We start from the raw sequence: 57,671 nt of genomic DNA, 5'->3' as shown, positions 1-57,671 counted from the left end.
TCGATGATAGGCGTCTACTTCGTCGCCATGATCGAAGCCTATGTCGATGCACACCTCTACAACTTCGACATCTCCGACAACCTGTCTATGAAAGTAACACCCACGGTCATAGAGCCGGCCCGATATTCGACCGGCTCTATCGGATTCCAGTGTGCCATCACATTTTAAAAGAAGAAACTCCCATGAACAAGATTTTTGCCATACTGCTGTGCCTCGCATTTTTCCTTCCCGTAACAGCCTCGGCCGGCAAACGGAAAAAAGACAAAAAACAAAATAAAATCGAAATCCCGGCCGATACCCTTGTCGCAGCAACCCGTCATGACACCACTCTCGCAGCGGTCGACACCCTGAAACAAAGCCCCGCCAAACAACCATCGGTAACCACGCCTCACAAACTGACCGCCAAAGACACCATCACCGACAACGACATCGTCCTTCCCGAAGGTCTGAGTAGCGGTGTCGACACCCTCATCAGTGCCGAAGTCGACAACCTGCAACCCCCAGTCAACCGGCACGGCGGCAACATCGACTACCCCGACGAAGTCTACATCGAACGGCTCAGCGCCCTCCCCGCCGTCATCGAACTGCCCTACAACAGCGTGGTCAAAGGCTACATCTCGCTCTACACCGAGAAACGCCGGGAACTGGTCGAGAAACTACTCGCCCTGAACCGTTATTACGAACCCATTTTCGAGCGTGAACTCGACAAGATGGGACTTCCGCTCGAATTGAAATACCTGCCCGTCATCGAGTCGGCACTGCGACCCAACGCCGTCTCGCCGGTCGGAGCCACCGGTCTGTGGCAATTCATGATAGGCACCGCCCGCATGATGGGGCTCGAAGTCAACAGTGTCGTCGACGAACGTCGTGACCCGCTCAAATCGACCCAACAGGCCCTCCGTTACCTGCTGCAACTGCACGACAACTTCGGCGACTGGACCCTCGCCATCGCCGCCTACAACTGCGGCCCGGGCAACGTAAACAAAGCCATTCGCCGTTCGGGCGGGAAACGCGACTATTGGGACATCTACCCCTATCTGCCCCGCGAAACCCGCGGATATGTCCCCGCCTTCATCGCGGCCAACTACATCATGAACTACTACGACAAGCACAACATACAGCCGGGAGAGATAGAACTACCGGCCGAGACCGACACCGTGTGGGTATCGAAACGGTTGCACTTCAAACAGATAGCCGATGTCATCGGCATCGAGGTGAGCGAACTGCGGCAACTCAACCCCCAATACCGCCGCGATGTCGTCCCGGCAACCGACAAGCACCCCTACACCCTCATCTTGCCCCAAGAGACGGCCTATGCCTATGTCGAGAACGAAGATTCCATCAGCAAACACCAGTCCGAACTCTATGCCCGCCGCATCACCGCCGAACTGGCCAAAGCATCGGCGTCGCCCGTGCAAGGGTACCACCGGGTGCGTTCGGGTGAGAACCTCTCGGTCATCGCCCACCGGTACCGCACCAGCGTAGCCAACCTGAAAAAATGGAACAACCTGAAAAGCAACAACATCTACCCCGGCATGCGACTGGCCGTGCGTGCCGCCTACGCCAAGAACCGTTCCACGGCATCAACCACTACGACCAAAACCACCCGCAAAGCCGAGACATGGACTCAAAACGGCGTGCGCTATTACAAAGTAAGAGAAGGTGACAGCCTGTGGGAAATCTCCCGGCAATTCGGCACCACGGTACAGGCCCTGAAAAACAGCAACAACCTGAGTTCAAACAAACTGAAACCGGGTCAAACCCTCCGAATTCCCTAAACCTCCCCGCTCCGAGAAAAAGAGAGGTGAAGAGCAATTATCGCCATCAAATCCCGATTTCGATATATTTTTATTATTTTTGTCGCATTCAATCATAAAAAAAACAATTATTTCACCATGAAACGCATCATTTTATATCTGTTTGGCGTTTGCTTGATTGCCGCATTCATGGCTTTGTCAAACAAACAAAAACCGGTCATCTACATGATTGGAGACTCAACCATGTCGAACAAATCGCTTGTCGGAGGAAACCCCGAGCGGGGCTGGGGACATGTGCTCCCGGGATTCTTCTCGCCCGAAATAAAAATCGACAACCATGCCGTGAACGGCCGCAGTTCACTCAGCTTCATGAGCCGGTGGGGCGCCGTATATGACCAGTTGAAAAAAGGCGATTACGTCTTCATACAATTCGGGCACAACGACCAGAAGAAAAAGCCCGACCGCTACTCCGACCCCGATACCGCCTACAAGAACAACCTGCGTTTCTACATCAACCAAACCCGAGAAAAAGGCGCCATACCGGTACTCTTCACCTCGATAATCCGCCGCAAGTTTGGTGACGACGGGAAACTCGTCGACACCCACGGGCGTTACATCACGGCCTGCAAAGAGGTCGCCGCCGAAATGAAAGTCGTGTGCATCGACCTCAACAACAGCACCGAAACCCTCGTCAACAACCTCGGCGACGACGCCTCCAAGGAGCTTTTCATGTGGGTGGCTCCCGGCACCTGCCCCGCCATTCCTGACGGACGGAAAGACGACACCCACCTCAAAGTGAAAGGCGCCCGCATCGTAGCCGGCATGGCCGTCGACTCCATCGAGAAGAAAATACCCAAACTCGCCCCCTATATCCGCCGTTACGACTACGTCGTGGCCCAAGACGGCAGCGGCGACTTCTTCACACTGCAACGCGCCATCGACGCCGCCCCCACATTCAGCAAACGGCCGATAACCATCTATGTGCGCAACGGCGTGTATAAAGAGAAAATCACCGTGCCCGGCAACCGCACCAACATTCACATCATCGGCGAAGATGTCGACAAAGTGGTCTTCACCTATGACGATTACGCCTCCAAGAAAAACGAATTCGGCGACAACATCGGCACCTCAGGCTCGGCCTCGTTCTATGTCTACGGCGACGGATTCAAGGCCGAGAACGTCACCTTCGAGAACAGCGCCGGCCCCGTGGGACAAGCCGTCGCCCTCTTTGTGGCCAGCGACAAATCGGTCTTCAAGAACTGCAAGATGAAAGGATTCCAGGACACCCTCTACACCTACGGTGAAGGCACCCGTCAATACTACGAGAACTGCTACATCGAAGGCACCACAGACTTCATCTTTGGCAAAGGCACGGCCTGGTTCGAAGAGTGCACGATACACAGCAAACAAAACTCCTACATCACAGCCGCCGCCACACCCGAACACATCGCCTACGGCTATGTGTTCCATGACTGCCGTCTCACTGCCGACGAAGGCGTAGACCGCGTCTACCTGGGCCGTCCGTGGCGACCCTACGCCGCCGTGCTCTTCACCCATTGCGACATGGGCAGCCACATTCGTCCCGAAGGGTGGCACAACTGGGGCAAAGCCTCCAACGAAGAGACCGCCCGCTACTGCGAATACAAAAACAAAGGAGCAGGAGCCGACACCGAAGGCCGCGTAACCTGGTCGCACCAACTGAGTCGCAAAGAAGCCTCCCGTTACGCCATCGAAGACGTATTGGGCGGGAATGACGGCTGGAATCCCCAAAAGGAAGCCAAATAATCAGTATCGCTCATTCCCCATGGCATGAAACGACATACCTTACTCTCTCCATACGCGCCCATTATCATCGCTGCCATGGCGATGATAATGGGTTTTGCGTCATCGGCCCGAGCCGAGAACAGGGCCATCGACACCGACCTGCCGATGGCCGTGCGCATGAGCCGCTCTGAGATGCTGCGCCACCCCGACTACAAGACCATCGACGGCAACACCAGCCTCAAATGGAACTACACCCACGGACTGCTGTGCCAAGCCATCTTCGCCGCCTATGACTACTACCACGGCGACACGCTCGATTGCAGCGACCTCTACACCTATGCCAAGGGATACTACGAGGCAACCATCAACAGCCAGGGCACCATCTACAACTACAAAGAGCGCAACTACTCGCTCGACCATGTAAACCCCGGCAAGAACCTGTTCCGCCTCTACGAAGAGACCGGCGACGCCCGTTATCTCACCGCCATGAAGACCCTGCGCAAGCAGTTGAAAAACCAACCCCGCACTTCGGACGACGGTTTCTGGCATAAACAGAACTACCCCTACCAAATGTGGCTCGACGGCCTCTACATGGGGACACCCTACTATGCCCGATATGCCCGGGACTTCGAAGACGACCCGGCAGCTTCCTATGCCGACGTCATCAAACAGTTCAACCTCGTGGCACAACACACCCTCGACGACCATAGCGGCCTCTACCGCCACGGCTGGGACGAGAAACGGGCGCAAATATGGGCCGACAAGACCACCGGGCAGTCGCAGCATGTGTGGGGACGCGCCCTCGGCTGGTACACCATGGCACTGGTCGACGTGCTCGAAATACTCCCCGACGACACCCCCGACCGGGAATCTCTGCTTACAATCCTGCAAGGCATCTTCGACAGACTGCCGGCTTATCAGGACCCTGAAACGGGAGCCTGGTACCAAGTCGTCGATTACCCCGACAGTACCGACAACTATCAGGAAATCTCCTGCACCGCCATGTTTGCCTACTCCATTGCCAAGGGCGTGCGGTTGGGATACCTCGACGACACGCTTCTGCCCGTTGCCGAGAGAGCCTATCAGGGCATCTGCGAGCACTACCTCTCCTTCGACGCCGAGGGGAAAACCCTGCTGCACCAAATCTGCTCCGTCGCAGGACTGAGCAGCGACCGCGACGGCTCCTATGACTACTATGTGAACCAGACCAAGACAATCGACAACGACCCCAAAGGAGTCGGGCCCTTTATCCTCCTCTGCATCGAGATGGACCGCATCGAAAACGAGGAGCAGCCCTCCGCCGTGAACAACACTCCCGCACAGACGCTCTCGGCCCGGCTGTTACCGGGCAGAGGCGAAGCCGAGGTGCATTACCTCCTTCCCCGACAGAGCGACGTAGAGATGACACTCATCGACCCGGCCGGGAGGAGACACGACAATATCGTCTTGAAAAACCAGCCGGCCGGCGCACATAGCCAAAAGCTGGCAACACACGCTTTACCCGCAGGTCTCTACCTCTTGCAAATAAAAGCCGACCACGAAATCATCACCATAAAATACACAAAACCCTAAGAGCTTATGAAAAAGACCTTTAAAATCGTACTTTTCACAGCCTTGGCCATCGGCTGCTGCGGCAGCATCGACGCCAAGAAAAAACAGAAATTCGAAGTAGACCCCGACCTGCCCATGTCGATACGCATGACGCAATCGGAGATAATCCGCAACCCCGAAGGGTGGATGCTCGATTTCAGCAAAGGGCTGAAATGGAACTACTGCCACGGCCTCGAATGCCAATCGTTCCTCGACGTCCATGACCACTACATCGACAACAAGAAATACGCCAAAATCGTAGCGCCTTTCTACACCTATGTCAAAGAATTTGCCGACACCATCATCAACGAGAAAGGCATCATCTACGGGTACAAGAAAAGCAACTACAACCTCGACCACGTCAATCCCGGCAAGATACTCTTCCGACTCTATGAACGCGAGCAAGACCCCCGCTACAAAATCGCCATGGACACCCTGCGCTCGCAACTGGCATCACAACCCCGCACCTCCGAAGGCGGATTCTGGCACAAACGCGTCTATCCGTTCCAGATGTGGCTCGACGGCATCTACATGGGAGAACCCTACTATGCACAATACACCGCCACGTTCGATGCCGATAACGAAGCTGCCTATGCCGACATCGTCAACCAGTTCCTCCTTGTCGCCAAACGCACCTACGACAAGGAGACCGGCCTCTACCGTCACGCCTGGGACGAAATCAAGGCACTGCCCTGGTCGGACAAGAGCGGCCGCTCGGCTCATGTATGGGGACGCGCCCTCGGCTGGTACATGATGGCCATCGTCGATGCCCTCGACTATCTGCCCCAAGACCAACCGGGTCGCGACAAAATAATCACCATCTTGCAAGGCATCGTGAAAAATCTGGCCAAATACCAAGACCCGCAAACCGGAGCCTGGTGCCAGGTCATCGACCAAACCGGCCGTGAAGGCAACTACCTCGAAATGTCGTGCACACCCATGTATGCCTATGCCATTGCCAAAGGCGTGCGCAAAGGCTACCTCGACCCTTCGACCCTCGAAATGGCCAAGAAAGCCTATCAAGGTATTCTCGACAACTTCATCAAAGTCGATGAAAAAGGTCTCGTCTCGCTCACCCGCGTATGCGGTGTAGCCGGCTTGGGCGGCAAACCCTACCGCGACGGTTCGTTCGAATACTACATCAACGAAGTGATTCGCGACAACGACCCCAAAGGTGTCGCCCCGTTTATCATGCTCTGCATCGAAATGAACGACTAAAACCGGATAATGAATAAAAACTGACGATAAAAAAACCCATTATCAGATAGAAGCTGTTTCAAATTTTCATGAAATAGCTTCTATTTTTTTATTGTTTTAAAAATAAATTCATACCTTTGCGGCATATTCTATAACTAGAATAAATTTTTTACTGATTATGAAAAGAGAAGAAATTGGCATGAATGCCGGTTTGGTGTGGAATGCACTGAACGAAAAAGGTCCCATGACCGTAAAAGATTTGAAAAAAGCGACCAAACTGAAAGATAAACAAATTTTTGCAGCTTTGGGTTGGCTGTCTCGCGAAGACAAAATTTCTACCTCCGAAGTCGAGAACGACTTGGAAGTATCGCTCATCAGATAAGAATTTATCTGGCATACAACAAAAAATCGGTGATGCGAGGAAATGCGCGTCACCGATTTTTTTTCCATAAAAACCAAAAAGTCCCCCTGTTTTGCATCAAAGAGACACCTCTCAAAGAAAAAAAAAGCGTATCTTAGACCCCAAATTATAAAAATTCGCATCATGAAAAACCGAATGAAATTTTTCCTCTTCTTTTTCCTTGCCTGCACCTTCATCTCGGCAGCCCAAGGCCCCAAGCAACGCCTCATCGTGGCCCAAGACGGCAGCGGCGACTACACCTCCATACAAGAAGCCATATACGCCATACGCGACTACACCCCCATACCCATCACCGTCTTTATCAAGAACGGCACCTATAACGAGAAAGTCATCATTCCCACCTGGAAATGCGACATCACCCTCACCGGAGAAAGCGCCGACAGCACCATCATCACCTTTGGCGACTACGCCGGCAAAGAAATTGTCTACTTCGGAGACAGCATCACCAAAATGGGAACCTTCCGCACCCACACGATGCTGGTGGCCGGCCATCGCATCACCCTCGAAAATCTCACCATCGAAAACAACGCCGGGCGTGTGGGACAGGCCGTAGCCCTGCACACCGAAGGCGACCAAATCATCGTACGCAACTGCCGCCTCAAAGGCAACCAGGACACGCTCTTCACCGGTGACGAGAAGAGCCACGTCTACTTTGAGAACTGCTACATCGACGGCACGACCGACTTCATCTTCGGCCCGGCCATCTGCTGGTTTGAGAACTGCCAGATACACAGCAAGCAGAACTCTTACATCACAGCCGCCTCCACGGCCGCCGAGAGTCCCTTCGGCTATGTCTTCCACAACTGCACCCTCACCGCCGAGAACGACGTAAACAAAGTCTACCTCGGACGTCCGTGGCGAGCCTACGCCGCCGTTGTCTTCATGGAGTGCGACCTCGGCAAGCATATCCGTTACGAAGGCTGGGAAAACTGGCGTAACCCCGAGAACGAAAAGACCGCCCGCTATGCCGAATACCACAACAGCGGCGAAGGTGCCGGCATCGAGAAAAGAGTAGACTGGTGCCGCCAACTCTCCAAGAAAGAAGCCCGCAAATACACCCGCGAGAACGTCCTCGGCGGCGACTGGTGGCAAAACCGATAAAACAAATCTCTCATATAAACACATCTAAACAAACTCCCATGAAAAAAAACAGCCTCATTGCAGCCCTCCTGCTCCTGGCCGGCGAGCTCGCGGCCCAAAACATCTCGGAAGTATGGGTTCCCGACCTCGGTAACGGAAAATACAAAAACCCGATTATCAACGCAGACTACTCCGACCCCGACGTTTGCCGGGTCGGCGACGACTACTACATGACCTCATCGAGCTTCAACTGCATACCGGCCCTGCAAATCCTGCACTCCAAAGACCTCGTCAACTGGACCCTCATCGGTTATGCCGCCGAACGGCTCACCCCCGAAGAAGACTTCTCCAAGCCCCAGCACGGCAACGGCGTGTGGGCTCCCAGCATACGCTACCACAACGGAGAATTCTATGTATGCTATGGCGACCCTGACCGGGGCATCTACATGATTAAGACCAAAGACCCGGCCGGACGCTGGGACGACCCCATACTCATTCACCCCGCAGTAGGGCTCATCGACCCCTGCCCCTTCTGGGACGAAGACGGCCGCGCCTACATTGCCCATGGCTATGCCGGTAGCCGCGCCGGTGTGAAGAGTATCATCGGCATGATAGAGATGACTCCCGACGGCACCGCCACCATCGGGTCCGACCGCGTCATCTATGACGGACACATCGGCAACGAGACCATCGAAGGGGCCAAAATGTATAAACGCGACGGCTACTACTACATCTTCTCGCCCGCCGGCGGCGTAGCCACGGGTTGGCAGGTGGTGCTCCGTTCCAAAAACGTGTGGGGACCTTATGAAACCCGCACCGTCATGGCACAAGGCAACACCGACGTCAACGGCCCGCACCAAGGTGGTTGGGTCGACACCCCCGACGGCAAGGAACACTGGTTCCTGCACTTCCAAGACAAAGGCGCTTACGGTCGCGTCGTGCATCTGCAACCCATGGTATGGCTCGAAAACGGCTGGCCCGTCATCGGTGTCGACAAAGACGGCGACGGCTGCGGCGAACCGGTCAGCACCTATAAAAAACCCAACGTAGGCAAGACCTACCCGAAAGCCACCCCCGCCGAAAGCGACGAGTTCGACAGTGTGGACCTCGGCCTGCAATGGCAATGGCACGGCAACCCCAATGCCTTGTGGTACTTCTGCGATGCCGCCGCCTCACAACTACGCCTCTTCTCGCACTACACCCCCGACATGAAGAGCCTCTATGACGTTCCCAACCTGCTGTTGCAAAAACTCCCCACCGAAAACTTCACGGCCACCACGAAAGTAAAATTCGTGCCCCGCAAGAACAAAGGGAAAACGGTTGAAGGCGAACGCGCCGGACTCGTGGTCATGGGCCTCGACTACGCCGTGCTGGCTCTCGACAGCCGGGCCGACGGCCTCTACCTCGTGCAAGCCGACTGCAAGAAAGCCGACAAAGGGGGCATCGAAAAAGAGAATGCCGCCATCAAACTCGACAGCGATGAGCTCTACCTGCGCGTGAAGTTCGAACAGGCCGGAGCCAAAAAACCGACCCAAAAAGGAGACTACAAGTGCGTATGCACTTTCTATTACAGCCTCGACGGCAAGAAATATGAGCCTGTCGGCAAAGCCTTCACCGCCCAGGTAGGCAAATGGATTGGCGCCAAGGTCGGCCTCTTCTGCACCCGTCCGTGGAAGAGCAACGACAGCGGCTGGCTCGAAACAGACTGGTTCCGCATCACCCGCAAGTAATCTCACATACACGGAAAATCGGAGACAGGCGTTTCCGATTTTCTCTTCTTCCTACCTCCAAAACCCTTACACTATGACTAAACTCGGAACTGCCCTTTCAGAAATCGGAACCAAAGTCGTCCTATGCGGTTCGGGCGAACTCGGCAAAGAGGTCGCCATCGAACTACAACGCTATGGTGTGGAAGTCGTTGCCCTCGACAAATACCCCAACGCCCCCGCCATGCAAGTGGCTCACCGCTCCTATGTGCTGTCGATGCTCGACGGAGCCAAGCTGCGCGAAATCATCGAAAAAGAGAAACCCGACCACATCATACCCGAGGTCGAGGCCATCGCCACCCCCACCCTCGTAGAACTCGAAAAAGAGGGCTACAACGTCACCCCCACGGCCAAAGCGACCTTCCTCACCATGAACCGCGAAGGCATACGCCGCCTCGCCGCCGAAGAACTGGGGCTGAAAACCTCGCCCTACCGCTTCGCCTCGACCCGGGAAGAATTTGAGGCCGCCGTGGCCGAAATAGGCATGCCCTGCGTCGTAAAACCCATCATGAGCTCGTCGGGCCACGGCCAAAGCGTCATACGCACCCAAGCCGACATCGACCACGCCTGGCACTACGCCCAAGAAGGCGGACGCGCCGGAGCCGGACGCGTCATCGTCGAAGGCTTTGTCAATTTCGACTACGAGATAACCCTCCTCACCGTGCGCCACATCGGTGGCACCACCTTCCTCAAACCCATCGGACACCACCAGGTCGACGGCGACTACCGCGAATCGTGGCAACCGCAAGCCATGAGCGAGAAAGCCCTGAAAGCCGCCGAAGAGATTGCCGGTAAAATCACGGCCGCACTGGGTGGCTGGGGCATCTTCGGTGTGGAGATGTTTATCTGCGGCGACGAAGTGATATTCAGCGAAGTATCGCCCCGTCCGCACGATACGGGCATGGTAACGATGATTTCGCAAGACCTGTCGGAGTTTGCCCTCCACGCCCGCGCCGTGCTGGGACTCCCCGTCCCGGGAATCCGCTTCCACGCCCCGTCGGCCTCCAAGGCCATCGTCGTCGAAGGCGATACCGACAAGGTCGAGTTCGACAACCTCGAAGAGGTATTGAGCGAACCCGACGTGCAAATACGCATATTCGGCAAGGCCGAAGTCAAGGGGCACCGCCGCCTGGGTGTGATTCTGGCGTCTGCCGACACGGTCGAAGAGGCATTGGCCAAAGCCGAACGCGCCTATGCCAAACTCAAAATACGCACGCTTCCCCGCTAATTCACCCCTCCGATAAAACGAAGCGGCCAGCCCTGCAAAAGGCTGGCCGCTTTTTTCTTTTGGCACTCCCTCCCGTCAGAGGGATGACCCTCAAAACAAAACTACGACTTGTGGGTCTCGACAATCTGCGTCGGAGGCAATGATTCGTTGCGACGATCCACGGCCTCGACCACAGCCCGGGCCAACTCGGCAAAAGCCTGCCCGGTAACCGTATTCTCGTCGAGAGCCACGGGCCGGCCGTCGTCTCCCCCCTCGCAGATGCTCTGCACGATGGGAATCTGGCCAAGCAGGGGAATATTCATCTCCTCGGCCAAATGCTTTGCCCCTTCCTTTCCGAAGAGGTAATAGCGGTTCTCGGGCAGTTCGGCCGGTGTAAACCACGACATATTCTCGACCAACCCCAGCACCGGCACGTTCACCTTCTCGTTGGTAAACATGTCGATACCCTTGCGGGCATCGGCCAGCGCCACTTGTTGGGGAGTGGAGACCACAATCGCCCCGGTGATGGCCAAGGTCTGTATGAGGGTGAGATGAATGTCGCTCGTTCCCGGGGGCAGGTCGAGCACAAAATAGTCGAGGTCGCCCCACGCGGCATCGGCGATGAGTTGTTTCAGCGCGTTGCTGGCCATTCCGCCCCGCCACACGACGGCACTCTCGGGATTTACAAAGAAGCCTATCGAGAGGAGCTTTACGCCGTATTTCTCCACAGGGAGGATAAGATCGCGTCCGTCGATATTCTCGGCATAGGGACGGGCGTCTTCGACATCGAACATCTTGGGCATCGACGGGCCGAAAATATCGGCATCGAGCAAGCCCACCTTGTAACCTTGGCGAGCCAAGGCGACAGCCAGATTGGCCGAGACGGTCGATTTTCCCACACCGCCTTTTCCCGAAGAGACCGCGATGATGTTCTTGACCTGCGGCAGGAGCTTCCCGGGCGCAGGCGCCTGCGCCTGACGGCTCTTGACCCGTATGTTACCTTTGATGTCGACCTCCTCGCCCACATAAGTGAGAATGGCGGTCTCGGCCGCTTTCACCACCGACTTCTGGAAAGGGTCGTTGGCTCGCTCGAAAATGAGCGAGAAAGAGACCTTGTTGCCCTCGATGCGAATGTCGTCTTCGACCATGCCGGCCGCAACGAGGTCTTTCCCGTTACCGGGATAACGCACCGTAGCCAGTGCGTCGAGAATCAGTTTTGGATATATTGCCATATTAGATAAGAATGAAAGTTCTCTGTTGCCTTATTTTCCCGAAGCGGCGGCGCTGCGCTTGCTGCGGTTGAAACTGCGATAGGAGTCATACTCTATCTCCACATCGGGCTCGACATAGGCGTCACGGGGCTCGCACACGAATTGTATGTATTTGATGGTCATGCCGCGGTCGAGCCATTGCTGTTCATAAAACGTGCGTATGGAGAGAATGTCGTCGTCGATGCCCGAGTGGTAGAGGTCATCGGTCTGCACCCGCACGGGATAGCGGTTGGCCTTCACCATCTCGCAAGTGTAGGTATAAAGGAACGGACTGTCGCATTTGAGATGTATCAGCCCGTCGGGACGCAACACCCGGCGATACAACTCCATGAAACGGGTCGAGGTGAGGCGTTTGCGCACCTTCTTCATCTGAGGGTCGGGGAAGGTAATCCATATCTCCGACACCTCTCCGGGTGCGAAGAAATGGTCGATGAGTTCTATCGACGTGCGCAAAAAGGCCACATTGGAGAGTCCTTCCTGCAAGGAGGCTTTTGCGCCGGTCCACATGCGGGCGCCCTTGATGTCGACGCCGATAAAGTTCTTGTGCGGATACTTGCGTGCCAGTCCCACGGCATACTCGCCTTTGCCGCAGCCCAGTTCGAGGACAATGGGGTGGTCGTTCTTGAAAAAATCCGCATTCCAACGGCCTTGCATCGCAAAACCTTTCTCCCGCAAAACGGCAAAGGGGTATTGAAAGACATGCGGATAGCCGCTCATGTCGTCGAATTTCTGTAATTTGTTTTTTCCCATAGGTTGTGATTGTCTTACATGCGACTGTCGAAACGTATGATGTGTTCCACCACGAAGAGGTCGCGTATGTCGCTCTTGCGCACCTCTATATCGTCATATTCCTTGTTGGCGCTGCGCAGAATCACCATCGAGGGGTCCTGGTGCTTGCGCACATACTTCACCATGCGGTAGTCGTCGAGGAGCACGACATATATCTGTCCCCAGAAAATGAGGTCGAGGTTGCGCACCTCCCTGATGGCCACCATGTCGCCGCAACAAATGACCGGCTGCATACTGTCTCCGCTCACCCGCACGATGCTGCTGTCGGGGCTGATAAAGGGAACGTCTATCGCCCCGATAAGGCGGTCGTTGGAGAACATCATGCTGCGCCCCATGTTGCCGGCGGTCACATCGACATCATAGACTTTCGCTCCCTGACGCACGTCGCTGTGTATGGCCGAGGCCGGCAACGACACGGCCTTGCTGTGCTGAGGCGGCATCATGTAGAAGACGTTGCCCCGACCGGTGAGCAGCCACTCCTTCGATACCCCCAGGCCCACGACAATCTTGTTGATGAGCGACTCGTTGATGGGCAACTTGCCATTGACATGCTTCGAGAAATTGGAACGATCGGTTTTGATGCGGTCGGCAAACTCATTCTGAGTGATTTGCAGCATTTTTATCAGCTCCCTGACCCGACCTATGAGTTCATCGTTCGTCATAATGTGGGAATTTTTTTATTGGACTTCCGATTTGATAAATATCACACGATTGTGTGGTTATATTACCATATTTTTGTTGCAGCAAAGGTAAGGAAAGAGTTTCAAATATCCTATTATTTTAGGTATATTTTTTATTTCTAAGCCTTTTTGAGTAATTTCATTTTCATGGTTTTATACCAATCATATTTCAACAAAATGGTATCCGTCGGGGAAGGACGACCTTTATTTTAGGATTGTTTTATCGGAGGAATGGGAACCTTCGGATTTTGGACTTCGTCGTCCTTCCCCCCACCGGACAGGAAGAAAGGAGCAAGATATGACCGCATTAGACACCCGCCATCTGGCACTATTGTGTGCCGGGCAGTTCATTGCCCACTTCGACTACGACGACCTGGTCGACAACCGCTACCGCAGCGAGTACGAAACCTCGGTCGACAGCATTCCGCTGCGGCTGCATTGCCGGGCGCAATTCGACAAGAAAGGCGAAGGGATTACCGATTTCGACTTCGACGTCGAAAGTTGCGACCGCCGCACCCCGATACGCATCATCGGCTCGATGCGCGATGCCCGCGTCAAGGCCCGGCAGTGGATCAACGCCTACCTCGAAAATTACCGCACCTACTCTCCTCGCAAAGTCGAGGCATAAAAAAGAGAGTTGCCCGACGGGGTGTCGGGCAACTCTTGCGCTATCATTTACAAGGAGTGTAAATCTTATTTGTTTACGGTAGCCATGTGAGCGATGAGGTCGAGTACTTTGTTGGAGTAACCGATTTCATTGTCATACCAAGAAACTACTTTTACGAAGGTATCGGTAAGAGCGATACCGGCTTTGGCGTCGAAGATAGAAGTGCGGGTGTCGCCGAGGAAGTCCGACGAAACGACAGCATCTTCGGTATAGCCCAGCACACCTTTGAGTTCGCCTTCCGAAGCCTCTTTCATAGCGGCGCAGATTTCGGCATAGGTAGCGGGTTTGGCCAAGTTTACGGTGAGGTCAACAACCGAAACATCGAGGGTCGGAACACGCATCGACATACCGGTGAGTTTACCGTTGAGTTCGGGGATAACTTTACCTACGGCTTTGGCAGCACCGGTCGACGAGGGAATGATGTTGCCCGAAGCGGCACGGCCACCACGCCAGTCTTTCATCGAAGGACCGTCAACGGTTTTCTGGGTAGCGGTGGTAGAGTGAACGGTGGTCATCAAACCATCGGTGATACCCCATTTGTCGTTCAATACTTTGGCGATGGGAGCCAAGCAGTTGGTGGTGCAGGAAGCGTTCGAAACGAATTTCTGACCGGCATAGGTCTTTTCGTTTACACCGCATACGAACATGGGGGTGTCGTCTTTCGAAGGAGCCGACATAACGACATATTTGGCACCGGCATCGATGTGACCCTGAGCTTTTTCTTTGGTCAGGAAGAGACCGGTCGACTCTACAACATATTCAGCACCTACGGCGTCCCATTTCAGGTCGGCGGGATTCTTTTCAGCCGTCACGCGGATTTTCTGACCGTTAACAATCAGTTGGCTGTTTTCTACGTCGGCCTCGATGGTACCGTCGAATTGTCCGTGCATCGTATCATATTTGAGCATATATGCCAAATAGTCTACGGGACACAAGTCATTGATGGCAACGATTTGAATGTCGTTTCTCTTTTGAGCAGCACGGAAAACAAAACGTCCGATGCGGCCGAAACCATTAATACCTACTTTAATCATTGTTCTAAATTTTAAAAGGTTATATAATAACGTTTCTTCTTCACAATGTGTTCAGAAAAATGATGTCTCATTTTTTCCGACGCAAAGGTAGCTATTTTATCTTTACCCGCGCATCTTTTTTGATAAAAAAACATCTTTTCCCGCCCCTATCCTCTTGAAAATTTTCATTTTATGGGCTATTTTGACAGGTAAACCTTACAAAATGGATTTTTCCTCCCGGACGCATCTCCGGGTACCGGCCGTCCCGGCTCCCGCTCCACAAGCGGCCGACATTTCCCGATTGCCGTTTTTTATCGAATTTTAATTAGGGAAAATTTTCCATAAAAGAAAATCTCCATACCTTTGTCCTACAAACTGAGTCTTGCTTACAGTAAAAAAGATTGTATAACCCTTTAATTTTCAAATTATGGCAAAAATCACAGTCGTAGGCGCCGGTAATGTGGGTGCCACCTGTGCCAATGTTTTGGCATTCAATGAAGTGGCCGATGAAGTTGTTCTGCTCGACATCAAAGAAGGCGTAGCCGAAGGCAAAGCCCTCGACATGATGCAGACGGCAACCCTTCTCGGATTCGACACCAAAATCAGCGGCGTAACCAACGATTATACCAAGACGGCCGGTTCGGACGTTGTTGTCATCACCTCGGGTATTCCCCGCAAACCGGGCATGACGCGCGAAGAGCTCATCGGCGTAAACGCCGGTATCGTCAAAGCCGTGACCGACAGCATTCTCGCTCACTCGCCCAATGCCATCATCGTGTGCGTCAGCAACCCCATGGACACGATGACCTATCTGATACAGAAAACCTCGGGGCTGCCCAAAAACCGTGTCATCGGCATGGGAGGCGCCCTCGACAGCTCCCGCTTCAAATGCTACCTGAGCAAAGCCCTCAACGCCAACGCCAACGAAATCGAAGGCATCGTCATCGGCGGCCATGGCGACACCACCATGATACCCTTGGTGCGCTTCGCCTCCTACAAAGGCATGCCCGTCGCCCAACTGCTCGAAAAAGAGACGCTCGACAAAGTCGTAGCCGACACCATGGTGGGCGGCGCCACCCTCACCAAACTGCTCGGCACCTCGGCCTGGTATGCCCCCGGCGCTGCCGCCGCCTATGTGGCCGAAGCCGTGATACGCGACCAGAAGAAAGTGGTTCCGTGCAGCGTCTACCTCGAAGGCGAATACGGAGAGAACGACATCTGCATCGGCGTGCCCGTCGTACTGGGCCGCACCGGTTGGGAAAAAGTCGTCGACTTCCAACTCAACGACGAAGAGAAAGCCCTCTTCAAAGCCAGCGCGGAGGCCGTGCGCAAAACCAACAGCGCCCTCAACCTCTAATACAGACCCCGCCCTCTATAACGGCTGCCCCGCTGGGGGCAGCCGTTTTTTATTGTTCCACCCAAAATTTTATCGAAAAATAGGCGGCACATGAGAAGAAATGCAAAATAATTTCCTATTTTTGAGAACGAATCATTTAAACACAGAATACCATGATTGAGAAAATCAATTTCAACGGCGTCCCGGCCGTGCAATTCACCGCCGGAGGATACGAAGCCATCATGGTGCCCTCGGTCGGTGCCAATGTCGTAAAACTCAAACACCTTGCCACCGGCATCGAAATACTGCGCACCCCCGAAGCCGATGAGATGGACAACTTCAAGGAACGCCCCCAAATCTACGGCTTGCCCCTGCTCTTCCCGCCCAACCGCATCGCCGACGGCACCTATACCTTCGAAGGCCGCAAATACCAATACCCCATCACCATTCCGGCCCAGAACAACTACCACCACGGCATCATCAAAGGAGAGCCGTTCGATGTGTCGCGCACCGTCGACGGCGACGGGTTTGCCGAGGTCGAAGCCGTCTATTACAGCAACGCCTTCAACAACGCCATCTTCCGTGACTTTCCCCACGAATTCTGCTGTCGCATGATATTCCGCCTCGACGCCGACGGTCTGCACCAGACCACCGTCTTCGAGAACCTCAGCGACAAAGACATGCCCGTGGGCATGGGATTCCACACCCCCATACGCGTACCCTTCACCGCCGACGGCAAAGCCAGTGACTACCGCCTGCGCCTCTCCGTGGGCAAACGCATGGAGATGAACGAGCGCACGCTCCCCACCGAAAAACTGCTCGACTTCACCCCCGCCGAAGCCCCCCTGCGCACCGAAGGTATCGCCCCCTGCGGCGAAGCCATGGAGTGGGCCTTGGTAAACGAGACGCTCACCGTTGACGGCCACCCCTACAACGGCGCCATCATGACCGACACCGCCAGCGGCTGGTCGGCCTGCTACGAAGTCGATGAGAACTTCAAATACTGGACATTCTGGAACAACGGAGGCAACGTGCCCTACGCCTGCCCCGAACCGCAAAGCTGGGCCACAAACGCTCCCAACCTCTCCGACCCCGAAGCCTACGGATTCCGTTACATCGCTCCCGGCGGCGAGTTCCGTGCGTCGACCCACCTCTTCGTCAGCAACAAGATGTAATCCTGTCGATTCATAAACAAGAAAAACGGTCTTTGCCACAATGGCAAAGACCGTTTTTTCTTTCTATTCGTTCTTTATGACGCTCACGGGCATGCGCTCCCACAAGCCGGCAGGAATAAGGCGCCAGAAGAAGACCAAAATCGCAAAACGCCAGTCGATAATCACGCGACGGCGACGGCGCTCGATGGCACGGAACACCTTACGGGCCACAGGCAGCAAGGGCATGAGCATCGGGTAGTGATGCTCCTTGTTGAGCAGGTCGGTAGCCACGAAACCGGGACGTATGTCGGTAAAGGTAATTTTCAACTTCCGCATACGCGCCAACTGGGACAAGGCATCGAGATAGGTGTTCTGCAACCGCTTCGAGGCCGAATAGGCCGTGGCCGAGCCAAGCCCTTTCGTGCCTGCAATGGAAGAGACAACGGCAATCTGCCCACCGCCCCGCTGGGCGAAATAGTTGTATGCGGCCGTCACCATGCGGGTAAAGCCCATGACATTGGTTTCCATCGTGCGTAACTCCACGGCCGGGTCGAGTGTGGGATTCTGCGCGCCGATACCCGAGACATGGCAATAAATATCCATGCCGCCCATATTCTCGACCAACTGCAACATATCCGCAGCCGACGACTCCCGAGTGACATCGATACAACCTGCCACCACCTGCGAGGGCGCCGACTGGCGAAGTTTTTCGAGCGGCTCGGCTCGCCGGCCGGCAATACCTACCCGCCACCCTTTGGCAATACACAACTTGGCAAGCTCCAAGCCTATACCCGAAGTTGCCCCCATGATGAGAATGCGTTTCACGGTATCCATGACAAACAGTTTTTAAGGTTCCTCGTTTTGCAAATTTATTCTTTTTTCTTTAATAGGCAACTATTGGGGCATTTATTCTCAACTCCGGAGCATAAAAGAGAGAGGCTCGACACAAAGTCGAGCCTCTCTCTTCCTTGTGGCAGGGAAACCCATCAGTCGATGATGTCGAATCCTGTATAGGAAACCAGCACTTTGGGTATGCGAATGCCCTCGGGAGTCTGGTTGTTTTCGAGCAAAGCGGCCACGATACGCGGCAGAGCCAGCGCGCTGCCGTTGAGGGTATGTGCCAAACGTATTTTTTTGTCGGCACCACGGAAACGGCATTTGAGGCGATTGGCCTGATAGCTCTCGAAGTTGGAGACGGAGCTCACTTCGAGCCAACGTTTCTGGGCGGCCGAGAATACCTCGAAGTCGAAGGTGATGGCCGATGTGAAACTCATGTCACCGCCGCAAAGACGGAGGATATGCCACGGCAATTCGAGCCGTTCCACCAGCGTCTGCACATAATCGATCATCTCTTTGAGGGACTCATAGGAGTGGTCGGGGTGCTGTATTTGCACGATTTCGACCTTGTCGAACTGGTGCAGGCGGTTGAGCCCCCGCACATCTTTGCCATAAGAGCCGGCCTCCCGACGGAAGCATGCCGAATAAGCGGTGTTGCGAATAGGAAGTTGCGACTCGTCGAGTATCACGTCGCGATAGAGGTTGGTGACGGGGACTTCGGCGGTAGGTATGAGATAGAGGTCGTCTTCGTTGCAATGGTACATCTGGCCCTCCTTGTCGGGGAGTTGTCCGGTGCCATAACCCGAAGCGGCATTGACCACATAGGGGGGTTGCACTTCGAGATAACCGGCTTCGCGGGCGCTGTCGAGGAAGAAGCTGATGAGGGCTCGTTGCAGGCGGGCACCTTTACCTTTATAAACGGGGAATCCGGCTCCGGTGATTTTCACGCCCAGTTCAAAGTCGATGAGGTCGTATTTGCGGGCCAATTCCCAGTGGGGCAGAGCATCGGCAGGCAGATTGGGCATGACTCCGCCCGAACGCTCCACGATGTTGTCTTCGGCCGTGCGTCCCTCGGGCACCATATCACAGGGCGTATTGGGGACAGAGAGGAGTATGTCGGTAATATTCGCTTCGGCCGATGTCATGGTCTCTTCGAGTTTCTTGTTCGACTCCTTCATTTCGGCCACTTTGGCTTTCACGGCTTCGGCTTCGGCGGCGTTTCCCTCTTTCATGAGTTTACCGACTTGCGCCGAAAGGGTTTTCAATTCGGAGAGGCTCTTGTCCAACTCCATTTGTGAGGAGCGACGCACTTTATCCAGTTCCAAAACTTTGGCAATGGCCTCACGGGCGTCGAAATGTTTTTTTGCCAGCTTCCGAATGATTTCTTCGGGATTCTCTTTGATTGCGGCAAGTGTAAGCATAATCTATCTTTTTAGTAAAAACAACATTTTTCTTTTGTGCATCAGGCCAACAAAGCCTTTACCTTCTCCGAGATGGCTTTTCCGTCGGCTTTCCCGGCCAGTTTCTTCGAGGCGACACCCATCACCTTTCCCATCTCCTTGGCCGATGTGGCACCCACCTCGGCGATGATTTCTTTGAGAGCGGCTTCGAGCTCGGCATCGGTCATGGGCTGAGGCAGGTATGACTCGATAACGGCGGCTTCGGCCAACTCGGGCCCGGCCAGGTCGGGACGGTTTTGCTCGGCATAGATTTGGGCACTTTCACGGCGTTGCTTGGCCATCTTGGCGAGGATTTTCAGAGCCACGTCGTCGTGCAACTCGCCATCGGCGCCTTTGGCGGTCTTGGCTTCGATAAATTCTTTCTTGATGCCGCGCAGGGCTTCGAGGCGTTGTTTGTCACGAGCCAGCATGGCGGTCTTGATATCATTACTGATTTGGTCAAATAAACTCATATCTTTTCGTTTTTTTGTTCTTATTCGATTTTGTCAAAGAGTATCACCCCATTGCCATTGTAATTGTCCTCGCGGGCAGGGGTCTCTTCCCGCGACACTTGCAGCAACTGCTTGGCAAAATTGCCCGGTCGGTCATAGGTGGGGGTGCGGTCGAGTTTTTCGAGCACGGCATTGTCGTCCATTTGGGACAGGGAGAGAATGACATACTCTTTTTCTCCGGGATAGGCGCCCTCGATGTCCATCACGCCGTCGCCAAAATCCGAAGCCAATATCGTTACCTTCACCTTGGCTTCGAGCGAATCGTCGATGGTGATGCCCGAGATGGTCTTCACGCCGTCGAAGCGGGCCATAAACTCGTTGAGTTCCTTGAACTCCTCCATGACGACCTGGTCGTCGGACGATGAACTGAGGTAGAGGTTGATGAGTATGCGTTTGGCCCGATAGAGGTTGTCGGCCGCCAACAGGGGCGAGTGCAGGGCATCTTCGATGGCCTTGGTGATACGGTGTTCGCCCTCGCCGAACCCGCTGCTCATCACCGCCACGCCTCCGTCTTCGAGGGTACGGCGCACGTCGGCAAAGTCGAGATTGATATACCCTTTTACGGTAATCAGCTCGGCAATACTCTTGGCGGCTATGGTAAGGGTCTCGTCGGCTTTCTTGAAACCGTTGAGCCAGGTAAGGTCGGGATATACCTTGCGCAGGTTTTCGTTGTTGATGACCAGCAGGGCATCGACATTTTTACGCAGGTTCTCGACCCCGGCAAGCGCCTGCCTTATCTTAAACTCCGCTTCCCAGGCAAAGGGGATAGAGACAATGCCTACGGTGAGAATGCCCAAACTACGGGCCACGCCGGCAATGACGGGCGAAGCCCCCGTCCCGGTACCGCCGCCCATACCGGCGGTGATAAACACCATGTCGGTATCGTCGCTGAGCAACTCCTTGATTTGCTCCACGCTCTGCTCGGCCAATTCCTGGGCTACCTTGGGGTCGCCTCCGGCACCACGGCCGGGACCGAGAAGGAGGGTGCGGGGTATCTTGGTGCCGCGCATGGCCTGCTTATCGGTATTGCAAAGGACAAAAGAGACATCTTTGATGCCTGTTCTGAACATGTTCTCGACGGCGTTTCCACCGCCACCGCCGACCCCTATCACCTTGATGATGGCCGGCAATTCCGAACGTTCAGCCACTTCGAACTGCGGTTTATCATTATATTCGTCCATGGGTACAGATAGTTATCGGTTAATTTTCCTTGTCCATTTCTTCGCTGACCTTGTCCCAAAATTTCTTCCACAAGGGTGCTTTTGTCTCAGTAGATTCATCGGGACGATTTTGCGGCTCCTTCACCGGTTCCTCTTCGGGGAAAAGCGGTTTGGACTCGACGACAGGGGCCGCAGGCTCGGCCTTCTTCTCGACCACGGGCGGCTCGGCGCACACTTCGCGGCCCATCTGCAACAAACCGATGACCTGCACCGAAGCGATGCCGTTGATGCCTTGCGGCAAAGATATATTGAACAACGTGCCATTATAGACGCCAAGCGACGTTTCCTTGGCCAGGAGTTGTTTTTGGCCTTTCATCAGGGAAGCGCCTCCGATGAGCGTTATGCCGGCCGACAAAGGACATTTTTTCGACAGATTGGCGATTTGAGCCTTGACGTTGGCGACAATCTCACCCATGCGGGAAGTAATCACCTCCTCGATTTCCTCGGCCGAGAAGTCGAAATAGTAATCTTTCATATCCCAATCGACCGGTTGCGAAGCGTCGCTTTGCGGCTGGTATGCTTTCTTGATGGTCTCGGCTTCGGACTCCTTCACATGCAGGGAGGTGATGTCGCGGGTAATATTGTTCCCGCCGAAAGGTATCGTCAACATCGCGACCAAAGAGCCCTCCTTATAAAGGGCCAGCGTGGTCGTCTCGGCGCCAAAATCGACGAGGGCGCAACCTTGGCGGCGTTCTTCGTCGGAGAGCACGGCCGAAGCCGACGCATGAATCGTGCAGATGTAACCGGCTATCGGCATCTGGGCTTGTTCAAAAGCCTTTTCGATATTGCGCTTGTGAATTTCGTTCCCCACTATCAAACGGTAAGAGGCGCGTATCTCCGAGCCGTATTCACCGCAGGGTTTTTCGGTCGAACGGCCATCGACCTTGAAATCGCCGGGTATGACATCGAAGACAACCAGTCCGTTTTCGAGGACACGGTTCCGGGCCTCCATTTCGAGCTCGCCCAACAAGGCGGCGTCGATGGGAGTCTCCATCGAAATCGTCCGCACCACAGGATAATCGAGCGAACGTATCGACTGCCCGCTCACTCCGACATAGGCTTTGGATATTTTGCTCGGGGAGAGACGGGTTTCGAGACGATGGAACAGCAGGGAAAGCTTGAAAGCAACGTCAGAGACGTTGATGATGCGTCCCCGCTTGATGGCATCTTTGCTCTCGGCCGTTTCCACGGCATCGACCACGAAACGGCCCGACTCATCTCGGTGGCCGGCCGCCGCCGAAATGTGCGAGGAGCCCAAATCGACCGCCACGATATATTTCTTCGTATCTTCCATATCTGAGTTTTTTATTATTTGCGTCGTGTGCACACCACCTGATTCTTATATTTAAGGTTGATGATGCTGTACTTGTTCCACCCGCACTTCGAGAAGGCTTGTTCGTAGAGGCATCTGAGATTGTCGAGTTTCTCTTCGTAAGCCGTGAGCTTACCCATCAATATGCGATGGTCGCCCACCCGGGGGGTGAGTTCCACGTTTTGGTGAGCGTCGACATATATCTGCTCGACCTGCGCCCGCCAGAAATCATTTTTTTGCAGGAAACGGGCAAAGGGATAAAGTGTCTCCCGGGCATAGGCCGACGAGATGTGTCCGGTGGCAACCGGGACGGCAACCGCCTCGGAAAGATTGGCAGGCATCAACTTGCCGTGCTCATCGAGAAAATAGGCGGCGCTGTCGCCCAACACGCGCAAGATGGGAACCCGCTGCGAAATATCGACCCGCAACAGTCCCGAAGGCGTCTTGTAACAACGCACCTCCTCGATGAGCCGGTTCTGGTAAAGCTGCTCTTCGAGGTCTTCGGTATTGATGTCTTGGAGCAAGGTATTCTCATCGGCCTTGATGTACTTGGAGAGATGAGCCGCCACCTCGGCCGCCGTCACATATTGAGCCCGCGCACTGTCGACCACCGTCACGCTGAACCCCTTGTAAAGGCGATGACGGGCGGCAGCATTCCCCCATGCCAGCGATACCAGCAGGTAGAGGGAAAACAAGGCGGCCAATATGTAGGTAAAAAAGCGTTTCATCGAGCGAGTATCTCTTCTTTTATGGCCGGCAGCAAACGGTCGATGTCGCCGGCTCCGAGTGTAATAAGGACTTCAAAGTTACGTTCTTTTATCGTTTCGAGCAACTTTTCTTTGGAACAAAGCGCTTTCTTTTTGCAATTTACCTTGTCGAAGATGATGCGGGAAGTGACACCCGGTATCGGTTGTTCGCGGGCCGGATAGATGTCGAGCAGTATCAACTCATCGGCCAAGGAGAGCGCCGCCGCGAATTGATCGCAAAAATCGCGGGTTCTTGTATAGAGATGGGGCTGGAAAATGACCGAAATCTTTTTGTCGGCATACAGGGCCCGCAGCGAGGAAAGGCTGGCTTTTATCTCATCGGGGTGATGGGCATAGTCGTCGACCAAGATCGTCTTGCCCTCGCGTATCCAAAAGTCGAAACGTCGCCGGGCTCCGGCAAAACTCTTCATGGCCCGGCGCATCTCGTCGGGTGTGACGCCATTGAGCCAGGCCAAGGCCATGGCTGCCACGCCGTTCTCGATATTGACCCGCACGGGCACCCCCAGGTCGATGTCGGCAACCACCCCGCCGGGATAGACCCAGTCGAAGAGTATCTGCCCGTTGCCCATGCGGATATTCCGGGCGTAGAAGTCGCCGCCGTCATCGAGCGAATAGGTATACAGGCGCACGCCCTCGGCAAGTGCAGGCTGCAAAGGCAAGCCTTTTTTCAAAATCAAGACCCCGTCGGGGCGTATGAGGGAGGTGAAATGGCGGAAACTTTCGAGATATGCCTCATAGGTGCCGTAGATGTCGAGGTGGTCGGCATCGGTGGCCGTAATGACCGCCATATAGGGTTGCAGGTGATGGAACGAGCGGTCATACTCGTCGGCCTCCACGACGACCAAATCGCTCTTGTCGGAGAGAATCAGATTGCTGTCGTAGTTTTTCAGAATACCACCGAGGAATGCGCTGCACCCCACCGACGACTGGGCCAACATGTGGGCCGCCATGCTCGACGTGGTGGTCTTACCATGCGTACCGGCGACACAAAGCCCGCGACTCGCCCGGGTAATCAGGCCCAAGAGTTCGGCTCGCTTCACCACCGTAAAACCGTTTTCACGGAAATAGGTAAGACCGGCATGACTATCGGGGACGGCCGGGGTATATACGACCAGCGTCGTCGCCGCGTCTCTGAACGGGGCGGGAATCAACTCGACCGATTCGTCATAAAAGAGTCGCGCGCCCTCCTTTTCGAGTGCCGAGGTGAGCGTCGAGGGTGTTTTGTCATATCCGGCCACGACATAGCCCTTTGCCAGACAATAGCGCACGAGTGCGCTCATGCCGATGCCTCCGGCACCGACAAAATAGACCGATGTGTAGGCTGTCAAGGCTTTCATTTCGATTTCCTTTCTGCTACGATTCCGAGGATAATGTCGGCAATGCGCGCGGCCGAGTCGCGTTGCGCCAGTTGGAGAATGCGCTCCTGCATCTTGGCGAGCAGTGCCTCATTCTGCACATTTTCGATGGCGGTATCGATGAGGCGGTTCTCGGCTTCACGGTCGGGAATGAGCAAGGCGGCACCTTTCTCCGAGAGCGCCATGGCATTCTTGGTCTGATGATCCTCGGCCACATTGGGCGAAGGCACCAGAATGGCCGCTTTACCCAAGAGGCAAAGTTCGGAAATAGACCCGGCTCCGGCGCGCGATATGACCAGGTCGGCGGCTTTATAGGCCATATCCATGCGGGCGATAAAGGGCATCTGCACGACATGCGGATAGTTTTTCCCGGCCAACGCCGCTTTTACCGTCGCTTCATAATAAGCGCCGCTCTGCCATATCAGTTGCACCTCATCGCCGGGAATGCGGTCGAGAGCTGCGATGACACTGAGGTTGAGGGTGCGGGCGCCCAGGCTCCCCCCCACGACAAGAATGGTCTTCTTCTCCGGGTCGAGGCCGAAAAAGCCTATCGCCTCTTCACGCGTGCAGGTCGCCTCCTGCAACGACTGTCGCACGGGGTTCCCGGTGAGGACAATCCGTTCTTTCGGGAAAAAGCGTTCCATGTTTTCATAAGCGACGCATATCTTCACGGCTTTCGAGGCCAGGAGTTTGTTGGTCACGCCGGCATAAGAGTTCTGTTCCTGTATGAGGGTCGGCACACCTTGGCGGGCGGCAGCCCACAGCGTAGGGCCGCTGGCATATCCACCCACGCCCACGGCGATGTCGGGGTGGAATGTCTTGACAATGGAACGGGCCTTGCGAAGGCTCTTGAACAGCCGGAAGAGGACCCGGAAGTTTTTCCACAGATGGCTCCGCGAGAAGCCGCTGATGGGGAGCCCCACTATCTTATAGCCGGCAGCCGGCACCTTCTCCATCTCCATACGGTCCTCGGCACCGACAAAGAGGATTTCGGCATCGGGGCATTTTTCCTTTACGGCATTGGCTATCGAGACGGCCGGAAAGATGTGACCGCCCGTGCCGCCGCCGCTTACCAGCATTCTTATTTTTCCTGACATGGCATATTCTTTATTTATCTGACATCTGAGCCGGGTTGGGAGCCGAAATATCGCCCGTCTCCTCGACCTGAGGCTCAACAACTTCTTCGTTCTTTCCCGCCTGACGGGCATAGCGGCTCACACTGAGCATAATGCCGAAGTAGGCACTCGTGATGAGGAATGAGGTACCGCCGCGGCTCACCAACGGGAGCGGCTGTCCCGTCACCGGAAGCAACCCCACCGAGACACCCATGTTTATGAGCGCCTGGAAGGCTATCATCATGGCCAGCCCCGTAATGAGGAAGGCCGGATAGGCTTTCTCGCACCGTCGGGCTATCACCCCCGCTCGCAAGAGCATCGACATATAGAGCAACATGACGACGATACCGCCAACCATGCCCATCTCCTCGATGATAATGGCATAGATAAAGTCGGAGAAAGCCTGAGGCAGAAAGTCGCGTTCGCGGCTGTTTCCCGGGAAAACACCGAAGAAACCGCCGTTGGCCACGGCCATATAGGCATGTTGCGGCTGATAATTGAACTGGTCGATTTTCTCTTCATAGGCGGGCTTTCCCCAATTCTCGGCAAAACGTATCGTACGCGCCCCGATGGTGGAGAGTCGCGAATCGCCCAAGACCGGGAACGGCTCCTTATGTTCGCTTTCATACTCGAACACCTTTACCGAAACGGGGATTATCACCGCCAAAGCAGCAAGCACAATGGCTACCAATACAACCAGCTTCTTGGTTTCGACGCCGGCCACCATCATCATGCAAAAGCCCACGAGAGCCAGCAGGACCGAGGTGGAAAAGTTGTCGACGAAGATGAGGAACCAAAAGACGCCTATCACGATAAGGCTCCACTTGAAGGCATCGGGCGTGACCTTTCCGGTCTCCTTGGAACGGAACTTAGCCAGGATAAAGGCCAGTGTGATAATGGTAGTCAGCTTGGCCAGTTCCGACGGCTGTATCGACACGCCAAAAATATTGAGCCAACGGCTGGCATCGTTCACATTCGAACCGAAAATATCGACCCAAAGCATGAGCACGAGCGAGATGGGCATCAACAGCAGCATCAGCAACTTGCACCACTTATAATGCAAATTGTGCATGATGACCACCAATGCCGTACCGGCCAGCACAAACGAAATCTGCCGCATGGCCGGGCCCAGGAAATCACCCCCCCGACGGGTGAGGAAACTCGATGAGCTATACACCTCGACAATGGAGATGAGGCACAACAGGAAGTAGACTCCCCACAGGAAACGGTCGCCCTTGAATATGGTATTGTTATCGTTCATTCCACACGCTCCTTTCGCTGCTGTCGGTTATAAATTGCGCACGCACTCCTTGAACTGGCGGCCCCGGTCTTCGTAACTCTTAAAGAGGTCGAAGCTGGCGCAACAGGGTGAGAGCAACACCGTATCGCCGGGTTCTGCCGCGGCAAAAGCCTTGTCTACGGCCTCTTTCATCGACAGGGCATCGCCGGCCATCGTCACCTTTCCATCGAAGAAATCGTGCAACTTGCGGTTGTCGACGCCCAGGCACACGATGGCCTTGACCTTCTCGGCCACAAGCGACTCGATTTCGGAATAGTCATTCCCCTTGTCCTTGCCGCCGAGAATGAGCACGACGGGGGTCGTCATGCTTTCGAGGGCATACCAGCACGAATTGACGTTGGTGGCTTTGGAATCGTTGATAAACGACACGCCGCGCACATCGGCCACCTTTTCGAGACGGTGTTCGACGCCCTTGAAGTCGGACAGCGCTTCGCGCACCTTCTCTTTTCTGATTTCGAGAATGCGGGCCGAGATGCCGGCCGCCATCGAGTTATAGAGGTTGTGCCGGCCGGGCAGGGAGAGTTCGGCCTCGTCCATATCGAAAAACTCACCGGGGGTTTCGATGCAGAGACGCTCGTTCTCGACATAAGCCTTTGTCCCCTCTTCATGAGTATCGGCAAAGGGGTACAGACGTGCCTTCAAGGGGTGTTTCGACAGCTCCCGGGTGATGACGGGGTCGTCGTTCCAAAAGACGAAAGCATCATCTTCGGTCTGGTTCTGCGTGATTCTGAATTTGGCATTGACATAATTCTGCATGTCATAGCCATAACGGTCGAGATGGTCGGGCGTGATATTGAGCAGCACGGCAATGTCGGCCTTGAAACGGTACATGTTGTCGAGCTGGAAACTGCTCAACTCGATGACATAGTAATCGTGATGCTCGGTGGCCACCTGCAAGGCAAGGCTCTTGCCCACGTTACCGGCCAATCCCACGTCGAGACCGGCCTTTTTCAAAATATGATAGGTGAGCAACGTCGTGGTCGTCTTGCCGTTGCTGCCGGTGATGCAAATCATGCGGGCATCGGTATAGCGGCCGGCAAACTCGATTTCGGAGATAATCGGGGTGCCCTGCTTGACCAACGCCTCGACCATGGGAGCCGTCTCGGGTATGCCGGGGCTCTTCACCACTTCATCGGCCGAGAGGATTTTCTCGGCGGTGTGTCCACCTTCTTCCCACTCGATACCATATTCGTCGAGCAGGTTTTTATAAACTTCCTTGATTCCTGACATATCCGAGACAAATACGTCGAAACCCTTGACTTTTGCCAAAACGGCGGCACCGGCTCCACTTTCGCCGGCACCCAATACGACCATGCGTTTGTTCATATTCATTTTTCCTTATCGCATTTTCAAAGTTACCAGCGTCAATGCAGCCAAGATGATGCCTATAATCCAGAAGCGTATCACAATCTTCGACTCGGGTATCGGTGCAAAGGGCTTTTTCCACAAGGCGTCGATGCTCTCGCCGGCTTTCTGGAAATGGTGATGCAACGGCGCCATCTTGAAAAGTCGCCGTCCTTCGCCATACCGACGTTTGGTGTATTTAAAATAAGATACCTGCATGATGACCGAAAGGCTCTCGACCAAGAAAATGCCGCACAACAACGGAGTGAGCAGCTCCTTGTGTATGAGCACGGCAAAGACACCGATAATGCCTCCTATGGTGAGGCTGCCGGTGTCGCCCATGAATACCTGTGCCGGGTAGGCGTTATACCAGAGGAAGCCGATGGTAGCCCCGATGAAGGCCATCGAAAAGACAACCAGCTCCTCACTCCCGGGTATATACATGATATTGAGGTAGGAGGCATAGGCTATGTGGCCCGAGAGATAGGCCATGATGGCCAGTGCCGCCCCGATGATGGCCGACGAGCCGGTAGCCAGACCGTCGAGACCGTCGGTGAGATTGGCGCCGTTCGAGACGGCCGTCACCACGAGAATGGTGACCAGTATGAAGATAATCCAGCCGGCCGTCTGGGCATGGTCGCCGAGGAAAGGCACCAGGTCGGCATAGTCGAAGTTGTTGTTCTTGACAAAAGGTATTGTCGTCTGTGTCGACTTGATATTCTCGGGGAGGTACTGCACCTCGGCCGTGTCGTCTTTCTGCACCGTGATGTTCTCGCGTATCACCGCATCGGGACTCAGATAGAGCGACACGCCCACGATGAGGCCCAGCCCCACCTGACCGAAAATCTTGAACCGCCCGTGCAGCCCCTCCTTGTTGTGATATTTGAGTTTCATATAGTCATCGAGGAAGCCGATGGCACCCATCCACACGGTCGTGACAAGCATCAAAATCATGTAGAGGTTGTCGAGACGTCCCACCAGCAGGCAGGGCACCAGTATCGAGATGATAATGATGATACCGCCCATCGTGGGGGTACCCTTTTTGCTCATTTGGCCTTCGAGACCGAGGTTGCGCACGATTTCACCTATCTGCATGCGCTGCAAACGCGAGATGATGCGCCGACCGATGATGGTCGAAATGAAAAGCGACAAGATGAGCGCCATGCCCGAACGGAACGAAATATACCGGAACACACCCGTTCCGGGTATGTCCCACTCATCGAGCAACTGAAACAATGGATATAGCATGATTCTTCTCCGGTTTTACTCATTAAACAGGCGTTCCACCTCTTCGCGGTCGTTGAAGTGGTGTTTCACGCCCTCTATCTCCTGGTAGTCTTCATGGCCTTTGCCGGCGACAAGCACCACATCGCCGGGCTGAGCCAGCTGGGTGGCCGCGCGTATGGCTTCGCGGCGGTCGGCAATGACCAGTGTCCGACGGCGCTGCGCCGCATCGAGGCCGGCCAGCATGTCGTCGAGAATATCCTGGGGCTTCTCATAACGGGGGTTGTCCGACGTGAGGATTACCTTATCGCTCCACTTGGCCGCCTCTTGGGCCATGAGCGGACGTTTTCCCTTGTCGCGGTTGCCTCCGGCGCCCACCACGGTGATGACATGCCCCCGGCGACCCACCACCTCGCGTATCGACGTGAGGACATTGGTAAGCGCGTCGGGCGTATGGGCATAGTCGATGATAGCCGTGTATTTCTGCGGGGCGTGCAACGTCTGGAAGCGTCCCGAAACCGGGACCAGCCGGCTGAGGGCTATCAGCACCTTCTCGGGATTCTCTCCCAAAAGGCAGGCCGCGCCATAGACGGCCAGCAGATTGTAGGCGTTGAATTTGCCCACAAACTGCACCTCCACCTCCCGGCCGTTCACTTCGAGCGTCGTTCCGTCGAGGCGGCTCTCGATGATGCGGCCCTTGTAGTCGGCCAGTGTATTCAGGGCATAAGTGTGCTTGGCGGCACGGGTGTTTTGCAACATGACGGCGCCGTTTTTCTCGTCGGCATTGGTAAGGGCAAAGGCATCTTGCGGCAGGTCGTCGAAGAAACGTTTTTTGGCTTTGAGATAAGCCTGCACGGTCTTATGATAGTCGAGGTGGTCACGGGTGAGATTGGTAAAAATACCTCCGGCAAATTCGAGGCCGGCGATGCGCCGCTGGTCGACCGAGTGCGAACTCACCTCCATGAAGGCATACCGGCAACCGGCATCGACCATCTCGCGCAGCAAGCGATGCAGGGTGAGAGGGTCGGGGGTGGTGTGGTCGGTCGGGATAGCCCGGTCGTCGACATAGTTGCACACGGTCGAGAGCAACCCCACCTTCTCGCCAAAGAGGCGAAACATCTCATAGAGCAGCGTGGCAATGGTGGTCTTGCCATTGGTCCCGGTCACACCCACCAAGGTGAGTTGTCGCGACGGCTCGCCATACCAGGCCGAGGCCAACAGACCCAATGCTTCCCGGCTCTCGGGGGTCACGACATAGGTGACAGCCGGCGAAAGCTCGGCCGGCAACTCCTCACACACGATGGCCGCAGCCCCTTGGGCCTCGGCTTTGGAGATAAAGGTGTGCCCGTCGACCGAGACACCGCGCACGGCCACAAAAAGCGAGCCGGCAGCCACCCGGCGCGAGTCGGCTTCGACAGACGATATTTCGACCGCGTCGTTTCCCACGATGCGGGACACATGCAATTCGCGAAGAAGATTTTTCAGTTGCATACTCTCTCTTTTACTTCAATATGATGGTTATTTTGTTTCCCCGATAGACCCGGCGACCCACAGGCAACGACTGGCGCACCACCTTGCCCTGTCCCTCGACATTGACCCGCAGGCCGACCCGTTCGAGCAGATAGATGGCATCGCGGGCTCCCATACCCACGACATCGGGCACCGTGACGCGATTGGGTTCGATGCGATTCATGACAATGGTATAGTCGTGCGAACGTACGGTCACCCAGTCGTCTTCATTCTCGCCCGACGGTTCGGGAGCCACAAAGGGCAAAGAGAGGCGACGGCACACATAGGTCGCGTCTTCGAGGTTTCCTTTCTTGATGGTGGGCATCTTGGCAAAGACCGTGTCGGGAGCAAGGGTTTCCTCACCGGGGAGGAAACCGCGGGCATACATCTCCTCGGCCACCGTGCGGAGCACGGCTCCGGGCATGGTACCGCCCGAAGGATAACCGATGCGGGGCGCCGACACGACCACGATGCCCGAATATTTGGGATTCTCGGCCGGGAAATATCCGCAGAACGATACGCGGTGGCGCACGATGTTGCCTTTATACCCGGCTTTCCCCTGGTGGATTTGCGCCGTACCGGTCTTCCCGGCAATCTGCACATAGTCCGAACTTACCGCCTTGCGGCCATGCGCCGTGCCTTTCTGCACGACATCGGCCAGCATCTGCTGAATCTCTTTCAGCGTTTGCGGTTTGCACATCTGCCGGGTGACCACCTCGGTCTCGAACTCTTCTTCCACATCGCCGTTTTCGCTGACGCCGGCAATGATATAGGGCTTTATCATCTTACCGCCATTGGCGATGCCATTATAGAACATGAGGGTATAGATGGGAGGAATCGTCACTTCATACCCGAAACTCATCCAGGGCAGGGAGAGTTTCGACCAGGCGGGATTGGGCTTGCCGTCGGCCGTCACGGGATATTTGATGACCGGAGCCAAGGCGCCGGGGATACCCAGGTCGACTTTCTTGTTGAGTCCTATGGCATAAAGGCCGTCGACAAATTTCCGCGGGTCGTTCTCAAACCCTTTCAAGACGATTTTCGAGATACCGATGTTTGACGAGTACCAGATGGTCTGAGCCGCCGTGAGATTTTCATATCCGCCCTTGCGATAGTTGTGGTCATACATCGGCTGACGGGCATAGACAAACTTGCCCTTTTCACCGTAAAAAATATCATCGGGACGCACCACGCCGGCGTCCAAAGCCACCATCATCGAAGCGGTCTTGAAGGTCGAGCCCGGTTCGATGAGGTCGCTCACCGCATGGTTTACCCCCTCCTTGTAGGAACCGTCGGCCTGACGGTCGAGGTTGGCGATGGCGCGTATGGCCCCCGTCTCCACCTCCATGATAATGGCCACCCCGTAATCGGCCTGCGTCTCTTGCAGTTTGTCGAGCAGGGCCGACTCGGCCATGTCTTGTATGTCGACGTCAATGGTCGTGAGAATATCTTTCCCGGCTACCGGCTTGCTGAGAATCTCCTCGACCCACTGCCACTGCACGCGCTGACGCACCCGCTTGCCGTTGGTACCCCGCAGCAAAGAGTCGCAGGCCAACTCCACGCCCGAGGCTCCGCCCCGGCTCTCCCCGTCTTCACGGGCGGCATACACACTGCCCACCGTGCTGGTGGCCAACTGGCCGAAAGGCCGTTCGCGGCTCAGCAGCTCTTCAAACACGAGGCCGCTCTTGTTGGAGTTTTTCTGATTGAAGAAAGGGTATTCGAGAATCTCTTTCATCTGCACATAGGAGATGCGGCTGTAAGAGAGACGGTAGTGACGGCGGTAACGGCTCGAAAAGCCGGCGCGCAAATGGGCTTTGTACTCCTCGGCCGTGCGGTCACCGGGCATCTTGGCCAACGCCCGGCACAAGGGGTCGAGATAGCGGTTGAAGGTATCGCGGTTGAAGCCGTCGGCCGCAAAATCCATATACATCGTATAACGGGGCATCGTCGTGGCCAGCAAGCGGCCATCGGCTGCCAAGATATTGCCTCGCGTCGCATAGACGGGCACCGTGTCGTAGAGCGGCTTTTCGGCCTTGGCCTGCCACCGGGCCCGTTCGAAGATGATCGTACGCGACATCTTGAAGAGAATGGCCACACACGCCAAAGCAATGGCCATGACAATCAACAAATATCTGAAATGCAACCCCTTACTCGTCATAAGACTCCCGTTTTAATGTGTACGAAGGGGTTTTGGCCGAACGAATATCGACCCCTCTCTCCTCGAAAAGTTTCTCGATGTGCGAAGGGCGGCTCACGCCGGTCAACTCCGACGATAAGGTCGTTGCCTCGTAGCGCAGCTCGGTCTCCCGCGTGCGCAACCGCTCTATCTCGGCCATTTTGCGATGGCAGCTATACCGGTTGCCGATGTAGCAGAACAAGAGTATCAACAGAATAAGACACGCCTTCCACTTGCGATAGAAGAAATCGAACGACACGATTTCTCCCTCGAAAAGTTCTTTCATGAAATGCACAAGACGAACCTGCGTCTTGGAAAGGGAAGCCTCATCGGAGGTCGGGATATTCTCTTTTGTTTCTTGATTCTCGTCCATATCTCTCATTCAGGTTTTTCGGCAATGCGCAATTTGGCACTGCGGGCTCTCGGGTTACGGGCCACCTCCTCCTCATCGGGCACAATCACCTTGTTGTTGACCGGCCGCAGGGGAGCTTCGATGCGGCCGAAGAAATCTTTCTCGGCACGGCCCTCGAAATTCCCGGTCTTGAAAAAGTTTTTCACCAGGCGGTCTTCGAGCGAATGGTAGGTAAGCACCGCGATGCGTCCGCCGGGACGCACCAGTTCGCTGGCCGAGAGGAGCATGCGACGCAACGCCTCCATCTCGTGGTTGACCTCGATGCGCAACGCCTGAAAGAGTTGCGCCAGTTCTTTCTTCTCCTGACGTCTATCGATATAGGGCATGACGACATCGACCAACCGGGCGGTCGTGTCGATTTTCTGCACGCGTCGGGCCGAGACAATCGCCTCGGCTATGCGACGGGCCGTGCGCAGCTCCCCATAGAGGTAGAACAGGTCGGCCAACTGCTCTTGTGTGTATTCTTCGACAATATCGGCCGCCGTCGTGCGGGCACGGCGGTTCATGCGCATGTCGAGCGCCCCGTCGAGACGGAACGAGAATCCGCGTTCCGAAGCGTCGAAGTGATGAAACGAGACACCCAGGTCGGCCAGCAAACCGTCGATTTGCTCCACGCCGTGGTAACGCATGAAATTTTTGAGGAAACAGAAATTGCTTCGCACAAAGGTGAACCGGGGGTCATCGATGCGATTGGCGCACGCATCTTCGTCCTGATCGAAAGCATAGAGATGCCCGCCCTCGCCCAGACGGTCGAGTATCGCCCGCGAATGTCCGCCTCCGCCAAAGGTCACGTCGACATAAGTGCCATCGGGTCGCAAGGCCAATCCGTCGATGCAGGCGTCAAGCAGTGCAGGTATATGATAGACAGAAGATTGCATCAATTTGTTCGAGTAGATGTTTTAGTGGGTAAAAGTAGTAAGAAAAACACGGACGCACACCATATTTTCTATTTTTTTTTCAACAATTTTCTCAACAGTCATGCACACCCGTCAAGAAGCGACAAAATCCACAAAACGAGGGCAAAACCGTTTGAAAAATACATTTTTCTTTATTTAAAAAGTCTTATTCTATAAAGAATCACTATCTTTGTCCGTTTTTCCAGGTAAACGATGGACGAAAAAAAGATTTTATACGTTGACGTAGAAGAGGTTGTGAGAAAGAAATCGCCGCGAATCGCGCGAAAGATTCCGCGTTTTGTCTTCAACTACATCAAGCGCACCATTCAGGAAGACCGCATCAACCGCTTCTTGAAGACCTACCCCCATGTGCGCGGCGTCGACTTCGCCGAGACCCTGCTCGAATATCTCGACATCACCGTGCGTCTCGACGGAGAAAAGAACATACCCGAGAAAGGCCGTTTCATCTTTGCCTCGAACCACCCGCTGGGCGGTCTCGACGGCGTAGCCCTCATCGCCGTGCTGGGGCGGAAATACAATCGCGACATCAAGTTTGTCGTCAACGACCTGCTCATGGCCATCGAGCCCCTGACAGACAATTTCCTGCCCATCAACAAATACGGCAAGCAAGACAAGGACAAGGCCGACGCACTGGGCAAAGCCTATGAAGGCAACGGGCAGATGGCCGTCTTCCCGGCCGGCCTCGTTTCGCGCCGACAAGGAAACGAAATCAAAGACCTCACCTGGAACAAGGCATTCATCGCCAAAAGCGTACAATACCAACGCGACATCATTCCCATCTGGTTCGAAGGATACAATTCATCTTTCTTCTACCGCTTTGCCCGTTGGCGCAAACGACTGGGGCTGAAATTCAACATCGAGCTGATCTACCTGCCCGACGAGATGTTCCGCAGCGAGAAGAAAACCTTCACCATACACTTTGGCAAACCCATTCCGTGGCAGACCTTCGACAACTCCAAAACCCGCATGGAGTGGGCCCAATATGTCAAAGAACAAGTTTATAGCATCAGAGACAGTCTAAACAAACCCAAACGGATATGAAAGAAATCATTGCCCCCATTGAACGAGAAAAAATAGAGGCCGAACTCACGCCCGAACGTTTTCTGCGCACAACCAACAAGGGGGGAAACGAAATCTATGTCGTCGACTACAAGAATGCCCCCTACACCATGCAGGAGATAGGCCGGTTGCGCGAAATCGCATTCCGGACGGCCGGCGGAGGTACCGGGAAGGAGACCGACATCGACATGTACGACACGATGGAGCCCCCCTGTCAGCAACTCATCGTGTGGGACCCCGACGCCAAAGAGATTCTCGGCGGATACCGCTTTATCCTGGGTGAAAACATGCGGTACGACCAGGAAGGACGTCCCATTATCGCCATCGCCCACATGTTCGACTTCTCGCCGAAATTCATTCAGGAATATATGCCCCACACCATCGAGTTGGGCCGTTCGTTTGTCTCGGTCGAATACCAGTCGACCCGCGCCGGAGCCAAAGGGCTCTTCGCCCTCGACAATCTGTGGGACGGGCTGGGAGCCCTTATCGTCATCTACCCGCAAATCAAATATTTCTTCGGCAAAGTGACCATGTATCCCACCTTCTCGGTCAAGGGCCGCAACATGATACTCTACTTCCTCAACAAGCATTTTGCCGACACCGAGCACCTCGTATGGCCCCGCACCCCGCTCGAAACCAACAGCGACTATGACGAGTTGCGGCGCATCTTCCCCGAAGGGAACTCGTTCAAAGACGATTATAAGATACTCAACCAGGAGGTACGCGCATTGGGCTTCAACATTCCCCCGCTGGTCAACAGCTACATGAGCCTGTCGCCCACGATGCGCATGTTCGGCACCGCCATCAACGACGAGTTTGGCGACGTCGAAGAGTCGGGTATCCTCATCGCCATCGACGAGATACTCGAAGAAAAAAAGAAACGTCACGTCGACACATACGAACGATAAAAAACCGCGATTTCATCGAAAAAAAGCAGGCTTGACTCCGTAGGAGACAAGCCTGCTTTTTTTCGGACAGCCCCGTTCAAAACGCACGGTCCTCATAGGCTTCGATGGCCTCACGCCATTCCTGCGAAATGACCTTGGTCGTCCCGCTCTTGAAATCGAAGCCCACCAGCACCGTTTCACAATTGGCCTTCACAGCCCCGGTCTTCACATCGACAATCTGTTGCAAAAGTTTCACGCTCTTGTTCCCGATGGAGAGCGTCGTGGTCTGCACCGCTATCTCATCGTGGACAAAAATCGGCAGCAGGAAGTTGGCATTCACATTGGCAATCACCAGGTCAATCTCTTGCAGCTGCGTCATCTGCGGGCGCAAAGCCGCAAAATAGTTCACTTTCCCGAGATCATAGAAGGTGAAATAGACCGAGTTGTTGACATGCCCCAGCGGGTCGATGTCGTTAAATCGCACCTGAACGGGCACGGTATGCTTGAATAGAGGTTGTTGTGTCATATCGTTTCTGTCGGATTATCGGAATACAATATCATTTATCACCTTCCGCCCCATTTCCTCGTTGAGCCGTTGCAACAGCGAGGCTTTGCAGCTCAACAGTTCGTTCCGCAACACGGCCGAGGAGAGCGTGACATACATCACCCCCGACCTCACCTGCACCCGCGTGGTGTACTGGGTAACGGCCGGGCCGAAAATCTCGCGCCACAACACCGCCGCCTGCGTCTCGTCGAGACGGCGGTCGATGTGCAGGTCGGAGAGAATCTGCGGGAGCAGCTCGCTGAGGCGTTGGGGGTCTTTCCGTTGCATGGGGTCACTCTCCTATCACGCTGAAATCGCCGTTCTCAACCTCGAACAGGCGATAATCGCCTCCGGTGCGGCGCACGATGGCATCGAGATATTCCCGGTTGGTATCGGTTACAAAAATCTGCCCGAAGCGGTCCTGCGAAACCAAGGCAATGATGCGTTCCATGCGCCGGGCGTCGAGCTTGTCAAAGACGTCATCGAGCAGGAGCAGCGGACGGGTATGCCCGTTGCGGCTGAGGTAGTCGAACTGGGCCAACTTCAACGCAATCAAGAACGTCTTGTTCTGCCCCTGCGAACCGATGCGCTTCATCGGATAGTCGCCGAGCATCATTTCGAGGTCGTCCTTGTGCACGCCGCGAGAGGTGTAGCCCAGTATGAGGTCGCGTTCCCGCACCTCGGCCAACAAATCGCGGAGGTCGCCCCGCTCGATGTGCGACACATAGGTAATGCCCACCGGCTCGTCGCCGCCCGAAATGGCATCGTAGAATTCCTGGAAGACAGGAATAAACGCAGAAAGGAACGCTTTCCTCGCCCGGTAAATGTCGGTCGCGGCAAAAGCCATCTGCTCCTCCCAGATTTCGTAAAGGGCGGGGTCGGTCATCTCTTGTTTGAGCAAGGTATTGCGTTGCAGGAGCGCCTTGTTGTAGCGTATGAGCTTGTCGAGATAGGCTTTGTCGAACTGGGAAATAACCATGTCGAGAAAACGGCGACGCTCCTCGCTCCCGCCTTGTATCAACTCGGCATCGGCCGGAGAAATCATCACCAGCGGGATAAGCCCGATGTGGTCGGCCAACCGGTCATACTCCTTTTTGTTGCGCTTGAACACCTTTTTCTGGCGCCGCTTCATGCCGCAATATATCTCTTCGACGGCACCCTCCCCCTCATAAAGGCCCTGCAACAGGAAAAAATCCTCCCCGTGGCGAATGTTTTGCGAGTCGACCAGCAGCGTAGAACTCTTGCAGAAAGAGAGATAATAAAGCGCATCGAGGAGATTGGTCTTCCCCATACCGTTGTTCCCCAAAAAGCAATTAAGGCCGGGCGAAAACGACAGGTCGGCCTGCGCGATATTCTTGAAATTGACAATCGACAATCGGGAAAGAATCATGTTGAAAACCTTTTTTATACGACACAAACGTACATAAACTTTTTCATTTTACCGCGGCTGCCCGCCAGAAAAATAGGGTTTGTCGCCTCATCTGCAACCGGGAAAAGCAAAAAAACGGGTCGATTTTTTTATTATTAAAGATAAAAGCGTACTTTTGTCTGCTCAAATCAATTATCCTGCTATTAAAACGACAAAAAAATATGGCACAAAAACAAAACACCCCCGACGAAATCGATAAAGTGAACGAGGTACTCTCCTCTTCGGAACAATTTATCGAGAAAAACCAAAAAGGCATTTCCATCGTGATACTGGTCATTGTCATCGCCGTAGGCGCATGGCTGGCATTGCGTCACTTCTATTTCGAACCTCGCGAGGCAAACGCCTATGCCGAGATGTTCAAAGGAGAATTTTACCTCGATACCGACTCCTTCGCCTTGGCCCTCAACGGTAACGGCGCCGACTACATCGGCTTCGAAGCCATCGTCGACGACTACGCCCACACCGACGCCGCCAATCTGGCTGCCGCCTATGCAGGCATCTGCCACTTCAACCTCGGCAATTACAGCGAAGCGCTCAATTACTTCAAAAAATTCAAGGCCGACGACAAATTCGTTTCGCCGAACGTCTTGGGCATGATTGGCAACTGCTACGCCAACATGGACCAAATGAGCGAAGCTCTGTCGACATTTGAGAAAGCCGCAAAAAAAGCCGGCAATGAGCTCTTCTCGCCGTTCTACCTGCAAAAGGCCGCCACCATCGCCGAAGCCATGGGCAACTACAACAAGGCCCTCGCCCTTTATAACCAAATCAAGAACGACTACGCCACCTCGTCGGTTGCCCGCGACATCGACAAATACATCGAACGCGCACAATCAAAACTCTAATATCTGTGCCGTAACGCACCAAAAGGGTACCTCGTGGAGATACCCTTTTTATGTATAATCACCTCACCCAAAACAAGAAAAGTCATGGCAACAGCCTATCAGAACCTCTCGGCCTGCGACAACAACACCGTACCCTATTCGCCGCAACTGCGCGTGGCCGTCGTTTGCGCCGAATGGAATGCCGACATCACCGGCCAACTCCTCAAAGGGGCTTGCGACACCCTCGAAAAACACGGCGTGAAACCCGAAAACATCTTCGTCGAGTATGTACCGGGGACCTATGAGCTCACCTTCGGAGCCCAACGCACCGCCGCCCACTACCGTCCCGACGCCGTCATCGTGTTGGGTTGCGTGATACAAGGCGACACCCCCCACTTCGACTATGTGTGCCAAGGCGTCACCGAAGGCACGACCCGCCTCAACGCCACACTCGACATACCGGTCATCTTCGGTGTTCTCACAACCAACAACAAACAACAAGCCCTCGACCGTGCCGGAGGCAAATATGGCAACAAAGGCGACGAAGCCGCCGTCACCGCCATAAAAATGGCCGCCTTCGCCGCCCGCATGAAATAAGCACGACACCGTCCATACGACAAGAGCCGCCACCGAAATCCATCGGTGGCGGCTCTTGCTATCATCCGGCCGGGAACAAACAACGGTCACTTCCCTTCCCGCATGCCATACAACGCCATATACTTCCACAACGGGGCCGCATGCAGAGCCTGCAACACCCCGTTGCAATCGAGCAACGCCCGCACCTCGTCGAGCGACAGGAGTTCGACGGCAATATCCTCGGTCGTTTCGAGATGCCGGGGAGCAACCGGCTCGACATTCCGCGCCAGATAACAATAAGTAAGGTTGGTGTGCGTCCCCGGATTGGGCGAGAGAATCATGAGCTCCTCCCACTCCCCGTTGCCATAACCCGTCTCTTCGAGCAACTCCCTCCGAGCCGAGTCGAGCGGCGAGGCATCATCGGGTTCACACACCCCCGCACACAACTCATACGACACCAGTCCCGCGGCATGACGGTACTGACGCTCAAAGACAAACTTCCCCTCGGTCGTAATGGCTATCACGTTGATCCAGTCGGGATACTCAAAAACATAATAATCGGGAATCTCGCTCCCGTTGGGCAACTGCACATGCTCGTGCCGCACGGTGAACCAAGGCTGTTCAGCAATATAACGACTGCTCAGCACACGCCACGGCTTTATCGGTTCTTCTTCCATAGACATAATTTTCAAGACAAATGATACCTGGGCAAAGATGCAAAAAAACAACGGCATCACCGCCCTATCGGCAAAAAACTTTCACGGTTCACAAAAAAGGATTATTTTTGTGTAAGAAGAGACAACAAACGGTCATGCAACGCCCCCTCAACGTAAAAAACGTCAAACAATTCTGCCTGCGCGAGTTCCGCAAAATACGGCACCGGAAAGGCTATGGCGTGCATTCGCCCTTTGCCTACGGGCTGATTACAAAAGTCATCGAAGAAAAATCGGGCTACTACGCCTACCAGCAAATCGAGGAGTTGCACCGGCTGCTCCACGACAAGCAGGATTTCAGCAAACGCAAAGGACGGTTGCTGTTCAGGTTGGCCAACCGGTTCAAACCACAATGCACCGTCGAGTGCGGCACCGGAGGCGGCTATGCCACCCTCTATCTGCAAAAAGGGTGCCCCTCGGCCCGCCACTTCTGCATCGAGCCCGACCCCATCGCCCGCACCGCCGCCGAACAGCTCCTCATGCGTCTGCCGGGAAAAGCCACCTACCTCAACCTGCCGATGCAAGCCGGGCTCGACCTCCTGCATGCCCAAGGAGAACAACCGCACCTCATCTATGTGCATGCCCAGCCCGACGCGGGGCAATGCCAAATCACCCTCGAACACATCGCCCCGCTGCTCAACGACAAAAGCATCATCATCATCGACGGCATCAGAAAAGGAAAATCGATTCACCGTTGCTGGGAAAAATTCCTGATGCAAAACCCGCAAATCAGGGCGACATTCGACCTCTGCAACATGGGCATCGCCATTTGCTACCCCAAGCTCAATCGGCAAAACTACATCGTTGCCTTCTAAAAAACAACCCACCACAAAAACCTTTGTGCCCACATCGGCATTATAACCCCAAAGAAACAACATGAAAAAAAGCAACCTCTACACCGGCACCGGCGACCACGGGGAGACCTCGCTCGTAGGCGGAAAACGCGTAGCCAAACAAGACCTGCGCCTCGAAGCCTACGGCACCATCGACGAACTGAACGCCCACATCGGACTGCTGCGCACCCTCCTGCCCGACAATATGCCCGACGACTCCCACCTGCTCCTCGACATACAACACCGCCTCTTCTCCATCGGCTCGCACCTCGCCACCGATACCGCCGACACCACCCTGCGCGAAGCCAGCCGCATCTATCCCGAAGAGGTAGAACGACTCGAACGCCGCATCGACCAGCTCGACGCCACCCTCCCCCCGCTGCGCAACTTTGTACTCCCCGGCGGCACCACCGCATCGGCCCAGACCCATGTGTGCCGCACCGTGTGCCGACGCGCCGAACGGCGCATCTGCGAGCTGCACGCGACCCACCCCATCGACCCCCTTTTATTGCAGTACATCAACCGTTTGTCCGATTATCTTTTCATTCTTTCGCGACAATGCAATTTTGCCGCCGGAAAAGATGAAATTTATTGGAATAAAGGTTGCAAATGAAAATATTTGTTCTACTTTTGCGGGAAAATTCAAAACCGTTCTAATCATTACTTATTATGTACTGGACTTTGGAATTAGCATCGAAACTCGAAGACGCCCCTTGGCCTGCCACCAAAGACGAATTGATTGATTATGCCATGCGTTCGGGAGCCCCCCTCGAAGTCATCGAGAACCTCCAAGAAATGGAAGACGAAGGCGAAATTTACGAATGCATCGAAGATATTTGGCCCGACTATCCCAGCAAAGAAGACTTCTTCTTCAACGAGGAAGAGTATTAATAGCCTTCAAAAGAGGCTCATCGAATGACCAGCTCCACAAGCGGAAAAAATCCGCTTGTGGAGCTGTTTTTTTAAGTGTCCCCTATTTGAACAGCTGGTCCAAGGCATCGTAAAATGCCAAATCTTCTCCTACAAAAATCTCATGTATGTATCCTCCGGGTGTGATGATAAGTTTGGTTGGGAATCCTAAAATTCCATAGACCATACTCAAATCTTTATCCGCATTGCATGTGCTGGGATTGTAAAGTTGTAACCATGGCATGCGATATTCTTCAAGTGCCGCGATCCATGTTTCGCGAGTATCCTGGCAATCTATACTGACAAACGTGCACTGTTCCCTGTACTTGGATTCATATTTTTTCATTTCAGGGATTCCTTGAAGGCAATAACCGCACCATGTCCCCCAAAAATCGAGTACCACCCACTTGCCTTGTAGTTGTGACAACTTCCAGTCTTTTCCCTGTGGGTCACAAAGGGTGAAATCGGGAGCTTTTGCTCCTTGTTTTATTTTTTCCCTGTCTTGCATGGTGGATATATAACGACAGGCATTGTCTTTGAGCTTTTCAATCAAAGGGCTCAGTTCGGAATGTAGTATTTTCATGTCAAGTACGTCACAGAGTGCCGGGATTGAATCGAGTGGAGCATATCGCAATATGATTCCCGCTGCCGGGCTGGACGAATGCTCCCGAATCCATCGGGCGGACTCCAACCTGCGTTGGTCGAAAAGTTGATTGTATGGCCGGAGAAGGCGTGTATCAGACGGGGAGGCTTCCAATAACAGGCACAAACTGTCAATCCTTTCGTTAATCGGGCGCAGTGTCTGCATGTAATCGGTTATTCCTTCTGCCATTTCCGAACCTGTTGCTCTGCATTGTAAATTATATTCGGTGCGTAGAATGTCTATATGTATGCGGTCATTGGGATAAATTGCCATGCGTATCGGGTGAGCCGGTCTTTCGTTTAGGCTGATGACATATAGTGATGGTTGCTTGTCGGGAATGAGGTTTATAATACCGTTTTGCATAAGGAGAGTATCGTAGATGATGCTTAAATCTTTGTCTCCCCTCAGGGTTGAGTAATTTTTCAATGGACAGTGACAAATAATTACCGTGTCATTGGTAAATTCCTTGAAAGTGATTTCGATTTGAGGTTGTGAACAGGCTACAAATAACCAACAGAATAGGGTAATACAGAAAGAATAATTTTTCATATTGTTTGTAATTAGCCGTTTTAGAGATAGCAATACACCTTTCCCGTAACTCATGTATTTTTTCTTGACACGCGCCGCAACTTGTTGCTGTGTTGGGAGCATCTCCGACTTCCATGTTCTACTTTTACAAAGGTAAATGAAATATCTTAAAAAAAGGGAGTCGTTTTTTGTTTTACGTTTTTCTGCATCGATAGAAAGGGTCTATACCTAAATTGCCATGGAGCGATAAAAATTGTCGACCGATGTGTCGGTCATGGATATTTCCCATAAAGAAGAGGAGAGTTTTATGCGGGCTGCTTTTTTATGGTTAAATTTGCCGACTCATCGAAAAAAACGACACGACTATGCTCCTCCGACATTTGCTTTGGGTGGGCCTCGGCAGTTTTGCCGGCGGCATTCTTCGTTACTTGGTGGCACTCTATACCCGCACCCACGGATTCGACGGATTTTTTCCGTGGGGTACGTTTCTGGTAAACGTCATCGGGTGCTTCGTCATGGGGCTCCTGTTTGCCCTCTCCTCGCGGTTCCCGATATTCGCGGGGGAAATCCGGCTTCTGCTCATGGTAGGGCTGTGTGGCGGATTTACCACCTTCTCGTCGTTCACCCAGGAAAACGTCCTGCTCCTGCAATCGGGGCAGTACCTTACCCTGGGGCTCTATCTGCTCGCCAGCCTGGTGGGGGGCATGTTGCTCTTCTTTCTCGCCTTTTCGCTGGTAAAATCCCTTTTATAAAAGGTTCTCAGGCGCGTTTACACAACCGGCCGGGGTTCCTGTTTTCCGCCGGCTCAGTAGAGTAACGTTGGCCAAGTCGGGGGGAATCGTTTTTAAATTATCTTTTGAAGCATAAAAAAACATCAACGGGCTTCTTTGTCGCGAATTGAAAGTGGCCTATCGACGTTGATTGTTCCTTGCAACCTTTTGTTGCGGGGAAGGGATTTTTGGTTTATTTCTCATAAAATCGGAAGTCGTTTGACAAAAAAACTCAAAAAAAGGAGGCCGACGATGGTCTCACCGAAAACCGATGATTCACTTTTGCGTGAGGTTCAAGTATTTAAAAAAACTTTATTTCACTAATAAATCGCACACAAAAGACGTTTCCTCATTAAAGTATCGTACCTTTGCGACAAATTTTTGAATACAAGAATATACGGTTCGATACCCAACCGTCGCAACAAGAGACATACACACATCTATCCGTAACCTCAGGATTCGCTTATGAAACGACTCGCCCTATCAGTAAATGCAAAACGACTCGCCGACAAGAAATTGTGGGGCATACTCCTGCTCATCGCACTTCTCATCGGCGCATATTTCATTTTCTCCCGCAAGGAGAAACCGCAAGAAGAATATGCCATCGTGGCAACCATGAAAGCCGAGCAAAACGATGTCGGCGTGTATGGCGAATATGTGGGCCGCGTACGAGCCCAGCAATTTGTCGAGGTGCATGCGCGTGTCGAAGGCTTCCTCGAACAGATGCTGTTTGAGGAGGGGACTTATGTAAAAAAGAACCAGGTGCTGTTTGTCATCGACCAACGCCAGTACAAGGCCAAAGCCGACAAAGCGGCCGCCCAACTGAAAAAGGACCAGGCCCAGGAAAGCAAGGCGCAGCACGACTTGGAACGTATCCGCCCGCTCTATGAGCAGAACGCGGCCAGCCAGCTCGACCTCGACAACGCCATCGCGGCTTATGAAAGCGCCAAAGCCTCGGTCATCATGAGCCAGGCCGACCTCGACCAAGCCCTCATGGAACTCGACTACACCGTCGTGCGGTCGCCCATCGCCGGCAACATCAGCGAGCGCCTCGTCGACCTCGGAACGCTGGTGGGCACCAACGGCAAATCGCAACTGGCCACCATCGTCAAGAGCGACACGGTGCTGGTCGATTTCAGCATGACCGCCCTCGACTACCTGCGCAGCAAGGAGCGTAACGTGAACTTGGGCCAGAAGGTCGAGAACCGCTCGTGGCAACCCTACATCACCATTACCTTGGCCGACAACACGCAATATCCCTACAAAGGTCTGGTCGACTTCGCCGAGCCGCAGGTCGACCCGCTCACCGGGACTTTCTCGGTGCGCGCCGAGATGCCCAACCCCGACCATGTGCTCCTGCCGGGCCAGTCGACCAAGGTGTTGCTATTGCTCGACGTGCGCGAAAATGCCGTAACCGTACCGTTGAAGGCCGTCATCATCGAAAAAGGCGGTGCCTACATCTATGTGGTGCGTGAAAACGGCACAGCCGAGAAACGCTTCATCGAACTCGGACCCCAACAAGAAAACATGGTTGTCGTCGAACGCGGCTTGTCGACCGACGAAGAAATCGTCGTCGAAGGCTATCACAAGCTCACCCCGGGCATGAAAGTGAAAGTCGACAACCAGTATTTGGAAGCCCAACCGTAATCTCCGCACCGCCATGAAAGTGAATTTCTTCATCGACCACCCGGTCTTTTCGATGGTCATCTCCATTCTCATCGTCATCGTGGGATTTATCGGGCTGACCCTCTTGCCTATCGACCAATATCCGCAAATCACCCCGCCGGTGGTAAAAATCAGCGCCTCATATCCCGGTGCCAGCGCCACCACGGTGTCGCAAGCCGTTGCCACGCCCATCGAACAGGAGTTGAACGGCACCCCCGGCATGATATACATGGAGTCGAGCAGTTCCAACTCGGGAGGGTTCTCGGCTACCGTCACCTTCGACGTATCGACCGATGCCAACCTCGCCGCCGTCGAAGTGCAGAACCGCCTGAAACTGGCCGAGTCGCGACTGCCCAGCGAAGTGGTGCAAAACGGCATATCGGTCGAGAAACAGGCCGCCAGCCAGTTGATGACAATCTGCCTAACATCAAACGACCCCAAATTCGATGAAATCTACCTCAGCAACTTCGCCACGCTGAATGTCGTAGACCTCCTGCGCCGCATTCCCGGCGTGGGCCGCGTATCGAACGTCGGAAGCCGCTACTACGCCATGCAGATCTGGGTGCAACCCGACAAGCTGGCCAGTTTCGGCCTCACCGTGAAAGACCTGCAAACCGCACTCAAAGACCAAAATACCGAAGCGGCAGCCGGCGTCATGGGCCAACAGCCGGTGAGCGACGTCGACATCACGATACCTATCACCACGCAGGGGCGCCTCTCCACGGTAAGCCAGTTCGAGGACATCGTCGTACGAGCCAATGCCGACGGCTCGATTATCCGCCTCAGCGACGTGGCCCGCGTGTCGCTCGAAGCCTCTTCATACAACACCGAGAGTGGCATCAACGGCGGTAATGCCGCGGTACTTACCATCTACATGCTTCCCGGCGCCAACGCCATGGAAGTGGCCGAGAACGTAAAAGCCTCCATGGAAGAAATCAGCCGCAACTTCCCCGACGGCCTTACCTACGAGATACCGTTCGACATGACGACCTACATCTCCGAGTCGATACATGAGGTCTACAAAACCCTCTTCGAGGCCCTCTTCCTGGTCATCATCGTCGTCTTTTTCTCCCTGCAAAGCTGGCGCGCCACGCTCATTCCCGTCGTGGCGGTACCCATCTCGCTCATCGGTACGTTCGGGTGCATGCTCATCTTCGGCTTCTCACTCAACATGCTCACCTTGCTCGGACTCGTTCTCGCCATCGGTATCGTCGTCGACGACGCCATCGTCGTGGTCGAAAACGTGGAACGCATCATGGACGACGAGAAACTCTCCCCTTACGAGGCAACCAAGAAAGCCATGAACGGCCTGAGCAGCGCCCTCATCGCCACCTCGCTCGTCCTCGTGGCCGTATTCGTTCCCGTGAGCTTCCTCTCGGGCATCACCGGCATGCTCTACCGGCAGTTCACCATCACCATTGCCGTGTCGGTCATCATCTCCACGGTGGTGGCCCTCACGTTGAGCCCGGTCATGTGTTCCCTGATTCTCAAACCCGATGACCCCAACAAGAAAAAGAACATCGTCTTCCGCTACATCAACATGTGGCTGCACACGGGCAACCACAAGTACATGAACGGCATACGGGCCTGCATCGCCAACCCGCGGCGCATCATGGCCGCCTTCGGGATAGGTCTTGCCATCATAGTCTCGCTCAACTATTTAATCCCCACCAGCTTCCTTCCCACCGAAGACCAGGGGTACTTCAAGGTCGAGCTCGAACTGCCCGAAGGGGCCACGCTCGAACGCACCCGCACGGTAACCAACCGCGCCATTGCCTACATCATGGACGACCCGGCGGTCTCTTATGTGCAGAATGTAACGGGTACCAGCCCGCGCGTCGGTACCAACCAAGCCCGCAGCGAACTGACCGTCATTCTCAAACCGTGGGACGAACGCAAGGACGAATCAATCAGCGACATCATGGCCCGCATACGCGAAGAGTTGGAGAAATACCCCGAGAGCAAGGTTTACCTCTCGACCCCGCCGGTGATTCCGGGGCTGGGTAGCTCGGGAGGTTTCGAGATGCAGCTCGAAGCCCGCGGCGACGCCACGTTCGACAACCTCGTGCAGGCCGTCGACACCCTCATGTTCTACGCCTCACAACGGAAAGAACTCTCGGGACTGTCGTCGTCGTTGCAAGCCGAGATACCCCAACTCTACTTCAACGTAGACCGCGACAAGGTGAAGTTCGCCGGCGTCCCCCTGACCGACGTATTCTCGACCATGAAAGCCTACACGGGGTCGGTCTACGTCAACGACTTCAACATGTTCAACCGCATTTACCGGGTATATATCCAGGCCGAAGCCTCGTACCGGAAATTCAAGGAGAACCTCAACCTCTTCTTCGTTCGCGGAAAAGACAATGCCATGATACCCCTCACCTCACTGGGCGACGCCTCCTACACGACAGGACCGGGAAGTATCAAGCGCTTCAACATGTTCAACGCGGCCGTAATCCGCGGTGAGGCCGCCAAAGGATACAGCACGGGGCAAGCCATGAACACGCTCGAAGAGATTGTGCAACGGCATCTCCCGTCGAACATCGGCGTCGAGTGGAGCGGACTCTCCTACCAAGAGAAAAAAGCCGGCGGGCAGACCGGCCTCATTCTGGCACTCGTCTTCGTCTTCGTGTTCCTCTTCCTGGCCGCCCTCTACGAGAGTTGGATTATCCCCGTGGCCATCTTGCTCTCGCTGCCTGTGGCGGCCCTGGGCGCCTATCTCGGCATTTGGGTCTGCGGCCTCGAAAACGACGTCTACTTCCAAATAGGACTTGTGATGCTCATGGGTATGGCGGCCAAGAACGCCATTCTCATCGTCGAGTTTGCCAAAGAGCAGGTCGACGCAGGTACTCCGCTCATCGAAGCCACCCTCAATGCCGCCCGCCTGCGTTTCCGACCCATTCTCATGACCTCACTGGCATTCATCTTGGGTATGTTGCCCATGGTATTGGCCAGCGGCCCCGGCTCGGCCAGCCGGCAGGCTATCGGCACCGGCGTTTTCTTCGGTATGATTGCCGCCGTAGCCATCGGCATTCTGCTCGTGCCTTTCTTCTTTGTATATATCTATAAACTCAAAGCGGCTTTGAAACAGAAAGCCCTGAAAGTAAAACGCGCATGAAAACGACCCGATACATCGCCCTACTGCTCTGCGCCCTTACCTTGGGGGCGGTAACCTCGTGCAAGGTCGGGAAAAAATATTCCCGACCCGAGATGGCATTGCCCGAACGGATAGACTCCACCGCTGCCCTTCCCGACACCTTCTCGGTTGCCGACATGCACTGGTGGACCGTGTACACCGACACCATCTTGCAGAACCTCATCACCCAAACGCTCGAACACAACAAGGACATGCTCGCCGCCTCGGCCCGCATCAAAGAGCTGGCTGCCTTGCGCCGCGTCGACATCAGCAAGATACTGCCTCAAATCAACGGCCGCCTCTATGCCGATAAAGACGCGACCAATTACGGCGGCGACGATTACAGCAACGACCCCGAGCTCCATGCCCGCGCCGTACTGTCGTGGGAGGTCGACCTGTGGGGGAAACTCCGCTGGGGAGCCGAGCGGAGCAAAGCCGAACTGCTCGAAGCCATCGAAAACCAACGAGCCCTGCAAGTGAGCCTCGTGGCACAAGTGGCACAATCCTACTTTGAACTGATAGCCCTCGACCACGAGCTCGCCATTGTGCGTCAGACCCTGCGAGCCCGGCAAGAAGGCGTGCGGCTTGCCCGTCTGCGTTTTGAAGGCGGGCTCACCTCTGAGACCTCCTTCCAACAAGCCCGCGTGGAGCTCGCCCGCACCGCCACCCTCGTGCCCGATCTCGAACGCGCCATCGCCATCAAGAAAAACGAGATCGCCTTGCTCACCGGGACATTTCCCCGGGAAATAGCCCGGCAGACCGACCGGTACATCAATCGCCTGCCGCAATACCTGCCCGCCGGATTGCCCTCGGCCCTGCTCGAACGCCGTCCTGACGTGAGAGCCGCCGAAAAAGCCCTCATGGCCGCCAACGCCGAAGTGGGTATCGCCCTCACCAGCATGTTCCCGCAAATCACGCTCACCGCCGAATTCGGCATGGAAAGCGACGACATCAAGAACATCTTCCAGTCGCCCGCCCATTTCCTGAGCGGGACGCTCCTCACACCCCTCTTCAACATGGGGAAGAACATCTCCCAGCACAAAGCCAAGAAAGCCGCCTACGAGCGCAGCGTCTACCTCTACGAGAAGCAGGTGCTTGTCGCTTTCAAGGACGTGCACGACGCCATAGTCACCTACAACATGAGCGAGGAGGTGTTCAGTTCACGGCAGAAACTCGAACAGGCCGCATACAGCAACAACCAACTGGCCAACCTGCAATACATCAACGGTTACATCAGTTACCTCGACGTGCTCGATGCCCAGCGTGGTTATTTCGATGCACAAATCAGCCTCAACGAAGCCATTCTCGGCAAGCAGCTCGCCTTTGTGCAACTCTACAAAGCGTTGGGCGGCGGCTGGCAATGACCCATGGTCACAGGCCCACATTTCTACATTTCTCATCGCCAGCTATCCCTGAATTACCGAGATAGCTGGCGTTTTTTTTACAAGAGGGGGGCCGGCAAGGACGACACGGAGAGGGGGAGCTGTGCACAATGACACGGAGCTGACAATCGACACGATTCGGCGGTTTCATCGAAAAAAAACAGGGTCATGAAATCGCCGGAACACCACATGTCCGAGATTTCCCGACAAAAGAAGGATCGTTGCGGCATCTTTTCAGCACCATCGGTTGTTATAGTCTCACGGCACACATCTCTACTGCGGAGGCAAGCCTCACAGAGGGGATTTCTGCCGGGCAACTTTCATGTTTGTCATACCAAACCGCCTACCCATGAAAATAGCCATGAGCGGAGCGAGCGGTTTCACCGGGAAAATTAACCTCCGCACGAAAAGGATTCCCGGCAAGCCTTTTTCCGGCAGGAGGAGCGGCCTTTTGTAGAGCCTATTTCTTATCTTTGCGGAAACCTCAAAAGACAAAACGATGGATATCCTCCGCACCCATGCCATTTTTTTCAGCGCAGCCGGCACGACCCGACAAATCACCGAAGCCATCGCAACCGGAATCGGGAATCCCGACATACGCTTCCACGACCTGCTGTTGCAGGCTCCGAAAGAAGCCGTTACAATCCCGGCCTGCGAAACAGCCCTCTTCGTCATGCCCGTCTACGCCGGCCGCATACCACAACCGGCCACGAAAGCATTGGAACAGATACACGGTGAAAAGACGCCCGCCATCATCGCCTGCGTCTATGGCAACCGCCACTACGACGACGCCTTGCGCGAACTGCGCGACCGAGTCGAGAAACAAGGCTTCTCGGTCATCTCGGCCGGGCTTTTCATCGCCCAGCACTCCATCTTCCCCCGCGTAGCCGCAGGACGCCCCGATGCCGCCGACCTGGCCGAAGCCAAACAATTCGGGAAAGAAAGCCGGCAATGGCTGTCGACCCACCCCGAATGGGCAACATCACCCCGCATCGACGTGCCGGGTAACTATCCCTACCGCCCCACGATGAATCCGCCGCTGAAACCCAAGACCAACCGGCACTGCAACGGTTGCGGTATCTGCGCCGCACAATGCCCGGCCGGAGCCATCGACAAAGAAAACCCGCGGCATCTCGACCCAGGGAAATGCCTCTCCTGCGCCCACTGCATCGCGGTATGCCCCCAACGGGCCAAACACTTCGGCGGACTGGTCTACCGACTGGCCGCCCGCCAGTTTTTCAAAAAATTCGCCACCCCGCAAAAGAACCACTGCATCTACCGACTGAAATAAAAAACCGACCGACAGCGACACGATAGAATCCTGTGAACTCTCAAAAATTCCCATCAGGGGCTGGGGCTGGTTGCTGGGGTGCAGCATTCTGAGTTTGATCGGCTTCTTCATATACTTGGTTACCCCCCATATATGGCGGAATCTTTATTCTCGTTTTCATTGGAATATCATTCATCTTATATGGCATATTCCGCATCATATTATCCTTCAAATTCAGAAAATTCAATAAATTAATAGACGATAATGATTTTATAGAAATTGATGTTTATTGATGCTGCCGGAGTACGGATTTGTTAATCCGTACTCTTTTTTTCATTAATTTCGACGGAGTTGCCCTACTTACGACATCACCTCTCCCGTCCCTTGTTTGATTCCCGGGAAAATCAAAGGCTCATAAAAACACATCGACATAACCGGCCGCCTTTTCCACAAGGCTCCCCTTCCCGATTCATTTCGACACACATATCCCCTTACGGCTCTCACACATGGGAAAGAAGAATTCCCAAAGCCGCATGAGGGTCTCGTTTTTGTCCCGGCTGAAAAATCAAATACCTCGCAACTATCTGATAATCAAATAGTTGCGAGGTATTGTGTCGGGGTGAGAAGACTCGAACTTCCGACCTCCACGTCCCGAACGTGGCGCGCTGCCAACTGTGCTACACCCCGATTGGCTTTGCGTGCGCAAAGGTAATGTTTTGATTTGAATTTATCAAACATATATTCGGGAAAAATTTTATTCCGACATTTCAAATGCCGGTCAATGCTATGTCTCCACCACCCGCACTCGACTGCACCCGTTGGAGACGCGTTCGACCTGCACCTGCACGGGTATGCGCTCGGTCATCTCGGCAACGTGCGAGATGACGCCTATCTTGCGGCCTTGTATCTGCAAATGTTCGAGAGCTTCCATGGCGGTGCGCAGGGTGTCGGCATCGAGCGAACCGAAGCCCTCGTCGATGAAGAGCGACTCGATATTCATGCGGTAGGACGAGAGCGACGAGAGCCCCAACGCCAGCGCCAGCGAAATAAGGAACGACTCACCGCCCGAAAGGGTGTGCACACTGCGTATCTCGCCCAACATGTCGTTGTCGGCCACCTGCAACGCCAGCGACCGGGAGACCCGTTGCAGCGTGTAACGCGACGAAAGGCCGCGTAAATGCAGATTGGCATAAAGCAGCAGGCGGTCGAGGGTATAACCCTGCGCTATGCGACGGAACTTCTGCCCGTCGGCCGAACCGTAAAGCTCATTGAGTCGCTCCCAGTTTTGTTTTTCGGGCACGAGCGCCGCCTGTTGCTCGACAAGATGGGCCGTCGCCTGCCGGTTTTTGTCGTCGGCATCGAGGCGAGCCTGTATCTCGGCCATGCGGGCGCTTTGTTGGCGCAGAAGGGCCGACTGCTCGGCCAGTTGCTGCTGCAAGAGGGCCGGGTCGTCGAGCGAAGGTTTGTCGGGCTGCGTTTCGTGCCGAAGCAACGCTTCGGCTCTTTCCTTGCATCGCGTGGCCGAGGCCGAGAGCTGTTCCTGCAAAAGAGCCAGGCTCTTTTTCTCCTCGGCCACCCAGGCCGGGGTATGAGACATCAACTCCGACAGCATCGATGCCGTTATCGTGCGGTGGGTGTCGAGCCACTCCTCGATGCGTCGCTGCCCGGCCTTGGACTGCTGTTGCAAATCGGAGAGATGGCGACTCAGTTGCGACATGGTGCCGTTGAGATGCTCGGCCCGGCTGTTGAGTTCGTTGTAGAGGCGATTTTCCTCCGCCCATTGTTCGTCGAGACGACGGGTTTCGCGTTCATGCGCGGCTTCGACGTCGGGCAACGGTTTTCCTCCCAGCAAAGAACGACGGCATGTCTGCAACTCCTCGTGCGAGCGGCACGCCGCATCGAGGGAGTGACGTTCGTTTTTTTCGATGGATTCGAGCTTTTTCAGGTTTTCGTCCAAGGCCGGCAGCTCTCCCGAGAGGGACTCGACAAGGCTCTGCAAGCGCACCCGCGCCGTCTGTTTGTCATTCCACGAGGCGGCATAGGCATCGAGGCGTGCATCGAGTTGTTCTTCCTGGCGCCAAGCCGGGACAAGGAGGTGCAACAGCTCATCGAGCTTTTGGGAACGCTCCGTCTCTTGCCGGCGGTAACTCTCGATGCGGGAACGGTGCAACACATCGGCCTGACGGGCATTTTCGACATGACGGGTCAGCGTCTCGATTCTTTGCGAAGTCTCCTTCTTTTGGCGTTCGAGCTCCTCCTCCCGCAAGGTCTTGGCCTCCTTGGCGGTCAAATAATGATGGGGACTGCCGCAAACGGGGCAAGGCTCCCCCTCGACCAAGCGGGTCCGAAGCAGATAGACCTCGCTCGGCATGATGGTATCGAGGTGCCGGTTCTCCTCCTGCTGGGCGGCCAACTCCGTCTCATAGTTCTGCAACAATTTGGCATTATCGGCCTGCATGTGCTCCTCGGCCGCACGTTCCCGCACCAGACGGGAATAATCCGAGAGCAGCTCCTTGATGAGGGCACGATGGCCGACCAATGGCTCGTAGTCGCGGTTCTTCGCCTGCCACGTTTCGATAGAGGCAAGGTCTTGGCGGGCCTGTTCGAGAGCCGATTGGCGGTCGAGGCGCATTTTCCGCGCGGCAGCCAGGTCGGCAGAGGCTTTCTCGCAACTCTTCCGGGCGGCGGTGAGAGCCTGGTGGCTCACCGCCAGCCGGGTATCGAGTTCCGCGGCGCGAAGACGTTCGGGAGCCGAGGCGTCCCAATCGGTTCTCAGGAGGAGGCGTTTCTGTTCCACGTCTTTTCGTTGCGCCTCTTTCCGTGCCAAATCCTGGGCACACCGGCGACTCTCGACGGCCAGTGCATCGAGGCGGGTCTGTTCCGACTTTCGAGTCTCCTCGCAGAGACGCAGTGACTGGTAGTCATCTCGTATCTCCTGCACCAAATCATAACGGCCGATATATTCCCGGCGCGGGGCCGCCTCATCATAGGCCGCCCGCGCCTTTTCATGCTCGACGTCGGCCTCACGACGACGAGCCGCCAACCCGGCTCGCTCATCGAGCCAACGCAGCTGTCCTTTAAGTGCCTCGCAACGCTTGGACGACTCTTCCTCGGCCAAGCGGCAGGCGCCAAGCTCCGCGGCAGAAGCCGCCCGCTCCTCGGCGGTGAGCAAAGGAATCAGTTCGAGTTGCCGGGAGAGGTCGTTGTAACGCTCCTGCATCTCCTTGTTGCGCTGGTACAGGAGTTGCGATATGCGCGAATATATCTCGGTTCCCGTGAGTTTTTCGAGCAGGTCGGCCTTTTCCTCCTCGGGGGCTTTGAGGAAGGTGGCGAAGTCGCCCTGGGCCAGCAGCACCGCCCGTGTGAACTGGTCGAACGTCAGTCCCAGCAACTGGGTGACGCGACGCAAAATCTCCCCTTTTCCGCCCTGTTCTTCGACACCGGTGGAGAGATTGTAAAGCCGCATCTCCGAAGGCTGCAACGACCCCTCGGCACGCCCCCGGGCCCGACGCACAGCCCAACGGGCCCGATAAAGATCGCCGTTGAGCGCCTGAAAATCGGTCTCGGCATACCCCTCGGCTGTTCCCCGCCGCAACAACGAGCGGCAGTCGTTCTGCGAGAGGGTCTTGTCGGAGACATCGGGCAGCAGCACACCGTTTTCCCGCGCCCGGTTCATGCGGGGTGTCTTGTCGAAAAGCGCGAGACACAAGGCATCGAGCAGCGTCGACTTTCCGGCGCCGGTAGGCCCTGTTATGGCAAAAAGGCCGGCCGAGGCAAGAGGTTCGCTTGTAAAATCGACCGCAAATTCACCTTCGAGCGAAGCGAGGTTTTTCCCGCGTATGGCTAATATCTTCATGGCTGCGCCTCCCTCATCACCTGTTGCAGCAAAGTGGTCATCTCTGCCGGCATTTCCGTTTGATAGATTTTCTGATAATGTTCCCGGGCAATCTGCATGGGCGACACCTCCTGCCAGTCATCAGCAAAAGCGACTGCCTCCCCGCCGGCTCCCTGCCCCGGCAACTCCGGAGCCAAACGCGCCAGACGCACCCGCCGCTCCACCAAGGCTTCCTCGATGCGACGGCGCAACGACGGCTCGGGCTGCGTGAGACGCACCTTTATTTCGAGATAAGGAGCGTGCGCATCGGCCTCGCCCTGGGGTAACTGAGCGATGGCCTCAAAAATCGTCTCACTTGTCCCACTTATCGACACCAACGGCACCGGCGGTTCAAAGGGAAGCCATTCGATGGCGGTCGAGTCACCGTCGAGCGTGACACACACCACACCGTGACGATTGTTGCGCTCGGCAAACGACATCGGTATCGGAGCCCCGGCATACCGCACATTTTCACGTCGCGACACCCGTTGGGCGCGATGCAGATGCCCCAGCGCCGTGTAACGGAGCGACGCATCGAAAGCCTCAGGCGACACACATTCGAGACCGCCGATGACCGTTCGTTCAGAACGGTCGTTCTCCGACACCTCCGCCCCCGTAGCCTGCAAATGCCCCATGGCCACCAGAGGTTTGCCCAGCCGGGAAGCCCGTTCGCACAACGCCCGGTAAAGCGCCGCTACCCCCTGCCCATAATTCTCGGCACGCGGGTAGTCGCCCTGCCGCAGGAAAGGCACCGCCAGGCAATATGCCTCGGGGTGAAGCGCGTGACCCAACGGCACAATGAGACGGTCGAGGTCGATATCGCCCGCCGGGGTGCGCCGCACAAGACCGCGCACCACCACCCGCATCTCCTCAAAGAGCGGGTCGGGAGCTTCGAGACGGGCCGCAGAATCGTGATTGCCCGCAATGACGACAATCTGCAACGTGCGATTCTCCTCGGTCGCCCGACGCAGGAAGCGATAAAAAAGGCGTTGCGAAAGAGCCGACGGATTGGGCGTGTCGAAAACATCACCCGCAATCAAGAGCACATCGGCTCGCTGGGCGACAAGTTGCCCGCACAGCCACGAAAGAAAGGCTTCATGCTCGTCATGGCGTTCATAGGAATAAAACGTCTGACCCAAATGCCAATCGGCCGTATGCAAAATTTTCAATGCCATAGATAGAGTTTGTCACAAAGATAGGAAAAGCTGTGCGCAGAGACAATAAAAGTCGACGAAGTTTTCGGCACAAGACTATACCGAGCCAACTCAAGACACCATAGAAAAAACGGCTCAAAAAGAGAAAAAAAGAATCCGATTTCCCGATTACTCGAGAAAAAACATCGATTTCGACATTTTTTTCTCAAAAAATTAGGCAGAATAAAAAAAAACCCCTACATTTGCACACGCAAAAGCGATGGTGCCATAGCTCAGTTGGTAGAGCAAAGGACTGAAAATCCTAGTGTCCCCGGTTCGATTCCTGGTGGCACCACTTTGAAGAA

At 55.0% G+C, this 57,671-nt stretch carries 50 protein-coding genes and 2 tRNA genes (1 of these 52 running past the window's edge); 25 read left to right on the top strand and 27 right to left on the bottom strand.

Annotated elements, in window-relative coordinates:
* From IAD09_02955 to purT, 9 genes are all read left to right on the top strand, one after another.
* Positions 1 to 168, top strand: partial view of a hypothetical protein gene (locus tag IAD09_02955; protein ID HIT81187.1) — the 3' end only. Its footprint begins 570 nt before the window's first position; the window shows 168 of its 738 coding nt (coding positions 571-738); its start codon lies off the left edge, out of view; the stop codon is at positions 166 to 168.
* A 14-nt stretch (positions 169 to 182) separates the two neighbouring features.
* Positions 183 to 1,778, top strand: coding sequence for a LysM peptidoglycan-binding domain-containing protein (locus tag IAD09_02950; protein HIT81186.1), 1,596 nt, complete (start codon positions 183 to 185; stop codon positions 1,776 to 1,778).
* 117 nt (positions 1,779 to 1,895) lie between these two features.
* On the top strand, positions 1,896 to 3,542 hold the full coding sequence (locus tag IAD09_02945) for a pectin esterase (GenBank protein ID HIT81185.1): 1,647 nt from the start codon (positions 1,896 to 1,898) through the stop codon (positions 3,540 to 3,542).
* A 24-nt stretch (positions 3,543 to 3,566) separates the two neighbouring features.
* Positions 3,567 to 5,093 carry a glycoside hydrolase family 88 protein gene (locus tag IAD09_02940; GenBank protein ID HIT81184.1) on the top strand — a complete coding sequence of 509 codons (1,527 nt, stop codon included), beginning with the start codon at positions 3,567 to 3,569 and terminating at the stop codon, positions 5,091 to 5,093.
* A gap of 6 nt (positions 5,094 to 5,099) precedes the next feature.
* Positions 5,100 to 6,329, top strand: a complete 1,230-nt coding sequence (locus tag IAD09_02935; protein ID HIT81183.1) for a glycoside hydrolase family 88 protein — start codon at positions 5,100 to 5,102, stop codon at positions 6,327 to 6,329.
* Between the two features lie 157 nt (positions 6,330 to 6,486).
* A complete protein-coding gene (locus tag IAD09_02930) occupies positions 6,487 to 6,690 on the top strand; it encodes a winged helix-turn-helix domain-containing protein (protein HIT81182.1) in 204 nt (67 codons plus the stop codon).
* Positions 6,691 to 6,852: 162 nt separating this feature from the next.
* Positions 6,853 to 7,830: a pectin esterase gene (locus IAD09_02925; protein ID HIT81181.1), complete on the top strand. Its 978-nt coding sequence runs from the start codon at positions 6,853 to 6,855 to the stop codon at positions 7,828 to 7,830.
* Between the two features lie 38 nt (positions 7,831 to 7,868).
* The gene (locus IAD09_02920) at positions 7,869 to 9,539 is read left to right on the top strand and encodes a glycoside hydrolase 43 family protein (GenBank protein ID HIT81180.1); all 1,671 of its coding nucleotides are present in this window, start codon (positions 7,869 to 7,871) and stop codon (positions 9,537 to 9,539) included.
* Between the two features lie 73 nt (positions 9,540 to 9,612).
* A complete protein-coding gene (purT, locus tag IAD09_02915; GenBank protein ID HIT81179.1) occupies positions 9,613 to 10,803 on the top strand; it encodes a formate-dependent phosphoribosylglycinamide formyltransferase in 1,191 nt (396 codons plus the stop codon).
* A 101-nt stretch (positions 10,804 to 10,904) separates the two neighbouring features.
* On the opposite strand, the gene IAD09_02910 is transcribed toward purT, so the two are convergent.
* The 3 genes from IAD09_02910 to IAD09_02900 are packed head-to-tail and all read right to left on the bottom strand — an operon-like array spanning position 10,905 to position 13,504.
* The gene (locus IAD09_02910) at positions 10,905 to 12,014 is read right to left on the bottom strand and encodes an Mrp/NBP35 family ATP-binding protein (protein ID HIT81178.1); all 1,110 of its coding nucleotides are present in this window, start codon (positions 12,012 to 12,014) and stop codon (positions 10,905 to 10,907) included.
* Between the two features lie 30 nt (positions 12,015 to 12,044).
* Positions 12,045 to 12,803, bottom strand: coding sequence for a tRNA (guanosine(46)-N7)-methyltransferase TrmB (gene trmB / locus IAD09_02905; GenBank protein HIT81177.1), 759 nt, complete (start codon positions 12,801 to 12,803; stop codon positions 12,045 to 12,047).
* A 14-nt stretch (positions 12,804 to 12,817) separates the two neighbouring features.
* Complete coding sequence (locus IAD09_02900; GenBank protein HIT81176.1) at positions 12,818 to 13,504, bottom strand: helix-turn-helix domain-containing protein; 687 nt, start codon at positions 13,502 to 13,504, stop codon at positions 12,818 to 12,820.
* A gap of 316 nt (positions 13,505 to 13,820) precedes the next feature.
* Between IAD09_02900 and IAD09_02895 the strand changes: the two genes are divergently transcribed.
* Positions 13,821 to 14,150, top strand: a complete 330-nt coding sequence (locus IAD09_02895; protein HIT81175.1) for a hypothetical protein — start codon at positions 13,821 to 13,823, stop codon at positions 14,148 to 14,150.
* A 65-nt stretch (positions 14,151 to 14,215) separates the two neighbouring features.
* Here the strand turns inward: IAD09_02895 and gap are convergent, their stop codons facing one another.
* Complete coding sequence (gap, locus tag IAD09_02890) at positions 14,216 to 15,223, bottom strand: type I glyceraldehyde-3-phosphate dehydrogenase (GenBank protein ID HIT81174.1); 1,008 nt, start codon at positions 15,221 to 15,223, stop codon at positions 14,216 to 14,218.
* 406 nt (positions 15,224 to 15,629) lie between these two features.
* On the opposite strand from gap, the gene mdh reads away from it, so the two are divergent.
* Both mdh and IAD09_02880 read left to right on the top strand, forming a co-directional pair.
* Entirely contained in the window at positions 15,630 to 16,559 is a 930-nt protein-coding gene (gene mdh, locus IAD09_02885) for a malate dehydrogenase (GenBank protein ID HIT81173.1), read from the top strand.
* 152 nt (positions 16,560 to 16,711) lie between these two features.
* Entirely contained in the window at positions 16,712 to 17,713 is a 1,002-nt protein-coding gene (locus tag IAD09_02880; GenBank protein ID HIT81172.1) for an aldose 1-epimerase, read from the top strand.
* A gap of 63 nt (positions 17,714 to 17,776) precedes the next feature.
* On the opposite strand, the gene IAD09_02875 is transcribed toward IAD09_02880, so the two are convergent.
* The 15 genes from IAD09_02875 to rsmH form a co-directional block, all read right to left on the bottom strand.
* Complete coding sequence (locus tag IAD09_02875) at positions 17,777 to 18,517, bottom strand: SDR family NAD(P)-dependent oxidoreductase (protein ID HIT81171.1); 741 nt, start codon at positions 18,515 to 18,517, stop codon at positions 17,777 to 17,779.
* Between the two features lie 161 nt (positions 18,518 to 18,678).
* A complete protein-coding gene (gene serS, locus IAD09_02870) occupies positions 18,679 to 19,950 on the bottom strand; it encodes a serine--tRNA ligase (GenBank protein HIT81170.1) in 1,272 nt (423 codons plus the stop codon).
* 41 nt (positions 19,951 to 19,991) lie between these two features.
* Positions 19,992 to 20,441, bottom strand: a complete 450-nt coding sequence (locus IAD09_02865; GenBank protein ID HIT81169.1) for a GatB/YqeY domain-containing protein — start codon at positions 20,439 to 20,441, stop codon at positions 19,992 to 19,994.
* A gap of 20 nt (positions 20,442 to 20,461) precedes the next feature.
* The gene (gene ftsZ, locus IAD09_02860; protein HIT81168.1) at positions 20,462 to 21,661 is read right to left on the bottom strand and encodes a cell division protein FtsZ; all 1,200 of its coding nucleotides are present in this window, start codon (positions 21,659 to 21,661) and stop codon (positions 20,462 to 20,464) included.
* A 19-nt stretch (positions 21,662 to 21,680) separates the two neighbouring features.
* The gene (gene ftsA / locus IAD09_02855; protein ID HIT81167.1) at positions 21,681 to 22,994 is read right to left on the bottom strand and encodes a cell division protein FtsA; all 1,314 of its coding nucleotides are present in this window, start codon (positions 22,992 to 22,994) and stop codon (positions 21,681 to 21,683) included.
* A 14-nt stretch (positions 22,995 to 23,008) separates the two neighbouring features.
* Entirely contained in the window at positions 23,009 to 23,740 is a 732-nt protein-coding gene (locus IAD09_02850; GenBank protein HIT81166.1) for a cell division protein FtsQ, read from the bottom strand.
* On the bottom strand, positions 23,737 to 25,116 hold the full coding sequence (locus IAD09_02845) for a UDP-N-acetylmuramate--L-alanine ligase (protein HIT81165.1): 1,380 nt from the start codon (positions 25,114 to 25,116) through the stop codon (positions 23,737 to 23,739). Before IAD09_02845 ends, IAD09_02850 begins: the two co-directional genes overlap by 4 nt.
* Complete coding sequence (gene murG / locus IAD09_02840; GenBank protein ID HIT81164.1) at positions 25,113 to 26,231, bottom strand: undecaprenyldiphospho-muramoylpentapeptide beta-N-acetylglucosaminyltransferase; 1,119 nt, start codon at positions 26,229 to 26,231, stop codon at positions 25,113 to 25,115. The genes IAD09_02845 and murG overlap by 4 nt, the downstream gene beginning before the upstream one ends.
* Positions 26,232 to 26,241: 10 nt before the next feature.
* Positions 26,242 to 27,510, bottom strand: coding sequence for an FtsW/RodA/SpoVE family cell cycle protein (locus tag IAD09_02835; GenBank protein HIT81163.1), 1,269 nt, complete (start codon positions 27,508 to 27,510; stop codon positions 26,242 to 26,244).
* A gap of 27 nt (positions 27,511 to 27,537) precedes the next feature.
* A complete protein-coding gene (murD, locus tag IAD09_02830; protein ID HIT81162.1) occupies positions 27,538 to 28,875 on the bottom strand; it encodes a UDP-N-acetylmuramoyl-L-alanine--D-glutamate ligase in 1,338 nt (445 codons plus the stop codon).
* Positions 28,876 to 28,887: 12 nt separating this feature from the next.
* Entirely contained in the window at positions 28,888 to 30,141 is a 1,254-nt protein-coding gene (locus IAD09_02825) for a phospho-N-acetylmuramoyl-pentapeptide-transferase (GenBank protein HIT81161.1), read from the bottom strand.
* A gap of 15 nt (positions 30,142 to 30,156) precedes the next feature.
* Complete coding sequence (locus tag IAD09_02820) at positions 30,157 to 31,608, bottom strand: UDP-N-acetylmuramoyl-L-alanyl-D-glutamate--2,6-diaminopimelate ligase (protein HIT81160.1); 1,452 nt, start codon at positions 31,606 to 31,608, stop codon at positions 30,157 to 30,159.
* A gap of 10 nt (positions 31,609 to 31,618) precedes the next feature.
* Complete coding sequence (locus IAD09_02815) at positions 31,619 to 33,784, bottom strand: transpeptidase family protein (GenBank protein ID HIT81159.1); 2,166 nt, start codon at positions 33,782 to 33,784, stop codon at positions 31,619 to 31,621.
* Positions 33,774 to 34,175, bottom strand: coding sequence for a hypothetical protein (locus IAD09_02810; protein HIT81158.1), 402 nt, complete (start codon positions 34,173 to 34,175; stop codon positions 33,774 to 33,776). The genes IAD09_02815 and IAD09_02810 overlap by 11 nt, the downstream gene beginning before the upstream one ends.
* Before the next feature lie 5 nt (positions 34,176 to 34,180).
* Positions 34,181 to 35,095, bottom strand: a complete 915-nt coding sequence (rsmH, locus tag IAD09_02805; GenBank protein ID HIT81157.1) for a 16S rRNA (cytosine(1402)-N(4))-methyltransferase RsmH — start codon at positions 35,093 to 35,095, stop codon at positions 34,181 to 34,183.
* A 228-nt stretch (positions 35,096 to 35,323) separates the two neighbouring features.
* Here rsmH and IAD09_02800 point away from each other — a divergent pair, with 228 nt between their 5' ends.
* The gene (locus tag IAD09_02800) at positions 35,324 to 36,172 is read left to right on the top strand and encodes a 1-acyl-sn-glycerol-3-phosphate acyltransferase (protein HIT81156.1); all 849 of its coding nucleotides are present in this window, start codon (positions 35,324 to 35,326) and stop codon (positions 36,170 to 36,172) included.
* Positions 36,169 to 37,098, top strand: a complete 930-nt coding sequence (locus tag IAD09_02795) for a GNAT family N-acetyltransferase (protein ID HIT81155.1) — start codon at positions 36,169 to 36,171, stop codon at positions 37,096 to 37,098. Before IAD09_02800 ends, IAD09_02795 begins: the two co-directional genes overlap by 4 nt.
* A 76-nt stretch (positions 37,099 to 37,174) precedes the next feature.
* On the opposite strand, the gene IAD09_02790 is transcribed toward IAD09_02795, so the two are convergent.
* The 3 genes from IAD09_02790 to IAD09_02780 are packed head-to-tail and all read right to left on the bottom strand — an operon-like array spanning position 37,175 to position 39,011.
* Positions 37,175 to 37,603, bottom strand: a complete 429-nt coding sequence (locus tag IAD09_02790) for an acyl-CoA thioesterase (protein HIT81154.1) — start codon at positions 37,601 to 37,603, stop codon at positions 37,175 to 37,177.
* Between the two features lie 15 nt (positions 37,604 to 37,618).
* Positions 37,619 to 37,909, bottom strand: coding sequence for a DUF721 domain-containing protein (locus IAD09_02785; protein HIT81153.1), 291 nt, complete (start codon positions 37,907 to 37,909; stop codon positions 37,619 to 37,621).
* A 4-nt stretch (positions 37,910 to 37,913) separates the two neighbouring features.
* The gene (locus IAD09_02780) at positions 37,914 to 39,011 is read right to left on the bottom strand and encodes a DNA replication/repair protein RecF (GenBank protein HIT81152.1); all 1,098 of its coding nucleotides are present in this window, start codon (positions 39,009 to 39,011) and stop codon (positions 37,914 to 37,916) included.
* Between the two features lie 200 nt (positions 39,012 to 39,211).
* Here IAD09_02780 and IAD09_02775 point away from each other — a divergent pair, with 200 nt between their 5' ends.
* Positions 39,212 to 39,895 (top strand): tetratricopeptide repeat protein, encoded by a 684-nt coding sequence (locus IAD09_02775; GenBank protein ID HIT81151.1) that lies wholly within the window; start codon positions 39,212 to 39,214, stop codon positions 39,893 to 39,895.
* 84 nt (positions 39,896 to 39,979) lie between these two features.
* Positions 39,980 to 40,471 carry a 6,7-dimethyl-8-ribityllumazine synthase gene (locus tag IAD09_02770; GenBank protein ID HIT81150.1) on the top strand — a complete coding sequence of 164 codons (492 nt, stop codon included), beginning with the start codon at positions 39,980 to 39,982 and terminating at the stop codon, positions 40,469 to 40,471.
* Positions 40,472 to 40,557: 86 nt separating this feature from the next.
* Here IAD09_02770 and IAD09_02765 read toward each other — a convergent pair whose 3' ends face one another.
* Entirely contained in the window at positions 40,558 to 41,127 is a 570-nt protein-coding gene (locus tag IAD09_02765) for an NUDIX hydrolase (protein ID HIT81149.1), read from the bottom strand.
* 107 nt (positions 41,128 to 41,234) lie between these two features.
* Between IAD09_02765 and IAD09_02760 the strand changes: the two genes are divergently transcribed.
* From IAD09_02760 to IAD09_02750, 3 genes are all read left to right on the top strand, one after another.
* Positions 41,235 to 41,978, top strand: a complete 744-nt coding sequence (locus tag IAD09_02760) for a hypothetical protein (GenBank protein HIT81148.1) — start codon at positions 41,235 to 41,237, stop codon at positions 41,976 to 41,978.
* A gap of 61 nt (positions 41,979 to 42,039) precedes the next feature.
* Positions 42,040 to 42,609 carry a cob(I)yrinic acid a,c-diamide adenosyltransferase gene (locus IAD09_02755; protein HIT81147.1) on the top strand — a complete coding sequence of 190 codons (570 nt, stop codon included), beginning with the start codon at positions 42,040 to 42,042 and terminating at the stop codon, positions 42,607 to 42,609.
* 56 nt (positions 42,610 to 42,665) lie between these two features.
* A complete protein-coding gene (locus IAD09_02750) occupies positions 42,666 to 42,887 on the top strand; it encodes a DUF2795 domain-containing protein (protein HIT81146.1) in 222 nt (73 codons plus the stop codon).
* Positions 42,888 to 42,969: 82 nt separating this feature from the next.
* On the opposite strand, the gene IAD09_02745 is transcribed toward IAD09_02750, so the two are convergent.
* Positions 42,970 to 44,199, bottom strand: coding sequence for a TlpA family protein disulfide reductase (locus IAD09_02745; GenBank protein HIT81145.1), 1,230 nt, complete (start codon positions 44,197 to 44,199; stop codon positions 42,970 to 42,972).
* Positions 44,200 to 44,441: 242 nt separating this feature from the next.
* Here IAD09_02745 and crcB point away from each other — a divergent pair, with 242 nt between their 5' ends.
* The 5 genes from crcB (at position 44,442) to IAD09_02720 (ending at position 52,320) form a co-directional block, all read left to right on the top strand.
* Entirely contained in the window at positions 44,442 to 44,828 is a 387-nt protein-coding gene (gene crcB / locus IAD09_02740; GenBank protein HIT81144.1) for a fluoride efflux transporter CrcB, read from the top strand.
* A 483-nt stretch (positions 44,829 to 45,311) separates the two neighbouring features.
* Positions 45,312 to 46,493, top strand: a complete 1,182-nt coding sequence (locus IAD09_02735) for an efflux RND transporter periplasmic adaptor subunit (GenBank protein ID HIT81143.1) — start codon at positions 45,312 to 45,314, stop codon at positions 46,491 to 46,493.
* Positions 46,494 to 46,506: 13 nt separating this feature from the next.
* A complete protein-coding gene (locus IAD09_02730) occupies positions 46,507 to 49,629 on the top strand; it encodes a multidrug efflux RND transporter permease subunit (protein HIT81142.1) in 3,123 nt (1,040 codons plus the stop codon).
* The gene (locus IAD09_02725) at positions 49,626 to 51,011 is read left to right on the top strand and encodes an efflux transporter outer membrane subunit (GenBank protein HIT81141.1); all 1,386 of its coding nucleotides are present in this window, start codon (positions 49,626 to 49,628) and stop codon (positions 51,009 to 51,011) included. Before IAD09_02730 ends, IAD09_02725 begins: the two co-directional genes overlap by 4 nt.
* 517 nt (positions 51,012 to 51,528) lie before the next feature.
* Positions 51,529 to 52,320 carry an EFR1 family ferrodoxin gene (locus IAD09_02720; protein ID HIT81140.1) on the top strand — a complete coding sequence of 264 codons (792 nt, stop codon included), beginning with the start codon at positions 51,529 to 51,531 and terminating at the stop codon, positions 52,318 to 52,320.
* A 593-nt stretch (positions 52,321 to 52,913) separates the two neighbouring features.
* Here the strand turns inward: IAD09_02720 and IAD09_02715 are convergent.
* The 3 genes from IAD09_02715 to IAD09_02705 form a co-directional block, all read right to left on the bottom strand.
* Positions 52,914 to 52,986 (bottom strand) — tRNA-Pro (locus IAD09_02715).
* Between the two features lie 97 nt (positions 52,987 to 53,083).
* Entirely contained in the window at positions 53,084 to 56,155 is a 3,072-nt protein-coding gene (locus IAD09_02710) for an AAA family ATPase (protein HIT81139.1), read from the bottom strand.
* Complete coding sequence (locus IAD09_02705) at positions 56,152 to 57,342, bottom strand: exonuclease SbcCD subunit D C-terminal domain-containing protein (GenBank protein ID HIT81138.1); 1,191 nt, start codon at positions 57,340 to 57,342, stop codon at positions 56,152 to 56,154. Before IAD09_02705 ends, IAD09_02710 begins: the two co-directional genes overlap by 4 nt.
* A 246-nt stretch (positions 57,343 to 57,588) precedes the next feature.
* Here IAD09_02705 and IAD09_02700 point away from each other — a divergent pair.
* A tRNA-Phe gene (locus tag IAD09_02700) sits at positions 57,589 to 57,661 on the top strand.
* The last annotated feature ends 10 nt before the right edge of the window (positions 57,662 to 57,671 follow it).

Origin of the sequence: Candidatus Caccoplasma merdavium (genome assembly GCA_018715595.1) — a bacterium.
Taxonomy (GTDB): domain Bacteria; phylum Bacteroidota; class Bacteroidia; order Bacteroidales; family UBA11471; genus Caccoplasma; species Caccoplasma merdavium.
This window is presented reverse-complemented; position numbering and strand designations above follow the sequence as displayed.

What these genes read in the sequence shown, in the direction of transcription:
- IAD09_02950 (HIT81186.1), top strand. Translation starts at nt 183, where the DNA reads ATGAACAAGATTTTTGCCATACTGCTGTGCCTCGCATTTTTCCTTCCC.
- IAD09_02945 (HIT81185.1), top strand. Translation starts at nt 1,896, where the DNA reads ATGAAACGCATCATTTTATATCTGTTTGGCGTTTGCTTGATTGCCGCA.
- IAD09_02940 (HIT81184.1), top strand. Translation starts at nt 3,567, where the DNA reads ATGAAACGACATACCTTACTCTCTCCATACGCGCCCATTATCATCGCT.
- IAD09_02935 (HIT81183.1), top strand. Translation starts at nt 5,100, where the DNA reads ATGAAAAAGACCTTTAAAATCGTACTTTTCACAGCCTTGGCCATCGGC.
- IAD09_02930 (HIT81182.1), top strand. Translation starts at nt 6,487, where the DNA reads ATGAAAAGAGAAGAAATTGGCATGAATGCCGGTTTGGTGTGGAATGCA.
- IAD09_02925 (HIT81181.1), top strand. Translation starts at nt 6,853, where the DNA reads ATGAAAAACCGAATGAAATTTTTCCTCTTCTTTTTCCTTGCCTGCACC.
- IAD09_02920 (HIT81180.1), top strand. Translation starts at nt 7,869, where the DNA reads ATGAAAAAAAACAGCCTCATTGCAGCCCTCCTGCTCCTGGCCGGCGAG.
- purT (HIT81179.1), top strand. Translation starts at nt 9,613, where the DNA reads ATGACTAAACTCGGAACTGCCCTTTCAGAAATCGGAACCAAAGTCGTC.
- IAD09_02910 (HIT81178.1), bottom strand. Translation starts at nt 12,014, where the DNA reads ATGGCAATATATCCAAAACTGATTCTCGACGCACTGGCTACGGTGCGT.
- trmB (HIT81177.1), bottom strand. Translation starts at nt 12,803, where the DNA reads ATGGGAAAAAACAAATTACAGAAATTCGACGACATGAGCGGCTATCCG.
- IAD09_02900 (HIT81176.1), bottom strand. Translation starts at nt 13,504, where the DNA reads ATGACGAACGATGAACTCATAGGTCGGGTCAGGGAGCTGATAAAAATG.
- IAD09_02895 (HIT81175.1), top strand. Translation starts at nt 13,821, where the DNA reads ATGACCGCATTAGACACCCGCCATCTGGCACTATTGTGTGCCGGGCAG.
- gap (HIT81174.1), bottom strand. Translation starts at nt 15,223, where the DNA reads ATGATTAAAGTAGGTATTAATGGTTTCGGCCGCATCGGACGTTTTGTT.
- mdh (HIT81173.1), top strand. Translation starts at nt 15,630, where the DNA reads ATGGCAAAAATCACAGTCGTAGGCGCCGGTAATGTGGGTGCCACCTGT.
- IAD09_02880 (HIT81172.1), top strand. Translation starts at nt 16,712, where the DNA reads ATGATTGAGAAAATCAATTTCAACGGCGTCCCGGCCGTGCAATTCACC.
- serS (HIT81170.1), bottom strand. Translation starts at nt 19,950, where the DNA reads ATGCTTACACTTGCCGCAATCAAAGAGAATCCCGAAGAAATCATTCGG.
- IAD09_02865 (HIT81169.1), bottom strand. Translation starts at nt 20,441, where the DNA reads ATGAGTTTATTTGACCAAATCAGTAATGATATCAAGACCGCCATGCTG.
- ftsZ (HIT81168.1), bottom strand. Translation starts at nt 21,661, where the DNA reads ATGGACGAATATAATGATAAACCGCAGTTCGAAGTGGCTGAACGTTCG.
- ftsA (HIT81167.1), bottom strand. Translation starts at nt 22,994, where the DNA reads ATGGAAGATACGAAGAAATATATCGTGGCGGTCGATTTGGGCTCCTCG.
- IAD09_02850 (HIT81166.1), bottom strand. Translation starts at nt 23,740, where the DNA reads ATGAAACGCTTTTTTACCTACATATTGGCCGCCTTGTTTTCCCTCTAC.
- IAD09_02845 (HIT81165.1), bottom strand. Translation starts at nt 25,116, where the DNA reads ATGAAAGCCTTGACAGCCTACACATCGGTCTATTTTGTCGGTGCCGGA.
- murG (HIT81164.1), bottom strand. Translation starts at nt 26,231, where the DNA reads ATGTCAGGAAAAATAAGAATGCTGGTAAGCGGCGGCGGCACGGGCGGT.
- IAD09_02835 (HIT81163.1), bottom strand. Translation starts at nt 27,510, where the DNA reads ATGAACGATAACAATACCATATTCAAGGGCGACCGTTTCCTGTGGGGA.
- murD (HIT81162.1), bottom strand. Translation starts at nt 28,875, where the DNA reads ATGAACAAACGCATGGTCGTATTGGGTGCCGGCGAAAGTGGAGCCGGT.
- IAD09_02825 (HIT81161.1), bottom strand. Translation starts at nt 30,141, where the DNA reads ATGCTATATCCATTGTTTCAGTTGCTCGATGAGTGGGACATACCCGGA.
- IAD09_02820 (HIT81160.1), bottom strand. Translation starts at nt 31,608, where the DNA reads ATGCAACTGAAAAATCTTCTTCGCGAATTGCATGTGTCCCGCATCGTG.
- IAD09_02815 (HIT81159.1), bottom strand. Translation starts at nt 33,784, where the DNA reads ATGACGAGTAAGGGGTTGCATTTCAGATATTTGTTGATTGTCATGGCC.
- IAD09_02810 (HIT81158.1), bottom strand. Translation starts at nt 34,175, where the DNA reads ATGGACGAGAATCAAGAAACAAAAGAGAATATCCCGACCTCCGATGAG.
- IAD09_02800 (HIT81156.1), top strand. Translation starts at nt 35,324, where the DNA reads ATGGACGAAAAAAAGATTTTATACGTTGACGTAGAAGAGGTTGTGAGA.
- IAD09_02795 (HIT81155.1), top strand. Translation starts at nt 36,169, where the DNA reads ATGAAAGAAATCATTGCCCCCATTGAACGAGAAAAAATAGAGGCCGAA.
- IAD09_02790 (HIT81154.1), bottom strand. Translation starts at nt 37,603, where the DNA reads ATGACACAACAACCTCTATTCAAGCATACCGTGCCCGTTCAGGTGCGA.
- IAD09_02785 (HIT81153.1), bottom strand. Translation starts at nt 37,909, where the DNA reads ATGCAACGGAAAGACCCCCAACGCCTCAGCGAGCTGCTCCCGCAGATT.
- IAD09_02780 (HIT81152.1), bottom strand. Translation starts at nt 39,011, where the DNA reads ATGATTCTTTCCCGATTGTCGATTGTCAATTTCAAGAATATCGCGCAG.
- IAD09_02775 (HIT81151.1), top strand. Translation starts at nt 39,212, where the DNA reads ATGGCACAAAAACAAAACACCCCCGACGAAATCGATAAAGTGAACGAG.
- IAD09_02770 (HIT81150.1), top strand. Translation starts at nt 39,980, where the DNA reads ATGGCAACAGCCTATCAGAACCTCTCGGCCTGCGACAACAACACCGTA.
- IAD09_02765 (HIT81149.1), bottom strand. Translation starts at nt 41,127, where the DNA reads ATGGAAGAAGAACCGATAAAGCCGTGGCGTGTGCTGAGCAGTCGTTAT.
- IAD09_02755 (HIT81147.1), top strand. Translation starts at nt 42,040, where the DNA reads ATGAAAAAAAGCAACCTCTACACCGGCACCGGCGACCACGGGGAGACC.
- IAD09_02750 (HIT81146.1), top strand. Translation starts at nt 42,666, where the DNA reads ATGTACTGGACTTTGGAATTAGCATCGAAACTCGAAGACGCCCCTTGG.
- IAD09_02745 (HIT81145.1), bottom strand. Translation starts at nt 44,199, where the DNA reads ATGCTCCCAACACAGCAACAAGTTGCGGCGCGTGTCAAGAAAAAATAC.
- crcB (HIT81144.1), top strand. Translation starts at nt 44,442, where the DNA reads ATGCTCCTCCGACATTTGCTTTGGGTGGGCCTCGGCAGTTTTGCCGGC.
- IAD09_02735 (HIT81143.1), top strand. Translation starts at nt 45,312, where the DNA reads ATGAAACGACTCGCCCTATCAGTAAATGCAAAACGACTCGCCGACAAG.
- IAD09_02730 (HIT81142.1), top strand. Translation starts at nt 46,507, where the DNA reads ATGAAAGTGAATTTCTTCATCGACCACCCGGTCTTTTCGATGGTCATC.
- IAD09_02725 (HIT81141.1), top strand. Translation starts at nt 49,626, where the DNA reads ATGAAAACGACCCGATACATCGCCCTACTGCTCTGCGCCCTTACCTTG.
- IAD09_02720 (HIT81140.1), top strand. Translation starts at nt 51,529, where the DNA reads ATGGATATCCTCCGCACCCATGCCATTTTTTTCAGCGCAGCCGGCACG.
- IAD09_02710 (HIT81139.1), bottom strand. Translation starts at nt 56,155, where the DNA reads ATGAAGATATTAGCCATACGCGGGAAAAACCTCGCTTCGCTCGAAGGT.